Source organism: Streptomyces sp. NPDC047042 (genome assembly GCF_040644035.1).
Lineage (GTDB): Bacteria > Actinomycetota > Actinomycetes > Streptomycetales > Streptomycetaceae > Streptomyces.
This window is the reverse complement of the sequence record NZ_JBEYVP010000063.1, coordinates 1-47,319: the sequence shown is the minus strand read 5'-3', so window position 1 is coordinate 47,319 and position 47,319 is coordinate 1. Positions and strand designations below refer to the sequence as shown.

Sequence of the window (47,319 nt, the reverse complement as noted above, 5' to 3'; positions counted from 1 at the left end):
TGCCGCGAAATTGCAGCATCCAGCGAGAAGCGATGTCAAGACAGGGGACTTTCCGGCCACGTCATATTCCCGGAACCAAGCGGCGCGCACACTCCATGGTTCAGGAGGCGCCGGCGGCACCGGAGGTGCCCCTTCCACCTGCAGCACGTCCGTGAGGAACGCACCCGGCAGCGGAGGGTACAGCGGACCACTGACCGGCACAGCGTGTTCCAGCAACCGGTCCATGGCCGCCTCCAGCACACTGTGGGCAGTGGGCCGGTCCTCCGGAGCGTAGGACAAGGCACTGACAACCAGTTCTCGCAGGCTCTCAGGCAAGCCTGAAAGATCAGGCTCGACGTCCAGCATCCGCTGTACCGGAAGATCGGCGTAGAACGGGGGGTGCCCAGTCGCCGCATGCACCAGCGTCGCGCCCAGGCTGTACACGTCCGCGGCCTCGCTCGCCTTGCGGGAGTCCATGGCCTGCTCCGGAGCCATGTACACGAGAGTGCCGACCGGTGAATCGCCGGAGGTGAGCCCGGTCGCACCTCCGACATGGCAGACGCCGAAGTCGATCACGCGAGTGCCCTGCGTGGTGACCAGCACGTTGCTGGGCTTCAGGTCGCGGTGTAGTAACCGGACGGAGTGGATGTGTATCAGTGCATCGGACAGACTCGCGGCCAGCCACCACGCCCCCAGCTCACTCACTGCGCCGTGCTGGTTCAGTAGTCCCTCAAGTGAGGGGGCGTGGACGTACTCGGTGGCGATCCAGGGCTGCTCCGCGTCAGGGTCGGCGTCCACGAGCGCTGCGGTGTGGAATCCACCGACACGCCGGATCGCCTCCAGTTCCTGAGCGAACCGCTGACGGAAGTACGGCTGGTCCGCCAGCGCCGGTTTGATGACCTTGATCGCCACCGGGCGGGGGCTGCGGTATCCGAGGTAGACGACGCCCATCGCACCCTGGCCGAGACGCTGGGTCAGCCGGAAGCCCGCGATCTCTCGGGGGTCCTTCTCCCGCAGCGGCTCGAACACCATCGCCCCCCGTTCCGCGACCGGCCAGTGAAGGCGAAATGCGCCGGACGCGATGCGTCACACGTCAACAACGCTGAGGCTATCAGTGGCACGAGCTGCATCTTGTGCCTCGCTGGATCTTCTCCATGACTCATATGACCAATCGGCCGGGTGGGTGCACGGGCTCCATCGGATGTCGATCCAGCTGAGCCAGACCCAGCAGGGCGGGAAGCTGAGGAAGGCGCCGATGACTCTGGCCCTCTCTCCTCTTCTCTTCGGGGAGCATCGAGCACGGTTGGATTATCGATGGCTCGTACGACACCCTCAGCGTTGCGCCCCTCGAACAGTGGCCGGTTTCTGCTATGCCTCCGCGCTGGGCACGCACAGCATCCCTGCCGCCGTCGACCCGTGGGCGGTCCTGCACAGGAGTATCCCCCTCTGCAGCAGTGTGGCGTGAGCTTGCTTGTCCTAAACGCCGAAGCGGCTGCCTCTGTCGCCGGTCTCCCACCAGAGCCCGACCGGTAGCCCGCTGCCCTGGCAACGGCTGGACGCGCCAGAGTGACGGTCATGCTGTCGGCCTGGAGACGCCCGCGGTCTCCCGACGGACTCAAGGGAGCCAGGTGGCGTCACCGGCTAGCTGATTGCGGTTGGTGGCCTCCTGCGCGATACGGCGGCCCGACATCAGTACGTCATGAGTTTCCTGTCTCTGGGTGGGTGCAAGCCAGGCCGCGAGGGTGTGGGCGCGTTCCTCGGAGAGCGGCTGGCCTGGGGTGGGAGTGTGGCTCAGGAGTAGGTCGTACAGCGCGGTGGCGGGTTCGACCGGGGGCAGCCCGATCTGGGTGGCCGTTACGGAGGCGCGGGCGGGGATGGACAGTCCTTCTGCGTCGAGGTCGCCGTAGTAGAGAATCCGCTGGATTCCTCGGATTTCTTTGGCGGTTTCGATGGAGGCTTCGAAGGCCCGTCCGGAGCCGAAGGCTACGGCTCTGGTGCGCCCGGGGTTCGGGGCGAGTAGGTCGCGGAGTGTTGCGTAGGTATCGCTGTTCTCGGCGACGAGGAGGGTGTCGCCGTCGCCGAGTTGTCGGAAGGCGAGTGGCGGTGGTTCGCGGTAGGTACCGAGCTGTTCCAGGGTGAGGCGGCCGGGGGCGAAGAGCGCACCGTAGATGAGCGCGTCGAGGCGCTTCTCGTCCTGGAAAATCTCGTATGAGCGTTCACGCAGGGAGATCGGCGCGCGAAGTTCCAGGCGGTTGCTGGTGTCGCGAAACCACCGGTTGATGAGAGCTACGACTTCGTGATGGGCGGTGGTGAGGCGCGCGGTGTGGGCCCAGTCGAGTTCGGGGCGGTAGGAGCGTCGTGTGGCGGCAGGGGCGGCCTTGGGCGGGGTGACTGCGGGCAGCCGGATGTGTTCGGGCAGGGCAGGGCGGCCGGCGTCCCATTTGCCTGCCTGGCCGTGGGGGAGGCGGAGGACGCCGGCATCGGAGAGTTCCTCGAGCAGGGTGGCCAGTGCGGTGCGGGAGTTGTCGCTGCGTGCGGCGCCGGGCAGGGCAGTGGTGAAGGCTTCCATCACGGTGGCGCGCGGCAGCGTGGCCCGCTCGGCGCGGGCGTGGAGAGCGGCGCTGAGGCGGGCAGCGCCAGGCGAGAGGTGGGGCGGCTGCTCGGGGGTGGGCGCTGTCATCAGTCCGTCTCTCCCTTGGCGTACAGGCGTGCGGAGCTGAGGTACCCGGTCGGTTCGGGGGCGTGGGCGTCCGGGGCGGTGCGCGGGCCAGGGATGAGGGCGTTGCGGGTTTGGTCGTCGAGACGGATCCGGGCGAGGCCGGTGCGGGCTTCGGCGTCGTTGCGCAGCTGGATGGTGGCGGGGAAGCGGGCGGTGACGGTTTCGTCGCTCAGGCCGGTGGTGTAGATGAGCTGGATTCCGAGGGCTGCGGCCATCTGCGTCTGGATGTCGACGAGGTAGGGGGCGTTGGCGCGGCCGATGGGGTTGTCCAGGAGGAGCAGTCCGCCGTGGCGGGTGCGGCTGCGGGGGCCGGGGGAAGTGCGCAGCGCGGCGAGCGCGCAGTACAGCAGGATCGCTCCGGTCAGTTCCTGGCCGCCGGAGAAGATCTTGCCCATCTTCTCTACCGGCACGCGGTCCACGCGTTGGGTGGCGTTGGGTTTCATGACCTCGGCGGTGAAGCGGGGAACGGCTGCGTGCAGGCAACGCATGACGACCTCGGTGCCTTTGAGCTTGCGGGTGCGCGGGTTGGCGGTGAGGGTGTCGATGGTTTCGCGCATCTGGGCGGCGAGCATGGCGGGGTCGGGCTTCTTGTAGCGGATGGTGAGGAAGCGCTGTCCGGCCCAGGGGGTGGGGCCGTCGGGGAAGACGGAGAAGCGGCTTGCCTGGTCGACCTGCTGGAGGAGTTCGGTGACGTAGCCGCTGAGCTGGGACGCGAGGGCCTCACGAGCTTTGGTCATGCCTTCGAGCTGGGTTGTCAGGGCTGCGGCAGCGCGGCGCAGTGCGGTGGTCCACTCACGGGCCGCTTCGGGGATGTATCGCCTGTCCAGAGCGGACATCTGAGTGCGCAAGGGGATGTCGAGTTGCTCGAAGGTGACGTCTGCGATCTGGTCCTTGAGGTTGGACACGCTCGCTTCGACCCGGCGCTCCGTGTCGGTGAGTTTGCGTTGGGCGCCTTCATAGCGGGCCATCGCCTGCTGCACGGCCGGCTCGGCCGCATCGGCGGTGCCTTGATAGGCGTCCGGTGCGGTATGGACGCCAAGGTGTTCGATCGTGGTGCCCAAGCGCGCCAAGACATTGCCGAAGGCATCGAGTTCACGGGTGTGCTGGCTCTGCTGCCTGCGGGCCGCGTTGTACTGCTCGTTGGTGCGGCGCTCGGCTTCTTTGGCCTGGGCCTGGGCGTCTTCGGCGCGTGCGGTCAGGTCGCGGGCCTCTTCGAGGGTGTGCGGGGTCCACCGCTCGGTGTCCTGGGCACTGAGGTTTCCAGCCGGGCCGGTGAGAGTGTGGTGTCGTTCTTTGAGTCGGCTCTCCTTGTCGCGTAGCCGCTGCAGCTGGTCTTGGAGACTGTTGATCTGCTGGGTCAGGCCGCGATCTACGGCGTCTCGGTGGACCTCATCCGCGGCGGCAGGGGTGCGGCTGTGCTTTTTGGCGAGGGGCTTGATCCGGTCGGGGACCTGCGCCCACTCTTCCTGGCAGGCGCGCAGGGTGTTTTCTGCGTCTGTGGCGCGCTGGCGCTGGTCTTCTCCGATGTCCACGCTGCGCAGGTCGTCCAGGGCCTGTTCGTAGCGGTACTGGAGTGCGGCGAGCGCTTCGGGGGGCGTGCCCTCGGCTTGTTGAGCCTGCTCTGCCTCGGGCGTCGCGGTGATCTTCTTGCGCGCCTGGGCATGACTCCGGGCCAGCTGGGTGGCGGCTTCCACGGCCCGGGTCATGCGCGTGATGTCGTCGTGGGCCGCCTCTTCTTTCTCGTCTAATGCTTCGAGTTCGCGTCGGCGCTGCTGGGCTTCTTCCTCCAGGACGGCGATCCGGTCGCGTGCCTGGCCGGCCTTGTTCTCGGCCTCTGCGAGCCGATGCAGGTCCTGGGCGGTGCCGGTGGCCTTGCGGTGGGCTGAGTCCTGCTCCTTGCAGGCCCCTTCGGCAGCGGCGACGGCGTCGTCGAGTTGTTCGGCACGGCTGCGCGCGGCGTCAAGGCTGACTTGGGCTGCCTCCGCCGCCTCTTGGAGCTCCTGGAGCTGTTCGAGCCGGACCGGTACGGGCACGGAGCCGGTTTCGTGCAGCCAGTTCGCGATCTTGTTGTCCAGATCGCGGGTGAGGGCGAGGCGTTCCTCAAGCTCCGCCAATGCCTGGGCGGAGGCCGCCAGGCGTGCTTCGACTCTGGCGCGTTCCACTGCGGCGGCCTGCTCGTCGTGCAGGGCCGGCGTCGGCTCGGGCACCATCCGGCCGCTCACGTCCGGTGCGGGCGTCAGCATCCGCTCTCCGGTCCCCACCGCGATGGCCGCAGCGGGCAGGGGACGGGTGCGCTCCAGATGACGCTGCGCCGCTTCCAGCGCCGGGGGGCCGCCGCTCACGATGATGCCGCCGACCAGGTCCGGGTGGGCGGCGATGACGCTGTGGTGGTCGTCTGCGGGGACGTTGTCACGCAGCCACTGCCAGCCCGGGACGGCGTCGGTGCCGTGGGCCGTGAGCTCGGCGCACAGGGAGCGGACCTCTTTGGTGGCGGGCAGGAGGCCGTCACTGATGTCCAGGGCGGCGAGCAGTTCTTCATCCGCGCTGTGCTCGTGCTGGGTCCGCCGCAGTGTCCTGTCCAGAGCGGTGCTCCGGCGCTCGGCCAGGTTCTGCAGTGCGGTGCAGTGGTCGGCGAGCCAGGCCAGGGCATCGCCGTCTTGGAGGTGCTCGGGGCTGAGCTCGAGTAGTTCCGCGGTCAGCGCGTGGCGGCGTACGGTCTCGGCGCGGTCGCGCAGCCGGGTGATGGCTGCTTCGGCTTCCTTGGCCGCTCGGCGGTCGTCGAGAGCCTGCTGCTGGACGTCGGGCAGCCGCTGGTATGCCTGGGTGCGGCGGGTGCGGGCAAGGTCCTGTTCCTGCTCCGCTTCCTCAAGCAGGCGGCCGTGGTGATCTGCTTCGGCGTCCATCCGTGCCGAGGCGTCCGCGGCGCTCTCGTCGGTCTTCACCTGCTCCTGCTCACGGGCGGTGTGCAGCTGCTGCTCGAAGTCCTGCACCTGGCGGCGGAGCAGGCGCTGTTCTCCCTCAGCCGTGCCGGCGTGCGTGTGGAGCGAGTTGCTGCGCTCACGCCACTGCTGGATGCTGCCGCGAGTCTCGACGATCTTCTTGTTCACATCGTCGGCCTCGGTGCGTGCCTGCGACTCGGCTGCCGCGTAGCGCGCCCGCAGTGCTGCCGCGGCTGTGTCACGTGCCTGTACATACGGGGCAGCGGCCTGTTCGGCCTGCGAGAGGGCCTGCTGCATACGGCTGTGGTGATCCTGGGCTGCCGCGTGACGGAGGGCGACGGGGACGCTGCGCCAGCCCGCCAGGCTGTCCTGCAGCTCCTGGGTTTCCCCGGCCACTCTTTTCTGTTCCGCGGCTGCTTCGCGCAGCTCGATACCGCAAGAAGCCCATCGCACATGCGCCACTCGCACATTGGCGACGTCCAGGTCCTGCTTGGCTGCTTCATGGTCGCGGTATGCGGTGTTGACCGTGCCGGTGGTTGTCTGCGCGGCGGCAATGAGGATCTGATGCCGGCGCATCAGCCCTGACGCGAGGGTGACCAGGCCGGATTTGGCCTGGGCGGTCTCCCGCTGCTGGTCGGTGTGCTCCTGGTGCCGGTCGGCGACCTGGGAGCAGATCTGCTCCATGGCCAGGGCGAACTGCCGCTCCTTGCCCAGCTTCTCGCGCTGGTCGTGCGCGCTCGCATAGGTCGCGAAGGCGTCGCCGAGTTTTGCGTACTTGTCGTCATCGTTGGCCTTCTCCAGCAGCCACTGGACGAACGCTCCGGCGCTGGAGGTGGTGAACGCTTCGGCCGCGCCGCTCTCGGTGGCGTTCATCTTGCGCTGGACATCGAAGAGGCCGGGCTCAAGTCCCAGGCTGTCTTGGTGCTTTTCCCACTTCTCCTGCACCTCCAGGATCTGCAGTTCCAACGCTTCTACCGTGCTCTGCAGTTCGCGCAGCTCGGTGCAGTAGTGGTCGAAGGGCAGCCAGTGCCCCTCGCGGTGGAAGGGAAGGTCGTCGGCGCTCAGGGCAGCGCTCGGGTGGAAGCTGTAGAAGCGGCGCTTTATGCCGTCGCCCTCGGGAGCGAGGACTTGCGCGGTGACCAGGAGCCTGCCGGTGCGGGCATCGGCCCATTCCAGGACAATGTGGGAGGGCTGGGCCAGGGAGACCACAAAGTTCCGCAGCACCTCCAGGTCCTGGTGGCGGCGCGGGATCGTGGTGCAGGTGATGCCGGTCAGCAGCACGCCTTTGCCGCCGCCGTTTTGGAGCATGACCAGGCTGGCCGGTGAGGGCCGCTGCGTGACGTGTCCGGCCACCGGCACCAGGGAGGCCGCCTGTACCGGTGCGCCCACTGCGGAGAAGTCCAGGTCCACGTTCTCGTAGCGGGCATCGCGCGGCCCGAAATTGCGCAGCAGGATGCGGTTCAACTCGTACATGAAGAGGGGTCCTTGCGTCGCGGAGGCGTCAGAGGTCAGAGGGGAGGGGCGGAGTCCGGCAGCATGCCGGTGTCTGCACTGTCGGTGTGTTCCGCAGCGCCGGGCGGGGGCGTCGCGTCGTCGTGCGCCAGGGCCGCGACTCCCAGGGCGGCCAGTTCCTGGAGCATGTCCTGGGCTGCCTGGTCACGGATGTGCAGCCGGTACTGGACGTTGGTGGCGTACGTGCCGCCGCCTTCCTCACTGGTCCCCCGGACGAACCCGCGCTGCTCGAGGTGTGTGAACGCCTTCTTGACCAGCGCGTAGGTTGCCGAGAGCGGTGTTCTGTCCTTGTCCGTTCGGCCGGTGGGGTTGCGGCGCAGATAGGTCCGCCACAGTCCCTCCAACCCGGGGCTGCCCGCCGGTGGGTCGGTGTCCTCGCCGGCGGCTGCGGCCCGGCGTTCCAGGACGGCTGCATAGGCCCGGACGTCCTCGTCGACTTTATGCACCGAGATGCGGGCGACGTGCTCGTCGTCGTCCATGTCCTCAGGACGGGGGAAGGCCCGCGAGGCGATGGCCAGGTGGGCGAGCAGATAGAGCGGCCTGTGCTCCGTCTGCGGCACGAGGTCGGCGACGGAGACGGCGAAGTCCGTCTCGGGTGTGGTTGCCAGGATCAGACCGGCCTGCGGGTGCGCTTCCTGGGCGGTCAGGCCAAAGCCCTGTGCGACCTTCCGCACCAGCTGGGCGAAGTCCGGCTCCGCGTCGAATCGCCGTACGAGCCGGGCGTACTCGCCGGAGCGGGCCGGGGACTTGCCGCGGGTCATGGCCAAGGCCACCATCCGGGCAGCCGCGGCAACGTCGTCGTACTGCGTCATGCACTCGGCTCCAGATCTTCGCTCGTGCTCCGGGCGCCAGACCCTGGCGCGTCAGGCGGCTGCGTGCCAGGGCCCGCATCAACGCCGTCGCCCACCGGCTCACCCTTGGCTGGCGTCAGCAAGAAGTCGCTGCCACCGAAGGCCAGATCGTCCAGAGAGGTCCCGTCATCAACAGCGATGACGGCTTCCTCCCCGCGCAGCAGCTCGGCGACGGGGACATGCCTAAACCGGTGCGCCGTCTTCATGGCCAGCAAATGGTCGGTGTTATCGTCAGGCCCTCTGTCCTCTCCCCACTGGCGGGCGTGTTCAAGTAACTGCGACAGCCTGATGCCCTGCCCGGGGATGGACGCAAGCAGTCTGTCCACCTCGGCGTGCTGCGTCTCATCGAACCGTGGCAGATCGGGCACCTCTTCCCAGTCCTCCAGGGCGTGTACCTCGACCAGCTCGACATCGTCCTGCTCCGGCACACGCATCAGGGCCTCGAAGTAGTCCGGCAGGTACATCACCCGCGGCCGGACCGGGCCGAGCACCCCGCGCACGAACGCCTCCAACGGCCGCTGGCTGTCCTCGATGCTCAGCTCCAGCGCCGGCTCCAGGAGCTGGCTGCGCAAGTGCACCCGCGCATGGACCACGGGAGCCACGAAGATCTGCCGGTCCTGCTGGTGCCGGAACTCAGGCACCACCTTGAGCAGCATGTCGATCAGCATCGAGTGCCGCTGCAGGCAGTCCCCGATCAGCGCATCCAGCGACTCCAGCTGCTGCCGCTTGTGTTCCTCCTCGGTGACCTCGAGTAGCTGGGCCACCTGCTGCTTCATCTGACTCTCCACCCGGGACCTGTCCTGGACATGGTCCTGGGCTTCTTTCAGGGGTCCCTCAAGGTCCGCTTCCCAGTCGATGGTGCGCACGTTCCGCTTCATCTCCTCCATGCGGTCGAGCAGTTCCTTGGCATACCGCAGGCTCTGCAGATGGGCGGTGCGGGCGGCCTGCCACGCCTCGCTGATCCGAGCGCGCTTGAGCAGTGCTTCCAGCTTGGCCTCCGCCGCGATCTGCTCGGAAGCGATGTCCACGTCGACCGCGTGGACGAGCACCGTGATAGCCGCATCAGTAACTGTCAGCGCCGCTTGCCCGGCCTCGTCCGGCACGTCCTTGAGGATCTGGAACGGGAAGTCCTTGACCACGAAGCCGTCGGCCGTCACGCTGCCGATGTCGTGCGAGAAACACCGGTCATGCTTCTCGGTATTGATCAGCCGCTCCACCACCCAGCGGGCGACCTCCCGGTACTCGCCTCCGGGCCGGCCGGGCATCTGGAGCGCGGCAGACTCAGCCGCCTCCTCCACGACAATTTCCTGTCGCACTGCCGACCGTGTCCCTATCCGCAGCGTCACGCAGTCAATGGCTGTCAGTGCGACTTCGGCCAGTCGGTAGCCCTCCCAGCCCCGTTCCCGCTTCACCGGACTGTCGTCAAGCGCCAGCAGCGGCCGTACCACCGCCAGCGCTTTCATCCGCGACGTAATGCTCTCGTACGCCGCAGACGAGTCGCCAAAGAACACCGGGCATCCTCCCAACACTGCTCATCCGACAGGGAATTCACGCTAGAGCACGGCACTGACAATGCATCAGGAAACGAACACACGGGCGATTTCTGGCGGTCGGTTGCATCCACCGGCCTTGTTTCCGGTGGACGGCATCTGCGGCACCTCGACGCTCTCTCGCCTTGGGCCCTGTGCGTACGTGCAGGGCGCCACCGTTGTCCGGTAGCAACTCGCAGCGATGTCTTTGGCATGGGCGTCTTCCGGCTCAGCGCATAACCTCCGTGACGAGGCGTACACCGGTCTGTGGGTGAACACGTCCAAGCCAGCCTCCCGGGAGTCGGTGGGGCCTGACCTGCCCCTCTTCCACCCCAAGCCGGCACCCGGGACTGAAGAGAAGTCCGCGCTTTCCCACCGCCAGATGGCCAGCGCGGACGACATGCAACGATCCGCAGAAGCCCCGGTTTCGCTAAGCGGGGATCACCTGCTATCTATCGCGCTGCGCAGTGCCGCTGTGACCGAATGAGCGCGCTGACCGTTCGGCGGCAACTACGCCCTCGCCGCTGAGCCCGTCCGCAGGCTCTGTGATGGGGGCGCTGGCACTCTCCTCAGCGCCAGATGGCTGGCGGCAGGTCCGGGTGATGCTGCATCTGCTGCCCGCATATCTCTGTCCGTCGACAGCGAACCCAGTCCGCGGCCGTTCTTGACATCCAATCCAGTCGTCGCAGGTCACGGTGCTCGCAGCAAGGCCAACGCCGAGTAGGGCTGCCTTGACACCGAAGTTAGTCCGCGCAGGTCAACGCCTCGCGTCCGACTGGCTTCGCTGTCAACGGACAATCTCGCTCACAGCAGACGAGAAAGAGCCCCAAGGGACTGGAACCTTGCCCGGGACCATGTCAACGTACAACGTCCCGTAAAAAGACCAGGTCAGTGCAGGGATGCTGGCCTCCGGGGCGTCCGGCAGCAGGCTGGTCGCCCCGGCAGCCCGTACCCGCGTCCAACTCGGTCTTGCCGCCGAGGCCCGCCCCAAGGAGGCCCACCTGTCGAATCCCGCTCTCCGATCCGCCCGCTTCACTGCCCCCATCCTCTTGGCGCTCGGCGCCCTGAACGCGGGGACCGCACAGCAGCGTCACGATTACGGCGCCTTCTCCACGGCACTGTGCCTCTGCGTCTGTGCGGCCGGGCTGTTCGGCGAGGACCTGGTGCAACCCGGCTACCGCCGTGATCGAGTGGTCCTCGCGCACATCGCGACGCACCCCGGAGCCGCAACCCGGCAAGTTGCCCGAGCCGTTGGTGCTTCCGAACGCGTCGTGGCCCGCAACCTCGACCGGCTCACTGACGATGGGCTCCTGGTGCTCGTCATGGGCGGCGAGCCCCCCGTCTCCGGACGTACCCGGCTGGCTTCCTGAGCTTCGTCCGCCTGGAGCAGCCCGTGAACCTCCCTATGCGGGCGCGCAACATAGCCGACGATCGCCGGTTAGCCAAACCGGCGATCGTCCGGAGTATTGATGTCGTTCGCACCGGCTGCTTGGCGGTGGACCTGGAGCGGACAGCTCCTTCGCGGTGCCCAGGCGTCGTCTAGCGCCTGTTCAGTGCGTAGGACCAGATCCCGGAAACCAAGAAGGGTACGAAACGCACCCAACGGCCAGCCACCTCACCACAGGCTGCCCCGGATTCTGCACCACTCGTAAGGAATCTCATGCGCCCTTTCGCGATACCTCCTGCCCAAAAACTGAGCTGCGAGCGCCCGCCGCAGTGCTTGTTCGTGCTTGATGGCGTACCGGCTGTTGCACGGCGGCGCTTCGCTCTTTGGCGGTTCCGCACGGGAGACGCTGAGTGAGGAAGGGCGATAAGGGCGACGAATTGATGACCGTCCCTGAGGTGCTGGCAGAGCTGAAGGGCACATCCCGCCGAACCTTCTACCGGTGGCGCGAAATGGGCACCGGACCTGCGGTATTGAAACTGCCGAACGGTGAGCTGCGTGTCTGGCGGAGCGTATTTATGGATTGGCTACATGAGAGAGAGGAAGCCGCAGCTTGAAGACGACCGACGTTCGGATATGGGACGTCAGGGTAAAGCAGCGCCAGGGCAAGGACACCTATGAGGTGCGCTGGGTCGTGGCAGGGCGTGAGGTATCTCGCTCGCGTCGCACTAAGGGGCTTGCCGACAAGCTGCGCGCGCAGCTCCTCATGGCCCAGGAGAATGGGGAGCAGTTCGATACGGAGACGGGCTTTCCTCCTTCGATGGAGGAAAAGGCGCCCGCCCTCACCTGGTACGCCTTCGCCTTGAAGTATCTGAAGGTGAAGTGGCCGCATGCAGCGCCGAACTATCGGGACGAGATCAACGAGGCGCTGACGGGTGTCACAAAGGCGCTCATGCCGAAGCGGCCCGGCCGGCCGACGGATACAGCAATGCAGCGCGCGCTTCGGGATTGGGTATTTGTTCTTCCCGGTCCGGAAGATCGCGAAATCCCGCCGGAGGTCAGAGCCGTGGTCAACTGGGTGGCCAGAAATTCGCCGCCGCTTGCCGATCTGGCCAAGCCCGCAGTTATGCGAGGAGTGCTGGAAGCGCTCAAGCTGAAACTCGATGGAGAAGCGGCGTCGAGTGAAACTTTCAAGCGCAAGCGTAAGGTCCTCGTCAACGCACTCAACTACGCCACGGAGCTGCGCGAGCTCGACGAGAATCCCGTCAACTCGGTTTCCATGCAGAAGCCGTCAAGAATCGTTGCCGTTGACCCGCGTGTCGTGGCGAACCCGAAGCAGGCCGGCAACCTGATCGGCGCTGTCTCGTACGTGGGCGGCTACCACCGAGCCAGGGGCAGGCGACTGGTGGGCATGTTCGCCGGCATGTACTACGCCGGGATGCGCCCGGCGGAGACCGTCGGCGTCGCGGTCCAGGACTGCCACCTCCCCGAGGAGGGCTGGGGGCTGGCGAACCTCCATCGGACCAGACCGACGGCAGGGAAGAAGTGGACCAAGACGGGCGAGGTCCACGACGACCGCGGGCTGAAGAACCGCGATCCCGAGGAGGTGCGTCCGACGCCTCTGCCGCCGGCCCTCGTGGCCATCTGGCGCGACAGCATCGACACGTTCGGCACGGCAGATGACGGCCGACTCTTCTTCAACGAGCGAGGCGGACTGGTCGGCTCCTCGACCTACTCGCGCGTGTGGGCCGAGGCCCGAGAGCTTGGCCTGCCACCGGAACTCGTCGCGAGTCCACTCGCGGACCGTCCGTACGACCTGCGCCACTCGGCGCTGTCCACCTGGCTGAACGCCGGAGTCGATCCGACGGAGGTCGCAGAGCGAGCCGGAAACACGGTGGAGGTGCTGCTGGCTCGGTATGCGAAGTGCCTCCATGGGAGGCATGTGGTGGCCAACAAACGAATCGAGGATCTGTTGCTCGAATATGAGTGACGATGATCACACTGAACGCCCCGGGGGTGAACCCTCGGGGCGTTTGTTATGTGGCCGATCGGGCGTTTGGTTGCCCAATGTCCGATCCCGCGTATGTCCCGCAGCGTGCGTCCTACGGCTGCTTTCGCTGGCCCTCGGCTGCATATGGCTGCAGTTACTTCTTTTTGGCATCTGCGCTGGTCAGGTGGCGTTTTAACCCTCTGACCTGCAGTGCCCCCGGCAGGATTCGAACCTGCGCACACGGCTCCGGAGGCCGTTGCTCTATCCCCTGAGCTACGGGGGCGTGTCTTGCGCGTTGCGCGGCGACGAGTAGAACCCTACCAGCTCGTTCGGGGTGATCAGGAACGGGTTTCGAGGGTCGCGTCGCCCGCAGCCGGCGCCCGATCGCGGCGGTGGAAGTGGGGAAAAGCCGGACGCGGTGGCCGGTCTCGACCTACTCTCGAGTTGTGCCAGGCGTGTCCGGCCGGGTGCTTGTTGTGGACGACAACAAGGTCATCCGGCAGCTGATCAGGGTCAACCTCGAGCTGGAGGGTTTCGAGGTCGTGACCGCGGCTGATGGTGCCGAGTGTCTGGATGTCATTCATCAGGTGTGCCCCGATGTCGTCACCCTCGACGTCGCGATGCCTCGGCTCGACGGTCTCGGCACCGCCGCTCGCCTGCGCGCCGACCCCCGTACCCGCGACCTCCCCCTCGCGATCATCAGCGCCTGTACGGAGTACGAGGTCGAGGCCGGCCTCGATGTCGGGGTGGATGCTTTCCTCGCCAAGCCCTTCGATCCCGCCGAACTCATCAGGCTCGTAAGGGAGTTGGCCGAGCGGGTGCGGGGTGACGCCCCCTTCGAGAGTGCTCTCGGGCCGCCGCTCGGGACTCTCGGCGCCCCCAGTGAGGGCGAGCGCGCCGGCCGAGTCGCCGGTAACTGAGCGGCGAGGTTCCGCCGGACGGGCCGCCGACCTGTTCCCCTCTCTCCCGGTCAACCCCACGTCCGCATACCGTCCAGATACCGAAACGCCCACCGCCCACCCCTAAACCCGCTCGCCCACCCACCCCCCACCTCCCATACGCTTGTCCCGTGACCCCCGTCGAGCTCTCCCGTACCGTGCTGTGCGCGGTGCGTCGTGCTGTCGATGCCGGGGTACTCGATGTCACCGTCCCCGCACGTGCCGTCGTCGCCCCGCCCGGGCCCGGCGGTACCGGGGACTACGCCACCAACATCGCGTTGCAGCTGGCCAAGCCCGCCGGCCGCAGCCCCCGCTACGTCGCCGAAGTCCTGTGCGAGCGGATCAGTGCCGCCCCCGGCGTCCGTGGCGTCGAGATCACCGGGCCCGGGTTCCTCAACATCAGCCTCGACAGCGCCGCCCCCGCAGCTCTCGTACGGGAGATCCTCAGCCAGGGTTCGCGGTACGGGCACAGTGACGCCCTCGCCGGTCAGGTGCTGTCGGTGCGGCTCCCGGCCGATCACGAGCCCCGGGCCGAAGTCGTCGCCGAAGCGGTTGTACGGATCGCCGCCACCCAAGGCGCCCGCGTCCACCTTCACCGCGGCACAGGCACAGCCACCCATGACGACGGCGCCGAGACCGAGACCCTCGACCTCCGTACGACCGTCCCCGCCCCCGGCGACCCCAGCCCCCTCGGCCCCGACGCCGCCCGCTGGGCCCTGCTCCATCCCGCCCCGCACGACCGGCCCCGGCTCGGCGTCGAGCATCTGGTCCAGCGGGAGAGCAACCCCCTCTTCCGGGTGCGTTACGCCTACGCCCGTACTCGCGCTCTCACGCGCAACGCCGCCGACCTGGGGTTCACCGCGTACCCCGGCGGCGACCTGGCGGGACCGACACCCCCGCTCCTCAGCCTGCTGGCCGATCACCCCCGCCTTCTCCTCGGTGCCGCCACCCATCGCGCCCCGGACCGGCTTGCCCGGCATCTCGTCACCCTTGCCGATGCCACGCTCGTCTTTCTTCCCACCGTGCTGCCGCTCGGCGACGAGAAACCCTCGGCCGCCCACCGGGCCCGGCTCGCGCTCGTCGAAGCGGCCGGGACGGTGCTGGCCGGCGGCCTGTCCCTGCTGGGAATCGACGCACCCGAACACCTTTGACATCGCCACACCTCTGACTCACCGAGGAAGCCGCACAGCCATGAGCCGTTCCGCACACCCCGCCGGGCCCCGTCACGCCGACGTACTGCCCGAGGGCCACCCCTCCGCGCCGCCCGCCGACCTCAACCACCTGGACCGCAAGGTCTGGGCGTCGACCGTCACCCGTACGCCCGACGGTGTTGTCAGCGTGGGAGGGGTCGAGGTGACCCGGCTCGCCGAGGAGTTCGGGACCCCCGCCTACTTCCTCGACGAGACCGATTTCAGGGAGCGCGCCCGTGCCTGGCGTACCGCCTTCGGGCCGGACGCCGACGTCTTCTACGCCGGCAAGGCGTTCCTGTCGCGGGCCGTCGTGCGGTGGCTGCACGACGAAGGGCTCAACCTCGACGTCTGTTCCGGTGGGGAGCTCACCACCGCGCTCTCGGCAGGCATGCCCGCCGATCGCATTGCCTTCCACGGCAACAACAAGTCCGTTGACGAGATCGAGACCGCCATCCGTGCCGGCGTCGGGCGGATCGTGCTCGACTCCTTCCAGGAGATCGTGCGCGTCTCCCACATCGCGCAGTCCCTCGGCAAGCGGCAGCGCGTGCAGATCCGTATCACCGTCGGTGTCGAGGCTCATACGCATGAGTTCATCGCCACCGCCCACGAGGATCAGAAGTTCGGTATTCCGCTTGCCGGGGGGCAGGCCGCCGAGGCCGTGCGGCGGGCGTTGCAGCTCGACGGGCTCGAGCTCGTCGGTATTCACTCGCACATCGGTTCGCAGATCTTCGACATGTCGGGTTTTGAAGTCGCCGCGCATCGTGTTGTCGGGCTGCTCAAGGACATTCGCGACGAGCACGGGGTCGAGCTGCCCGAGATCGACCTCGGGGGTGGGCTCGGTATCGCCTACACCAGCGACGACGATCCCCGTGAGCCGCACGAGATCGCCAAGGCGCTGACGGAGATCGTCAGCCGTGAGTGCGAGGGCGCGAAGCTGCGTACTCCGCGGATCTCCGTCGAGCCCGGGCGCGCCATCGTCGGGCCCACCGCTTTCACCCTCTACGAGGTCGGCACGATCAAGCCGCTGGACGGGCTGCGGACGTATGTGTCTGTCGACGGGGGTATGTCCGACAATATTCGGACCGCGCTCTACGATGCCGAGTACAGCGTCGCTCTCGTCTCCCGTACCTCCGAGGCCGCGCCCATGCTGGTCCGCGTCGTCGGCAAGCACTGCGAGAGCGGGGACATCGTCGTCAAGGACGCCTTCCTGCCCGCCGACCTGGCACCGGGTGACCTCATCGCGGTGCCGGCGACCGGTGCGTACTGCCGGTCCATGGCCAGCAACTACAACCACGCCCTCCGTCCGCCCGTCGTCGCCGTACGGGAAGGCGAGGCCCGGGTCATCGTCCGGCGGGAGACCGAGGACGATCTTCTCCGTCTCGACGTGGGATGAAGAAAGATGACGAGAGACGAAGTGGAGATGAAGGGAGACGATGTGGGATGACTGCGGAATTCTGGTCCGTGGCGGAAGATCTCCTGTCTTCCGCCGCTCGGAAAACGAAATAAACATCTCACGATCCGGACGATGGGTAGAAACTTCAGTCCGGTGAGTGAGACTGGTCGAATCCAGACGGTATGAGGAAACGAGGTCGGATGATGCGTACGCGTCCGCTGAAGGTGGCGCTGCTGGGCTGTGGGGTTGTCGGCTCAGAGGTGGCGCGCATCATGACGACGCACGCCGACGATCTCGCCGCGCGCATCGGCGCTCCCGTCGAGCTGGCGGGGGTCGCCGTACGGCGGCCCTCCAAGGTGCGTGACGGCATCGACCCCGCCCTCGTCACCACCGACGCCACCGCCCTCGTCAAACGTGGCGACATTGATGTCGTGGTGGAGGTCATCGGGGGTATCGAGCCCGCTCGTTCCCTCATCACCTCCGCCTTCGAGCACGGCGCGTCCGTCGTCTCCGCCAACAAGGCCCTCCTCGCCCAGGACGGCGCCGCCCTGCACGCCGCCGCCGAGGAACACAACGCGGACCTGTACTACGAGGCCGCCGTCGCCGGTGCCATCCCGCTCATCCGGCCGTTGCGTGAATCCCTCGCCGGCGACAAGGTGAACCGGGTCCTCGGGATCGTCAACGGGACTACGAACTTCATCCTCGACAAGATGGACTCGACGGGCGCCGGCTACCAGGAGGCCCTCGACGAGGCCACCGCCCTCGGGTACGCCGAAGCAGACCCCACCGCCGACGTCGAGGGGTTCGACGCCGCGGCCAAGGCCGCCATCCTCGCCGGAATCGCCTTCCACACGCGCGTGCGTCTCGACGACGTCTACCGCGAGGGCATGACCGAGGTCACCGCCTCCGACTTCGCCTCCGCCAGGAACATGGGCTGCACCATCAAACTGCTCGCCATCTGCGAGCGGGCCGACGACGGGCAGTCCGTCACCGCGCGTGTGCATCCGGCCATGATTCCGCTGACGCACCCGCTGGCCTCCGTTCGCGGCGCTTACAACGCCGTGTTCGTCGAGTCCGACGCCTCCGGACAGCTGATGTTCTACGGGCCCGGAGCCGGCGGTGCGCCGACGGCCTCCGCCGTGCTCGGTGACCTCGTCGCCGTGTGCCGCAACCGCCTCAGCGGGACGACCGGTCCCGGCGAGTCGGCGTACGCCGCGCTGCCCGTTTCGGGCATGGGCGACGTGGTCACCCGCTATCACATCAGCCTCGACGTCGCCGACAAACCGGGTGTTCTCGCCCAGGTGGCCACCGTGTTCGCCGAGCACGGCGTGTCCATCGATACGGTTCGGCAGACGGGCAAGGACGGCGAGGCCTCCCTCGTCGTCGTCACCCATCGTGCGTCCGACGCCGCCCTCGGCGGAACCGTCGAGGCGTTGCGCAAGCTCGACACCGTGCGGGGTGTCGCCAGCATCATGCGGGTTGAAGGAGAGTAACCAGCAATGACCCACCAGTGGCGCGGAATCATCGAGGAGTACCGGGACCGGCTGCCCGTCTCCGACAGCACGCCGGTCGTGACGCTCCGCGAGGGCGGCACGCCCCTCGTCCCCGCGCAGGTGCTCTCCGAGCGCACGGGCTGCGAGGTCCACCTCAAGGTGGAGGGCGCCAACCCCACCGGGTCCTTCAAGGACCGCGGAATGACCATGGCCATCACCCGGGCGAAGGAGGAGGGCGCCAAGGCGGTCATCTGTGCCTCCACGGGCAACACGTCTGCCTCCGCCGCCGCCTACGCCGTGCGCGCGGGGATGGTTTCGGCCGTTCTCGTGCCGCAGGGCAAGATCGCCCTCGGCAAGATGGGGCAGGCGCTGGTCCACGGCGCCAAGATCCTCCAGGTCGACGGCAACTTCGACGACTGCCTCACCCTCGCCCGGTCGCTCAGCGACAACTACCCGGTGGCGCTGGTGAATTCGGTCAACCCGGTGCGTATCGAGGGCCAGAAGACTGCCGCGTTCGAGATCGTCGACATGCTCGGCGACGCCCCCGACATCCACGTCCTGCCGGTCGGCAACGCGGGCAACATCACCGCGTACTGGAAGGGTTACACCGAGTACGCCGCCGACGGCATCGCCCGGCGCACCCCGCGCATGTGGGGGTATCAGGCGGCCGGCAGTGCCCCCATCGTGCGCGGCGAGATCGTCAAGGACCCCTCGACGCTCGCCACCGCGATTCGGATCGGCAACCCTGCCTCCTGGAAGCAGGCGCTGGCCGCGCGCGACGAGTCTGGCGGTCACATCGACGAGGTGACGGACCGTGAAATCCTGCGCGCCTACCGGCTGTTGGCCGCTCAGGAAGGCGTTTTCGTCGAGCCGGCGTCCGCCGCGTCCGTCGCCGGTCTACTGAAGGCGGCCGAGCAGGGCAAGGTCGATCCGGGCCAGACCATCGTCTGCACGGTCACCGGCAACGGGCTGAAGGACCCGGGCTGGGCCACGGAGGGCGCACCGAAGCCGGTCGTCGTCCCGGTGGACGCCGCGACCGCCGCCGAGCGACTCGGACTCGCGTAGACCGGGTACTGAGCACCCGAATCCGGGTACTCCCTACCCAGTCCCTACGGCGGGTGCACAGGGGGCTTACGACACGCATCGTGCGCCTCCTGTGCGCCCTATGTCGCCACAGAACCTTCCTTCGATAAGCTGGGGTGAACCCGCCCGCCGCATATGCCCCGCATATGGCACGGCGCCGCGCTGCCTCAGCGGCCTGAGGGTCTCCACGTACGTCCTCAGCCGTTTCCACTGTTCGTCCGTTCGTCTGTTCGTCCACTGTTCGTGTCGAATGTCGTCCCTCAGCGAATGTCTTCGACGAAATCGCAGCTCAAGGAGAGTCATCGAGCGATGGCCGGTCCAGCGTTCCGAGCCGCCGCCGTCCGGGTGCGCGTCCCCGCCACCAGCGCCAATCTCGGTCCGGGCTTCGACGCCCTGGGCCTGTCGCTGGGGTTGTACGACGACGTCGTAGTCCGGGTGGCCGACTCCGGGTTGCACATCGACATCGCGGGCGAGGGCAGCGAAACCCTCCCGCGCGACGAGAGCCACCTCCTCGTACGGTCCCTGCGCACCGCCTTCGACCTGCTGGGCGGACAGCCGCGCGGCCTCGAGATCGTGTGCGCCAACCGCATTCCGCACGGGCGGGGCCTCGGGTCCTCCTCGGCGGCCATCTGCGCCGGCATCGTCGCCGCGCGGGCCGTCACGATAGGTGGCGACAGCCGTCTCGACGACGAGGCGCTGCTCGAACTGGCCACCGAGATCGAGGGGCACCCCGACAACGTCGCCGCGTGTCTGCTCGGCGGGTTCACGCTCTCCTGGATGGAGTCCGGAGCCGCCCGGGCGATCAGGATGGAGCCCGCCCGTTCCGTCGTTCCGGTGGTTTTCGTTCCCGGAAAACCGGTACTCACCCAGACGGCGCGCGGTCTGCTGCCGCGTACTGTCCCGCACGTCGACGCCGCGGCCAACGCGGGGCGCGCCGCCCTGCTCGTCGAGGCCCTGACCAGGCGTCCTGAGCTGCTGCTTCCCGCCACCGAGGACCGGCTGCACCAGGAGTACCGCGCCCCCGCCATGCCGGAGAGCACGGCGCTGGTGGAGCGGCTGCGCGCCGACGGCATCCCCGCGGTGATCTCCGGTGCGGGGCCCACTGTTCTGGCGCTGACCGACGAGGCCACGGCCGACAAGGTGTCCCAACTCGCGGGCGAGGGCTGGGCAGCGAACCGGCTCGAGCTCGACGCGAGGGGTGCGAGTGTGCTGCCGCTCGCGGCGTCCGGAGAGAGCTGGGCGACGACATCGACGGGGTGACGGCGAACGCCGCGCGATGCGGCGCTGTGACATTCAACTACATAGGGTTGCCGGATTTGGAGAGGGGGAATGTTTGTTGGATCCGGTAGTGTTAACCTCAAGTCTGCACCCGACCCCACCATGGCGAGGTGCTTTGTGTCCCCGTCCGGGACAGACATTCTTCCGGGAGCCTCCCAAGCCACTCTGTGTCTCATGCGGCGATCCATTTGTCGTGTGCAGGCGCTGAGCGGCACTCAGGGCACGCTCCGGAACCGGTGTGACCAGGCCGCCTGACACGGACACTCAGTGTCATGGCCTTGGGAAGCGCCATCACCAGAAATCCTCCTCCGCCGCTTGGCGGACCACCGCCCCGGCACGGTCCACTCATGAAGGACCGAAGTCGGACAGCACAACCGGTCGCCGTGCCAGACAGGCCGACGTCCGCTCCAGGGAAGGACCCTTCGTGAGCGACACCACCGATCTGATGGGCGCACGTGTCGAGGAGACCGCTGCCGCGCCCTCCACGGACGCCTCCGCGCCTGCCTCGGGTGCCGGCTCCCGGCGGCGCCGCGGTACCGGCCTCGACGGCATGGTGCTGGCCGAGCTGCAGCAGGTCGCATCAGGCCTCGGCATCAAGGGCACCGCGCGGATGCGCAAGAGCCAGCTGATCGAGGTCATCAAGGAGGCGCAGGCCGGGGGCGGAACCCCCAAGGCCGCGTCCGCCGCCCCCGCCGGGGAGGCCGCCGAGACCAAGCCCAGGCGCCGCGCCACCTCCAAGGCCCGCACCGGTGAGGACACCGCGCCGGCCGCCGAGAAGAAGGCGGCCGTACAGGTCGTCGAGGCGCCCGCCGAGAAGGCCGTGGCCCAGCAGCAGATCGAGATCCCCGGCCAGCCCGCGAGCGACGACGCCCCGGCCGAGCGCCGTCGGCGCCGTGCCACCGCCGAAGCCGGCAGCCCGGAGACGGTTGTCGCCGAGGCGAAGACCGAGCCGAAGGCCGAGGCGCCGGCCCAGCAGGCGCAGACGCAGACCCAGGTCGACACCGGTGACGGGGACGGCCGCCAGGGCCGCCGCGACCGCCGGGAGCGTGGCGACCGCGGCCGGGACCGCGACCGCCGGGGCAACAAGACCGACGAGCAGCAGGGCGGCACCCCGCAGCGCGGGACCCAGCAGGGCCAGCAGCAGGGCGGCGGCCGTCAGGACCGCCAGGACCGTCCCGAGCGCCAGCAGCGCGACGGCGGGCAGCGCGACAACTCGCCTCGTGACAACGGCCCGCAGGACGACGACGACTTCGACGGCGGACGCCGTGGCCGGCGCGGACGCTACCGGGACCGCCGTGGCCGCCGCGGACGCGAGGAGTTCGGCCCGAACGAGCCGCAGGTCGCCGACGACGACGTCCTGATCCCCGTCGCGGGCATCCTGGACATCCTCGACAACTACGCCTTCATCCGTACGTCGGGCTACCTCCCGGGCCCCAACGACGTGTACGTCTCCCTCGCCCAGGTCCGCAAGAACGGCCTGCGCAAGGGCGACCACGTCACCGGCGCGGTCCGGCAGCCGAAGGACGGCGAGCGCCGCGAGAAGTTCAACGCGCTGGTGCGTCTGGACTCGACCAACGGCATGGCCCCCGACTCCGGCCGCGGGCGCCCCGAGTTCAACAAGCTGACCCCGCTCTACCCGCAGGACCGCCTCCGTCTGGAGACGGACCCGGGCATCCTCACCACCCGCATCATCGACCTCGTCGCGCCGATCGGTAAGGGCCAGCGCGGTCTGATCGTGGCCCCGCCGAAGACCGGCAAGACCATGATCATGCAGGCGATCGCCAACGCGATCACGCACAACAACCCCGAGTGCCACCTGATGGTCGTCCTGGTCGACGAGCGTCCGGAAGAGGTCACCGACATGCAGCGGTCGGTGAAGGGCGAGGTCATCTCCTCGACCTTCGACCGCCCGGCCGAGGACCACACCACGGTCGCCGAGCTGGCCATCGAGCGCGCCAAGCGCCTGGTGGAGCTGGGTCACGACGTCGTCGTACTCCTGGACTCGATCACGCGTCTGGGCCGTGCGTACAACCTCGCCGCCCCGGCCTCCGGCCGCATCCTGTCCGGTGGTGTCGACTCGACCGCCCTGTACCCGCCGAAGCGCTTCTTCGGTGCGGCCCGCAACATCGAGGACGGTGGCTCGCTCACCATCCTCGCCACCGCGCTGGTGGACACCGGGTCCCGCATGGACGAGGTCATCTTCGAGGAGTTCAAGGGCACCGGCAACGCCGAGCTCAAGCTCGACCGGAAGCTCGCCGACAAGCGCATCTTCCCGGCGGTGGACGTCGACGCGTCCGGTACCCGTAAGGAAGAGATCCTGCTGTCGGGAGAGGAGCTGGGTGTCGTCTGGAAGCTGCGCCGGGTGCTGCACGCGCTCGACCAGCAGCAGGCGATCGAGCTGCTCCTCGACAAGATGAAGCAGACGAAGTCGAACGCCGAGTTCCTGCTCCAGATCCAGAAGACGACGCCGGGCAACGGCAACGACTGACGGTCGGACAACCAAGCAGGAAAGCATTTTAAGAAGGGCCATCCCGTTTTACGGGGTGGCCCTTCTTTTGTAACCCCAACATGGTGTGCCCGAAATGGAATTACATGGGCTGCGCGTCGGCTTTTGTGAATGCTCCGGCGGCGGGGGCCGCACATGGGGTCACGTCCGTTTCCACGCCCGCCGCCAGGCCCGCCTCGCAGAGCCGGCCGCCCTTGTCGCGCAGGTCGAGGTAGAAGCGGGTGGCCTTGCCGTCCTGCTGGAGGTCGTGGATGCGCTCGTCGATGTAACCGAGGCCGTTCAGGACCTCGCGCACCTTGGCCGGGGTGGGCTCCGAGACCGCCTGCAGGGCTTCGACAACGCGCTGTTCGTGCTGGACGCTCGCGCACTGGTCGCGGTCGCTCAGCTCGGCCCCGGCCTCCTCGGGGGCGCCGGGCTCGACCGGTCCGGCCGGGGGAGCCTCACCAGGGGCCAGGCTCTCAGCCCCCGTCGAACCGGCCGGCTTTCCGCTGGTCGGGCCGGATGCGGCCTCGTTCGTCGAGGAACACGGCAGCGCAAGCTTGTCGAGCATCGCCACGAACGCGGCCTGCTCGGGCGTCGACGGTGTCGCGCTCCCCTTGGCGCCCGCGACCCTGCCCGGTCCACCCTCGGACCCGCTTCCGCTCCCGTTCCCACGCCCGCTGTCGCTTGACTCGGCACTTCCGCAGCCAGTGAGTACCAGGGCGGCGAGAGCGGCAGCCGCGAGGGCGCGCCGGGGGCGGGTGAACGGCCTGATGGGGGCAGGGGTGCGAGGCATGCGCGTAGTTTCCGGCCTGCGACTCCCACCCCGCATGAGTACGCGTACTCATATGCGTGTGAGCACTCGACGGGGTCTTCATTACCGCCGGTAAATGGGTTCCCGGGTTCCGCTTCTGAGGGTTGTTAAAGCGATCCACGGTGACCTACTGTCCACAGCGTTCATTCGAAACTCACACCATTTCCACACGGGGGGAACTCGTGCGCAGAATTGCGCTGCCTGTATTTGCCGCGTTGTCTTTGTCCCTATTGGTGCCGCAGGGGATGGCCGGCGCCGCTCCCGCCGCCGCCACCCTCGGCACCGCTGCCGCGACGGTTGACCCGCCGCTGGCGGAGGGCGATCTCCAGCAGGTCGGCCCGGGCCTGTACTCGGCGGCGGACCGGTCCTTCGAGATCTACGAGACGGACGTCGCGGACGGTCTGATGAGCCGCAGCCACACCGTCAGCGGAGCGGCCGGCGCCCTCGCCACCCCGCAGTCCGCGCCTGCCTCCCGTCCCGACATGGGCGTCTTCGGTCCCGGCTGGGAGGCGGAGTTCTTGGGCGGTCAGCTCAACCGGAAGCTGGAGCAGAAGGCGGACTCCGTGGTCGTCACCGACCTGGAGGAGAACGTCCCGCTCACCTACACCCTCACCAGCAGTGTCGACTTCCCCAGCGGCGGCGGTGTCAGGAAGTACACGAGTGCGGAGGGCAGCAAGCTCACCGACACCACCCGCTTCGACGAGGCGAGCGGAAAGCTCGTGTCCACGATCGTGGAGACCCTCTCCCCCGGCACGCTCACCGCCGACCCGGACGTGGAGGCGGCCGGTGACGCGGACGCCGCCGCCCCCCTGGGCGTCGACACCCTCACCCCCACCTACACCTGGAAGCAGGCCGTCACCGGCACCGACTCCTGGCGGGTGACCGGCGTCGGCAACGTCGCCGACGGCGTCCTGTCCTCCGCCGGCTACGACACCAAGGGCCGCATCTCTTCGATCAAGGAAGCCGCCGCCGGGGAAACCCCCGAGCAGTCGGTGACGGTGAAGTACTCGGCCGCGACGACGGCCACCGCCGCGAGTGCGGGTGAGTTCGCGGGACGGGTCAAGGAGATCACCGTCACGACCGGTGCCACCACCCAGACCCTGGCCCGCTACGCCTACGACACCACCGGGCTGCTGCGGTCGGTCGCCAACCCCGTCGAGGGCACCGACACCGTCTCCTCCTACGACTACGACACCACCGGCCGCGTCTCCGACGTCGCCTCCCCCTCCAACGGCACCTGGGACCTGTCCTTCCCCGGCGACGCGGTCGCGCCGAACGTCGAGGCGGTGGGTCCTGCCCGTCCGACCTCGCAGTCGGTGTTCTCGGGTGCGTCCGGCATCACCGACGCCGGTGTGACGACGCCGCCGGCCACGGATTTCACCACGGGTGAGATCTCCGACCCGCAGGCCTACCCCCGTCACTGCAACCGTGCGACGGACTGGCTGTGGTACCTGGAGAGCGGCTGCGCGGCGTGGGCGGCGCACTACGGCTGGCACAAGCCGCTGTGGAAGCAGACCCCGACCAAGCACTGGGTCGTGGGCATCAACAACGACGGCTGCAGCACCCCGGGCCCGAACGTCAGCAAGCCGGGCGGCTTCAACTTCCGTACCGCGTGCGACATGCACGACTACGGCTACGGCCTGATCGGCAACACCTACAAGGGCTACCGCTACTACCTCGACCGCAACAAGAAGGCCGCTGTCGACAACGCGTTCCACACCACGATGAAGACCTACAGCTGCAAGGCCTACTTCATCACCAAGCGGCCCGCCTGCCGGACCTTCGCCTACGCCTACTACAAGGCCGTCGGCCTCAAGGGCAGGCCCGTCAACGGCGCCAACGCCACCTGATCAGGCACAACACCCCGGCAGAGCAAGCCGATCGAGCGGATCGAGCGTGACAGGGCCGGGTGGCAGAGCCTCTCGCCATCCGGCCCCCTGTCCTCGCGTCTGCCTTTCTCACACATCCTTTTCGGGCCGAGCCACGCCCGTTTCTCGTTGGAGCAGCATTGAAGAGACCGATATGGGCAGCGGTGGTCACCGTGATGATGACCGCGGCCATCGGCGCGGTTCCGGCCCACGCAGCCGTCACACTCACCACCACGACCACCGCAGCAGCCGCGGCTGAGGGCGACCCGATCGACCCGCCGCTGTACGACGAGACCGCCGACGGCGGCACGGTCCGCGTCAACGTCGTCACCAAGGACCGCACGGATCTGGCCGACGCTGCGGCGGTGGGCACGATGATGCAGTCCTTCGAGACCCTGCCGGTCGTCACCCTCGAGGTCGACAAGACGGGCCTGGACCAGCTCAGGGTCCAGCCGGGTGTGGTCAGCGTCACCGAGGACGTGCCGGCGCGGCCGACCGCCGACGACATTCCCAGCACGCCGGACTCCGCCACCGCGGCGACCGGTCAGGGTGGCACGATCGCCGTCCTGGACACCGGTGTCGACACCAGCCACCCCTACCTCAAGGGCCGGATCGTCGCCGAGGCATGCTTCTCGCCGATCGTGCCCGACTCCTCCGCCACCAGCCTCTGCCCCAACGGAACCGCCCAGCAGGAAGGCACGGGCAGCGCGAACACCGGAACCGGGCCCTGCCTGACCGTCCACGGCTGCGACCACGGCACCCACGTCGCGGGGATCGCCGCCGGCAACGGCGCCAACCTCACCGGCGCACCCGCCGCCGGCGCCGCCCCCGGCGCGAACATCGTCGCCATCCAGATCTTCAGCCAGTTCAACTCCGAGGACTTCTGCGGCACCCCCGAAGACACCCCCTGCGTCGCCAGCTTCGCCAGCGCCCAACTCGCAGGCCTCGAAAAGGTCCTGCAACTGAAGCAGGCCGGCACGCCGATCGTCGCGGCCAACCTCAGCCTCGGCTCCGGCCGCTACACCACTGCCTGCGACAACGACGCCCGCAAGAAGGTCATCGACGACCTCCTCACCGCCGGAGTCGCCACCGTCGTCGCGGCCGGCAACAACGCCTACGACAACGCCGTCACCAGCCCCGGCTGCGTCTCCTCCGCCATCACCATCGGCTCCACCACCGCCGACGACCAGCTCTCCGCCTTCACCAACCGGGGCCCGCTGCTGGACCTGTTCGCCCCCGGCAACAGCATCCTCTCCTCGGTCCCCGGCGGCGGGTACGCCACCAAGAGCGGCACGTCCATGGCCGCACCGTACGTGGCCGGCGCCCTCGCGGTTCTCCACCAGGCCTTCCCCGACAAGAGCATCACGAGCCTCGAGTCGCTCCTGAAGACCACCGGCAAGCCCATCACCTACACAGGGGCGACGACCCCGCGCGTCGACCTCGCCAAGGCACTCGGCCAGGGATCCGTCAACTTCGCCGACTTCAACTGCGACCGGATCGAGGACATCGCCGTCGCCGACCCGGAGGCCACCGTCGGCGGAGACGCCAAGGCCGGTCTGGTTCGCGTCATCTACGGTGGCGGCAAGGGCACCCTCGAGCTCAACCAGGACCTGCCCACGGTGCCCGGTGGCGCCGAGGCCAACGACTTCTTCGGTGACGCACTCGCCACCGTCGACTACGACAAGGACGGCTGCACCGAGCTGGTGGCCGCCACCTCCCGCGAGGACGCCGGCACACTTGCCGACGTCGGCGTCGTCGACATCATCTACGGCTCCGCAGCCGGTCTGGGCGCCGGAAAGGCGTCGGTCCGCCTCGAACAGGGCACCGGATCGGGTGCCATCCTGACCGCCGCGGACGAGGCGGGGGACCGTATGGGCGCCGCCCTCGCCGCCGGTCTGACCACCGCCCAGGAGCCCTACCTGGTCATCGGATCTCCCGGTGAGGACATCGACGACAAGGCGGATGCCGGTGGCGCGTTCTATCTGCGCGGCACCATCAACCGAGCGCTGGTCCAGGGGAAGACGGTGGGGACCGACCTCGCCGAGGCGGGCGACAAGTTCGGCTCCTCCGTCGCCGCGACGCCCGAGCACGTGGTGATCGGGGCCCCGGGTGAGGGAGTCAAGCCCAGCCCGAGCCCCGCCGCCGCCGAGGTGGTCTCGGGCGCGGTCACGGTGCTGAGCCACGAGCTCAACAGCTCCGGAGTGCCCGCCTACCTGGGGTCCGCCCACCAGGCGGAGGTCGGCAAACTCGTGAGCGCCGAGGTGGAGGCGGGCGACCAGTTCGGCGCCGCGGTCGCGGCCACCGAAGGCACGGTCACCATGGGCCCGCTCACGATGCGGGGTTCCTACGTCGCCATCGGCGCCCCCGGCGAGGACCTCACCTTCGACGGAGCCAACAAGGCCGACGCGGGACGGGTCGTCGTCCTCAGCGTGGTCAAGGACCGCAACCCCGTGGTCCAGGAGGTCGGCGAATACCAGCAGGGTCCTGAAGACGTCACCGGCGCTCCCGAGGCCGGTGACCGGATGGGCGCGCAGGTGGCGATGGCCACCCTCGGAGCCGGGAACACCACGGCCGCCAACCTCCGGATGGCCGTCGGAGTGCCGGGTGAGGACATCGGTACGGTCGTGGACGCCGGCGCGGTGAGCGTCTTCTCCGTGATCGGGACGCCCGGCGCGAACGACAAGTGGATCGACGCGGGCAACAGCACCGGCATGCCGGGCACCCCGGGTACCTCGCAGAAGGCGGGCTCCAGCCTGCACGGCACGGCCACCCGCCTGTACATCGGGATGCCCTTCGGACCGGGCGCCTTCGGTGGCCTGTACGCCATGCCCTGGTCGAACGCCAGCGGCGGCACCGTACAGCCCGTCGTCTCCTATGTGCCCGGCGTCGGCGGGCTCCCCGGGGCCGGGCTGCGGTTCGGGACGGCGGCACGCTAGACAGGAAGCTCCGCGCAGTACCGAGCAGTGCGCCAAGCAGTGCGCCAAGCAATGCACCAAAGGGTCATCCCGCGTTACGGGGGTGGCCCTTTGTGGTGTATGGGACGCGTGTACGATCGCGCTCTTCGGGCCGATTCTCGTGATGTGCCCGAACTGACGATCCCTAGGGGGGACTTGAGTGGGTATATCCCTGTCCGGTGAAGGCCGCCACAGGCGTCGAGTGCGGATCGCCGTTCCCGCGGTCGCCGTCGGCCTCGCCGCCGCGGTCACCGGCGCGCTGCTGATGTCGTCCGCGAGCGCCGCCACCGTACCGCCGAAGCCCACCGTCGCCCCGAGCCGCAGCGGCCCCAGCAACGCGGAGCTGGAAAAGCGCGTCGCGGACGCGGCCACCAGTGACAGCACCCTGGGTGGCGAGAAGACGGCGTCGACCGCCGGTACGGCCGCCGGCACCAAGCAGGCGAAGATCATCGGTGGTTCGACGACCACCATCTCGACCGCGCCGTTCATGGCCCAGCTCTGGTACTCCGACGACAAGGGCACCACCGCGACCGGCGACGACGTCAAGTTCCTCTGCGGCGGCACCGTCATCGCGCCGACGAAGATCCTCACCGCCTCGCACTGCGTCAAGGGCTACAACTGGAAGGCCCACGGCGCCGTCGTCACCGGCACGGCCACGCTGCCGGACGCCGAGGGGAAGACGAACGGGACCGTTTCGGGCGTCTGGCGCCAGTGGAACAACCCGGCGTACAACCCGACGACGTTCGACAACGACATCGCCGTCCTGACCCTCGACTACCCGGTCAAGGCCGCGCCGCTGCGGATGACGACGTCCGGTGACACCACCTCGTACAAGCCGCTCACCAACGCCACCGTCTACGGCTGGGGGCGCACCACCTCCACCACCCAGGCCACCTCGCAGACGCTGAAGACGGCCACGCTGCCCATCCAGTCCGACGCGACCTGCACGGCCAAGTACCGCAGCGGCTACATCAAGGGGCACATGGTCTGCGCGGGCAAGCCCGCCACCGGCAGCGACACCGGGACCACCACGACCTGCAACGGCGACTCCGGCGGTCCGCTCGTGGTCGGCAGCAAGGTCGTGGGCGTCGTCTCCTGGGGTGTGACGAACTGCGTGGAGAAGGGCGCCTACAGCGTCTTCACCAAGGTCACCTCGTACGTCGGCGCCGTGTATCCGCGGGTCGAGGACGCGAACCTCAGCGGTGACCAGCTCGCCGACCTGTGGCTGCGCCGAGCCTCCACCAAGGTCGGCTACGAGCGGGACTCCAAGGGGACCAGCTTCGCCGCGAGCATCTCCTGGGGCAACTGGGACGGCGTCAACGTCGTCCTGCAGACCGACCTGAACCGGGACGACTACCAGGACCTGGTGCTCCGCGACAGCATCTCGGGCGCCGTCTACTGGATGCACTATGTGCCCAAGGCCGACGGCAGCGCCGGAACCTGGGCCACGAAGACGATCTTCGCCAACTGGAAGACCCGCACCCGGATCATCACCCCGGGCGACGTCACCGGCGACTACAAGCCCGACATCCTCTCGGTCGACTCCGGTGGCGCCCTCTGGATCTACCCGGGCAACGGCGACGGCACCTTCCAGTCGCCGACCAAGGTCTCCACCGGCTGGAACCAGTACAACTCGATCGTCGGCCACGGCGACTTCAACGGCGACGGCAAGGCCGACCTGCTCGCCCGCGCCAAGTCCGGCTCGGCCGGCTACCTCATCAAGGGCAACGGCAGGTCCGGCACCCAGGCCTTCGCGGCCCGGGTCAAGGTGCGCACCTGGGACGCCTACAACACGCTGGTCACCCCCGGCGACGTGACCGGTGACGGAAAGGCCGACTTCCTGGCCCGTACGGTCGCCGGGAAGCTGTACCTCTACCCGGGCACCGGCAAGGGCACGACCGAGATCTTCGGCACACCGAAGGTCGTCGGAACCGACTATAAGCAGTTCGACATCATCGGCTGAATCCGCAGGTGAGCGGGTTCTCCGGACAGAGTCCCGCCCGTTCGGTCACGCACCGTGCCCTTCGCACCACGCGAAGGGCACGGTGCGTTGTGCAACCCTTTTTCCCTGACGACCGTCTGACTGACCGGTTACGACGGAAAAGAGAAGAACATGGCCGGCGAGAGCAATCCTCTTGATCCAGCGAGGCCGACGAAGCGGCGCAGCCGCCGCAGGCCGCGCAGCAGGCGCTCCAAGGCGCTCCTCGTCACCGCCTGGGTCGCCGCGGGCATCGTCGTGCTCGGCGGCACCGGCCTCGGATACGTGTACTTCAAGCTCAACGGCAACATCAAGAGCGTCGACATCAACCAGGCCCTCGGCACCGACCGCCCGATCAACGTCGACAACGGCTCGGAGGACATCCTCGTCCTGGGCTCCGACACCCGCTCCGGCGCCAACAGGAAGCTCGGCGGCGGCACCGACGACGGCAGCGCCCGCTCGGACACCGCGATGATCGTCCACGTGTACGAGGGCCACAAGAAGGCCAGTGTGGTCTCCATCCCCCGGGACACCCTCGTCGACCGCCCTCTGTGCACCGACGCCAAGGGCATCACGCACGACGCGGCCTCCGGCGTGATGTTCAACTCGGCGTACTCCGTGGGAGGCGCGGCCTGCGCGGTGAAGACCGTCGAGTCGCTCACCGGGATCCGGATGGACCACTACATCGAGGTCGACTTCACCGGCTTCCAGAAGCTCGTCGACGAGCTCGGCGGCGTCGAGATCACCACGACGAAGGACATCAGGGACTCCGACAGCCATCTGAACCTGAAGGCCGGCACCCACCGCCTCAACGGCTCCCAGGCCCTCGGCCTGGTCCGCACCCGCCACGGCGTGGGCGACGGCTCCGACCTCGGCCGCATCCAGCTCCAGCAGGCGTTCATCAAGGCCCTGGTCGACCAGATCAAGGACGTGGGCGTCCTGACGAACCCCAAGAAGCTCTTCGACCTGGCCGACACCGCCACCCAGGCCGTCACCACCGACTCCGACCTGGGCTCGATCCGCTCCCTCACCTCATTCGCGACAGGCCTCAAGAGCATCAGCTCCACCAACATGACCATGATCACCATGCCGGTCGAGTACGACCGGGCGAACCCCAACAGGGTCGTGATCGACAAGAACAAGGCAAAGCTGGTCTGGACTGCCCTGAAGGCCGACCGTCCCATCCCGGCAGCCGCCACCAAGAACACGGCAAAGGGCGACGCGGCAGGCGTGGTGAGCTGAAGGCAGTGGGGCGCAGCCCCCTGCCTTCAGGGGCGCGGGGAACTGCGCGACCAGCCACAACGCACCCGCAGGGACCCACGGGGAATAGACAGGCCCCACCCCCGGTTTTGGGGGATGCGCCCAGTCCTGGCAGACTGGTACGTCGGCCCCGGTTCACGCTCCCGCACCCCGCGGAAGCGACCCGGAGCCCTCCCGAAACTAGGAGAACCCCTTGAAGCGCGAAGTCCACCCCGAGTACGTCGAGACGCAGGTCAGCTGCACCTGTGGCGCGTCGTTCACCACCCGCAGCACGATCACGAGCGGCACCATCCGCGCCGAGGTCTGCTCCGAGTGCCACCCGTTCTACACGGGCAAGCAGAAGATCCTCGACACCGGTGGCCGTGTGGCCCGCTTCGAGGCCCGCTTCGGCAAGGCCGCTGCCGGCTCCAAGAAGTAGCGAGGCACCAGCGCCGGTCCACGGTCGCCCTCCGGGGCGTACCTGGACCGGCGTTTTTGGTCGCCCGACTTCCCCCACGTACAGAACGCACAGACGTTTTAACGTACAGACGTTTTCAGGAGCCCCCATGTTCGAGGCCGTCGAGGATCTGCTCACCGAGCACGCCGACCTGGAGAAGCAGCTCGCCGACCCGTCGGTCCACGCCGACCAGGCCAACGCGCGCAAGCTCAACAAGCGCTACGCCGAGCTGACCCCGATCGTCGCGACGTACCGCTCCTGGAAGCAGACCGGGGACGACATCGGCACGGCGAAGGAGTTCGCCGTCGACGACCCCGACTTCGCCGCCGAGGTCAAGGAACTGGAGAAGCAGCGCGAGGACCTCACCGAGAGGCTGCGCCTGCTGCTCGTTCCGCGTGACCCCAACGACGACAAGGACGTCATCCTCGAGGTCAAGGCCGGCGCCGGCGGCGACGAGTCCGCCCTGTTCGCCGGGGACCTCCTGCGGATGTACCTGCGCTACGCCGAGCGCGTCGGCTGGAAGACCGAGATCATCGACGCCACCGAGTCCGAGCTGGGCGGCTACAAGGACGTCCAGGTCGCCGTGAAGACCAAGGGCGGCCAGGGTGCCACCGAGCCCGGCCAGGGCGTCTGGGCCCGCCTCAAGTACGAGGGCGGGGTGCACCGCGTGCAGCGGGTGCCCGCGACCGAGTCCCAGGGCCGTATCCACACCTCCGCGGCCGGTGTCCTGGTCACCCCCGAGGCCGAGGAGGTCGACGTGGAGATCAACCCGAACGACCTCCGTATCGACGTGTACCGCTCCTCGGGCCCCGGCGGCCAGTCCGTCAACACGACCGACTCCGCGGTGCGCATCACGCACGTTCCCACCGGAGTCGTCGCCTCCTGCCAGAACGAGAAGAGCCAGCTGCAGAACAAGGAGCAGGCGATGCGTATCCTGCGCTCCAGGCTCCTCGCGGCAGCCGTGGAGGAAGCGGAGAAGGAGGCCGCCGACGCCCGCCGCAGCCAGGTCCGCACCGTCGACCGCTCCGAGAAGATCCGTACGTACAACTTCCCGGAGAATCGCCTCTCGGACCACCGTGTCGGCTTCAAGGCCTACAACCTGGACCAGGTGCTGGACGGCGACCTCGACGCCGTCATCCAGGCCTGTGTCGACGCGGACTCCGCAGCGAAGCTCGCGGCGGCGTAACCCCCGTACGAGCTCAGTCGAGCCCCGTACGAGTGACGAGTACCGGAGGACCAGCGTGCAGCAGAACATTGGGGGACGGCCCCCGAGCCCCCGCAGCGTGCTGCTCGCGGAGGTGGCCCAGGCCACCCAGCGGCTGGCCGACGCCGGCGTGCCCTCGCCGCGCAACGACGCGGAGGAGCTCGCCGCGTTCGTGCACGGTGTGAAGCGCGGGACGCTGCACACCGTCAAGGACACCGACTTCGACGCCCGCTACTGGGAGGTCATCGCCCGCCGCGAGGCCCGCGAGCCGCTCCAGCACATCACCGGGCGCGCCTTCTTCCGCTACCTGGAACTCCAGGTCGGACCGGGCGTGTTCGTGCCGCGTCCCGAGACCGAGTCGGTCGTCGGCTGGGCCATAGACGCCGTCCGCGCGATGGACGTCGTCGAGCCGCTGATCGTCGACCTGTGCACCGGCTCCGGCGCCATCGCGCTCGCCCTCGCCCAGGAGGTCCCGCGCTCCCGGGTGCACGCCGTGGAGCTGTCCGAGGACGCCCTGGCGTGGACCCGCAAGAACATGGAGGGGTCCAGGGTCGACCTGCGGCAGGGCAACGCCCTCGACGCCTTCCAGGACCTCGACGGCCAGGTCGACCTGGTCATCTCCAACCCGCCGTACATCCCGCTCACGGAGTGGGAGTACGTCGCTCCGGAGGCCCGGGACCACGATCCCGAACTCGCCCTGTTCTCCGGCGAGGACGGCCTCGACCTCATCCGGGGCCTGGAACGCACCGCCCACCGGCTGCTGCGTCCCGGCGGCGTCGTCGTCGTCGAGCACGCGGACACCCAGGGCGGCCAGGTGCCGTGGATCTTCACCGAGGAACGGGGCTGGGCCGACGCGGCCGACCACCCGGACCTCAACAACCGCCCGCGCTTCGCGACCGCCCGCAGGGCCATGCCGTGAGCGTCACCCCGACATTCGACACTCTCTACCCCCAGCAGTACGTGTACGAGGAGGCCCGCTAAATGGCTCGGCGATACGACACCAACGACGCGACCGACCGCACGACCGGTCTGCGCGAGGCCGCGTCCGCCGTCCGCCGCGGCGAGCTGGTGGTCCTCCCGACCGACACGGTCTACGGCATCGGCGCCGACGCGTTCTCCGCCGAGGCCGTCACCGACCTGCTGGAGGCCAAGGGCCGCGGTCGTGGCATGCCCACGCCCGTCCTGATCGGTTCCCCGAACACCCTGCACGGCCTCGTCACGGACTTCTCCGAGATGGCCTGGGAACTCGTCGACGCCTTCTGGCCGGGCGCCCTCACCCTCGTCGCCAAGCACCAGCCGTCCCTCCAGTGGGACCTGGGCGACACCCGGGGCACGGTCGCCGTACGCATGCCGCTGCACCCGGTCGCCATCGAACTGCTCACCGAGGTCGGCCCCATGGCCGTCTCCTCCGCCAACCTGACCGGCCACCCGTCCCCCGAGGACTGCGACGCCGCCCAGGAGATGCTCGGCGACTCGGTCTCCGTCTACCTGGACGGCGGTCCCACGCCCGGCATCGTCCCGTCGTCGATCGTCGACGTCACGGGCAAGGTGCCGGTCCTGCTGCGCGCGGGCGCGCTGTCCGCCGAAGAGCTGCGCAAGGTGGTCCCCGACCTAGAGGTGGCGAATTGACAGCCCCTGACGCGGGGCGTGGCATAGGCCCGCGCACGGGGGTCACGGGGGCTCAGCACTGGAACGGGGCCTCGCGGGACGCCTTCCGCATCCTCTATGTCAGCACCGGCAACGTCTGCCGCTCACCGATCACCGAGCGGCTGACCCGGCATGCCCTGGCGGACCGGCTCGGCGACCCGCTGTGGGGCGGCCTGATCGTGGAGAGCGCTGGTACGTGGGGCCACGAGGGCGCGCCCATGGAGGCCAACGCGGAGGCGGTCCTCGCGGAGTTCGGCGCGGACGCCTCCGGCTTCACCGGGCGCGAACTGCTCGACGAGCACGTCATCCGGGCCGACCTGGTCCTGACGGCCACGCGCGACCACCGCGCGCAGGTCATCTCCATGGGCCACTCGGCGGGCCTGCGCACCTTCACCCTGAAGGAGTTCACCCGCCTGGTGAAGGCGATCGACCCGGCGACCCTGCCCCCGCTGGACGACGGCATGATCGAACGGGCGCGCGCACTGGTCCGTGCCGCGGCGGCTCTACGCGGGTGGCTTCTCGCACCCACGGCGGAGGCGGACGAGGTGTACGACCCGTACGGCGCGCCTCTGACCTTTTTCCGGTCGATCGGCGACGAGATACAGCTGGCGCTGGACCCTGTGGTGACAGCGCTGACCGGGGTGTCGGCGAGGACCTGAGCGCCCACTGACCTGCCTTTGGGCGTCGTCGTGCGGCTGCGGGTCCGTCGTGGCTGGTCGCGCAGTTCCCCGCGCCCCTTTGGGGCGCTGACGCGCCCCATCAGGCCTACATTGGACGTACGTCACCGTCGACGTCCGGAGTCCACCATGTCGGTCACGCGTGCCCTCGAGGGCGATCTCGCTGTTGATGTACTGCGCCGGCAGGACCCCGAGCTCGCCGAGCTGCTCCTCGGGGAGGCCGAGCGGCAGGCGACGTCGCTTCAGCTGATCGCCGCCGAGAACTTCACCTCGCCCGCCGTGCTGGCCGCGCTCGGCTCGCCGCTCGCCAACAAGTACGCCGAGGGATATCCCGGCGCCCGGCACCACGGCGGGTGCGAGATCGTCGACGTCGCCGAGCGCGTCGCCATGGAACGGGCCAGGGCGCTGTTCGGCGCCGAACACGCCAACGTCCAGTCCCACAGCGGGTCTTCGGCCGTACTGGCCGCCTATGCCGCCCTTCTGCGCCCCGGTGACACCGTTCTCGCCCTCGGCCTGCCCCACGGCGGCCATCTCACCCACGGGTCGCCCAACAACTTCTCCGGACGCTGGTTCGACTTCGTCCCCTACGGGGTGGACGCGGAGAGCGGGCTCATCGACTACGAGCAGGTGCGCGCACTCGCCCGTACGCATCGCCCCAAGGCGATCGTCTGCGGGTCCATCGCCTATCCCCGGCACATCGACTACGCCGCCTTCCGCGAGATCGCCGACGAGGCCGGCGCCTACCTCATCGCGGACGCCGCCCACCCCATCGGGCTCGTGGCCGGCGGAGCGGCGCCCAGCCCCGTGCCGTACGCCGACGTCGTCTGCGCCACCACCCACAAGGTGCTGCGCGGGCCGCGCGGCGGGATGCTGCTGTGCGGCGCGGAGCTCGCGGAACGGGTCGACCGGGCCGTTTTCCCGTTCACCCAGGGGGGCGCGCAGATGCACACGATCGCCGCCAAGGCCGTCGCCTTCGGCGAGGCGGCGACCCCGGCCTTCACGGCGTACGCCCATCAGGTGGTCGCCAACGCCAGGGTGCTGGCGGCGGGGCTGGCCGCCGAGGGGCTCGTCGTCACCACGGGCGGCACCGACACCCATCTCATCACCGCCGATCCGGCACCGCTCGGCGTGGACGGACGCACCGCGCGAGGCCTGCTCTCCGCGGCCGGAGTGGTCCTGGACTGCTGCGCCCTGCCGCACGGAGAGGCGCGTGGACTGCGGCTGGGGACGGCCGCGTTGACCACGCAGGGGATGGGGGAGGCCGAGATGGCGCGGATCGCCGTGCTGTTCTCGGGTGTGCTGCGTGGGACTGTCGAGAGTGCTGGGGCACGTGAAGAAGTGCGGGAGCTGGCCGGTAGATTTCCGCCGTATCCCGGTCGGTGAGGGGTAGTCGTCAACTCGTGCACAGGCGCACGTGCAACCATCTTCGCTACCCGGAAGTCCCTATCCCTATGCGTCCCTCGCTAGGGTGTGGGGCCTGGATGGCCAGCGAGACCTGTGGGGAAGCCCGTGCGTGAATACCTGCTGACGCTCTGCATCACGGCCGCGGTGACGTATCTGCTGACAGGGCCGGTACGGAAGTTCGCGATCGTGGCCGGAGCGATGCCGGAGATCAGGGCCCGTGACGTGCACCGGGAACCCACTCCGCGGCTCGGTGGGATCGCGATGTTCTTCGGGCTGTGCGCCGGACTGCTGGTCGCCGACCATCTCACCAACCTCCACGAGGTCTTCAAGAACAGCAACGAGCCGCGGGCGCTGCTCTCCGGCGCCGCGCTGATCTGGCTGATCGGCGTCCTGGACGACAAGTTCGAGATCGACGCCCTGATCAAGCTGGGCGGCCAGATGATCGCCGCCGGCGTGATGGTCATGCAGGGTCTGACGATCCTGTGGCTGCCGATCCCGTCGGTGGGCAACGTGGCGCTGACCCAGTGGCAGGGCACGCTGCTGACGGTGGCGCTGGTCGTCATCACCATCAACGCCGTCAACTTCGTCGACGGCCTGGACGGCCTCGCGGCCGGCATGGTGTGCATCGCGTCGGCGGCGTTCTTCCTCTACGCCTACCGCGTCTGGGTCTCGTACGGCATCGAGGCCGCCGCCCCGGCCACCCTCTTCTCGGTGATCCTGATGGGCATGTGCCTCGGCTTCCTGCCGCACAACATGCACCCGGCCCGGATCTTCATGGGCGACTCCGGGTCGATGCTCATCGGCCTGGTGCTGGCGGCCGGCGCGATCTCCATCACCGGGCAGATCGACCCCGACGCGATGAACCTGTTCTCCGGGTCCGAGCGCAACACCGTGCACCAGATGGTGCCGGTCTACATCCCGCTGCTGATGCCGCTCACGATCATCGCGATCCCGGCCGCCGACCTGGTGCTGGCCATCGTGCGGCGCACCTGGCGCGGGCAGTCGCCGTTCGCGGCCGACCGGGGGCATCTGCACCACCGGCTCCTGGAGGTCGGGCACTCGCACAGCAGGGCCGTCCTGATCATGTACTTCTGGTCGGCGCTCATCGGCTTCGGCGCCCTGTCCTACTCGGTCAACAACGCGTCCATGTGGATCGTCCTGAGCGTGGTGGCGCTGAGCGCGATCGGACTTGTCCTTCTGCTGCTGCCGCGCTTCACGCCGCGCGCCCCGCGCTGGGCCGAGCGCTTCGTGCCGCCGCGCTACCGTCGCCGCCGGACCGCGGAGGCGGCGACGGCGCCGGCCGCGTCGGTGCCCTCGGTGCCGGCCGACCACGCGGAGCCCGCCGATCCCGGCGAGCACCGGGCGCCGGTGCGGGCCGGGGTCTCGGGAGTCAACGGGGCGACCGCGATCGGCGCGCGTTCGCGTCGTCCGGACCGGCGTAAGGCCGGGTCGTCGCGCTGACCACAAGGTAAGAATCTGACTAACGCTTTGCTTGAAACAGAGAGACCGTAGACGGAGTCCGGGGTGGGTAAAGCGCCCAATACCAGACAAGTCGGCGCTGATTCTGCACAGACGTGCAGGTTCACTCTCATGTGTGACGCCGAGCACACCTTCGAGGTAAAGACCTCATCAAATAGTTTGTGATACGGTTCACGAGAACCCAGGACAGAGCCGAAGGACCTTATTGCGACGGTCCATTGGTGTGAGGAATCCACTCTCCGTCCAGGACTACGCTCGTCCATGACGACACCCCACGCCCCCTGCGAAAGCGGAGTTGCCGCCATGCCGTCCAATGACGCCCGGAACCTGTTGCACACCGCTGTCCCCACAGCGGCTGTCGGCGCGATTGTCATCGCCGTCAGCGCCGGGGTCGCCGGTGGCAAGGGTGCGCTCGGCGCCGCGGTCGGCACGGTGCTCGCGATCCTCTTCATGGGCATCGGGCTGTACGTCCTGCAGTGGACGGCAAAAACGCTCCCGCACCTGTTCCAGGCCATGGGGCTGATGCTCTATGTCGCCCAGTTGCTGCTGTTGCTGATCTTCGCGGGTCTGTTCAAGGACACCACCGCCTTCAACCCGAGGGCGTTCGCGGTCGGGCTTGTCGTGTCGACCGTCGTATGGATGGCCGCACAGGCCCGCGCGCACATGAAGGCCAAGATCTTCTACGTCGATCCGGACTCGTCGACGACTGCAAAGTCCGAGAAGTCCGGATCGACATCGTGAGGGGTAGGGCCGGGATAAAGGCAGTCGGGTTCTCCTGCTATCGTCCGGTGCCAACTGCGGCATCGCGGGCGCGGGCATCTGAGCTGACGCCTGCTCAATCGCGAGGCTTGATGCCCCACCGCCGCCCTCATATCCGTTTCACCAGTCCAGTGCCGACCAGCGGCTGCGTGCCGCGCCGACACAACGAGGTTGCCGTACCCATGCGTCACGCCGAAGGAGCCCGTGGTGAGTGCTGACCAGACCCAGCTCGCCTTTGAGTGGAACTGTCGGATCATGTCCGACAACGGCTGCGGCTTCCCGGCACCGGGCCTGCACTCGTTCCTCTTCCAGCCGATCGCGACGGTCGGCGGGTTCGAGTTCAACAAGGTGATGCTGCTCGCGCTCATCACCACGCTTCTGGTCATCACCTTCTTCACGCTTGCCTTCGGCAAGGCGAAGGTGGTCCCGGGCAAGCTGCAGATGATCGGCGAGGCCGGCTACGACTTCGTACGCCGCGGCATCGTCTACGAGACGCTCGGCAAGAAGGAGGGCGAGAAGTACGTCCCCCTGATGGTCTCGCTGTTCTTCTTCATCTGGATCATGAACATCTGGTCCGTGATCCCGCTGGCGCAGTTCCCGGTGTCGTCGATCATCGCCTTCCCGGCAGTGCTCGCGGCCATCGTCTGGGTCCTCTGGGTCAGCCTGACGTTCAAGCGCCACGGGTTCGTCGGCTTCTTCAAGAACATCACCGGCTACGACAAGTCGCTGGGCGCCGTTCTCCCGCTCGTCATGGTCATCGAGTTCTTCTCGAACCTCTTCGTCCGGCCGTTCACGCACGCGGTGCGACTGTTCGCCAACATGTTCGCCGGTCACCTGATGCTGGTCATGTTCACCGTCGCCTCCTGGTACCTGCTGAACGGCGTGATGATCCCGGCGGCCGGCGTCTCGTTCGTCATGACCATGGTCATGATCCTCTTCGAGCTTTTCGTGCAGGCGGTCCAGGCGTACGTCTTCGTGCTCCTCGCCTGCTCGTACATCCAGGGCGCTCTCGCCAAGCACCACTGAGCACCCCTCCTCGCACGCCCCAAAGCGTCCGGTGGCCAACCCCCGCCGGTCCATGAAACAGAAGGAAGATTCAGCATGGCTGCCACTGAGACCCTTGCCGCTGTCTCCGGTTCGCTCGGTTCCATCGGCTACGGCCTCGCCGCCATCGGCCCCGGCGTCGGCGTCGGCATCATCTTCGGTAACGGCACCCAGGCGCTCGCCCGTCAGCCCGAAGCTGCCGGCCTGATCCGCGCCAACCAGATCCTCGGCTTCGCGTTCTGCGAGGCGCTCGCCCTCATCGGCATCGTCATGCCGTTCGTGTTCGGTCAGTAATCACCCCTACTGATACGACACGCATCGACGAAAGGCACTGATGTGATCGACAACCTGGTGCGGCTGGCGGCCGAGCACTCGGAAGAGCAGAACCCGCTCCTCCCGCCCGGCCCCGAGCTGCTCGTCGGCACCATCGCCTTCGCCATCGTGTTCTTCTTCTTCTGGAAGAAGCTGCTTCCGAACATCAACAAGGTTCTGGAGGAGCGTCGCGCGGCGATCGAAGGCGGCATCGAAGAGGCCGACGCCATGAAGGTCGAGGCCCAGAGCGTCCTTGAGCAGTACAAGGCACAGCTCGCCGAGGCCCGGCACGAGGCCGCGCGGCTGCGCCAGGAGGCGCAGGAGCAGGGCGCCACGCTCATCGCCGAGATGCGCGCGGAAGGCCAGCGGCAGCGCGAGGAGATCGTCGCCGCCGGTCACGCCCAGCTCGACGCCGACCGCAAGGCCGCCTCGTCCGCGCTCCGCCAGGACGTCGGCAAGCTCGCGACCGAGCTGGCCGGCAAGCTCGTCGGCGAGTCCCTCGAGGACCACGCCCGGCAGAGCCGCGTGATCGACCGCTTCCTCGACGACCTCGAGGAGAAGGCCGAGGCGACTCGATGAGCGTGCACGGAGCCAGTCGCGAGGCTGCCGCCGCCGCACGTGAGCGTCTCGACGCGCTGACGGACTCCACGTCCGCCGACGCGAAGAAGCTGTCCGACGAGCTGGCCGCGGTCACCGCGCTGCTGCACCGCGAGGTGTCCCTGCGCCGGGTCCTGACCGACCCGGCGCAGTCCGGGGAGGCCAAGGCCGCGCTGGCCCAGCGCCTCTTCGGCAGCCAGGTCGGCGGGCCCACCACCGACCTGGTGGCCGGCATGGTGCGTTCCCGCTGGTCGCGTTCGCGCGACCTGGTGGACGCGCTGGAGGAGCTGGCGGACGTCGCCGACCTCACGGCCGCCCAGCAGGCGGGTGCGCTCGACAACGTCGAGGACGAGCTGTTCCGGTTCGGCCGGATCGTCTCCTCGAACACCGAGCTGCGCGCCGCGCTGACCGACCGTGCCGCGACCACCGGTGCCAAGGGCGAGCTGCTGCGCAGCCTGCTCGGGGGCCGGGCCGCCGCGACGACCGAGCGTCTGGTGACGCGCCTTGTCACCGCGCCGCGGGGACGTAGCCTGGAAGCGGGACTCGAGTCCCTGTCCAAGCTCGCCGCCGAGCGCCGGGACCGCATGGTCGCCGTCGTCACCTCCGCGGTTCCGCTGAGCGACCCGCAGAAGCAGCGCCTCGGCGCCGCCCTCGCGAAGCTCTACGGCCGCCAGATGCACCTGAACCTGGACGTGGACCCCGAGGTCCTCGGCGGTATCCGGGTGCTGGTCGGCGACGAGGTCATCAACGGCAGCATCGCGGACCGCATCGAGGACGCCGGCCGCCGCATGGCGAGCTAGCTCGCCCGGCAGCCACGCAGAACGCAGCAACTCAATACTCGTAGTACGTACTTGACTACGGCCCTGGTTGGGCCGTGCAGAGGATTCACCTCTTTTTGGGGGGAGTCCCCATCCCCCCAAGTGAAACTTCGGGCCCAACAAGGAGAGCAGGGAACCCAGATGGCGGAGCTCACGATCCGGCCGGAGGAGATCCGGGACGCGCTGGAGACCTTTGTCCAGTCGTACCAGCCGGACGCGGCCTCGCGCGAGGAGGTCGGCACAGTCACTCTCGCCGGTGACGGCATCGCGAAGGTCGAGGGCCTGCCCTCGGCCATGGCCAACGAACTGCTGAAGTTCGAGGACGGCACCCTCGGACTCGCGCTCAACCTCGAAGAGCGCGAGATCGGTACCGTCATCCTCGGCGAGTTCAGCGGCATCGAGGAGGGCCAGCCGGTCACCCGTACCGGCGAGGTCCTGTCCGTGGCGGTCGGCGAGGGCTACCTCGGCCGTGTCGTCGACCCGCTCGGCAACCCGATCGACGGCCTCGGCGAGATCGAGACCAGCGGTCGCCGCGCCCTCGAGCTGCAGGCCCCCGGCGTCATGGCGCGCAAGTCGGTGCACGAGCCGATGGAGACGGGCTACAAGGCCGTCGACGCGATGACCCCGATCGGCCGCGGTCAGCGTCAGCTGGTCATCGGCGACCGTCAGACCGGCAAGACCGCTCTGGCCGTCGACACGATCATCAACCAGCGTGACAACTGGCGCTCCGGCGACGTGAAGAAGCAGGTCCGCTGCGTCTACGTCGCCATCGGCCAGAAGGGCTCGACCATCGCCTCCGTGCGTGGCGCCCTCGAAGAGGCCGGCGCGCTGGAGTACACGACCATCGTCGCCGCCCCGGCGTCCGACCCGGCCGGCTTCAAGTACCTTGCGCCGTACACCGGTTCGGCCATCGGCCAGCAGTGGATGTACGAGGGCAAGCACGTCCTCATCATCTTCGACGACCTCTCGAAGCAGGCCGACGCCTACCGCGCCGTGTCCCTCCTGCTGCGCCGCCCGCCGGGGCGTGAGGCCTACCCGGGTGACGTCTTCTACCTGCACTCCCGTCTGCTGGAGCGCTGCGCGAAGCTCTCCGACGAGCTGGGCGCCGGCTCGATGACCGGTCTGCCGATCGTCGAGACGAAGGCCAACGACGTCTCGGCGTTCATCCCGACCAACGTCATCTCCATCACCGACGGCCAGTGCTTCCTGGAGTCGGACCTGTTCAACGCCGGTCAGCGCCCCGCGCTGAACGTCGGTATCTCCGTCTCCCGAGTCGGTGGTTCCGCACAGCACAAGGCCATGCGCCAGGTGTCCGGCCGACTGCGCCTCGACCTCGCCCAGTACCGTGAGCTGGAGGCGTTCGCCGCCTTCGGTTCCGACCTGGACGCCGCGTCGAAGTCGCAGCTGGAGCGCGGTCAGCGCCTCGTCGAGCTGCTCAAGCAGGCTCAGTACGAGCCGATGGCCACCGAGGACCAGGTCGTCTCCATCTGGACCGGTACCACCGGCCGTATGGACGATGTACCGGTCGCCGACATCCGCCGCTTCGAGAAGGAGCTCCTGGAGTACCTGCACCGCAAGGAGCAGGGCCTCATGACCTCCATCAAGGAGGGCGCCAAGATGTCGGACGACACCATCACCGCCATCGGCGACGCTGTCGCGGAGTTCAAGAAGCAGTTCGAGACGTCGGACGGCAAGCTGCTCGGCGAGGACACCCCTGCCGCTGCGGGCAAGTGACGACGGAAGGGACCTGACTCATGGGAGCCCAGCTCCGGGTCTACAAGCGTCGCATCAAATCCGTCACCGCGACCAAGAAGATCACCAAGGCGATGGAGATGATCGCCGCCTCGCGTGTCGTCAAGGCGCAGCGCAAGGTGGCGGCCTCCGCGCCGTACGCGACCGAGCTCACCCGCGCGGTCACGGCGGTCGGCACAGGCTCTAACACCAGGCACCCGCTGACCACCGAGGCCGAGACGCCGACCCGTTCCGCGGTCCTGCTCCTCACGAGCGACCGCGGTCTGGCCGGCGCCTTCAACTCCAACGCGATCAAGGCCGCCGAGAAGCTGACGGCGCGACTTGAGGCGGAGGGCAGGGAGGTCGACACGTACATCGTCGGCCGCCGCGGTCTGGCCCACTACAACTTCCGCGAGCGCACGGTCGTGGAGTCGTGGTCGGGCTTCACCGACGAGCCCACGTACGCGGACGCCAAGAAGGTCGCGGGACCGCTCATCGAGGCCATCGAGAAGGAGACGGCGGACGGCGGCGTGGACGAACTCCACATCGTCTACACCGAGTTCGTCTCGATGATGACGCAGAACGCGGTCGACGACCGTCTGCTGCCGCTCAGCCTCGACGAGGTTGCCGCGGAGTCCTCCGCCAAGGGCGAGATCCTTCCGCTGTACGACTTCGAGCCGTCGGCGGAGGACGTCCTCGACGCCCTGCTGCCGCGGTACGTCGAGAGCCGTATCTACAACGCGATGCTCCAGTCGGCTGCCTCCAAGCACGCCGCCACGCGCCGCGCGATGAAGTCGGCGACCGACAACGCGGGAGAGCTCATCACCACGCTCTCCCGACTTGCCAACGCGGCCCGACAGGCCGAAATCACCCAGGAAATCAGCGAGATCGTCGGTGGCTCCGCAGCCCTGGCCGACGCGACCGCGGGGAGTGACAGGTAATGACGACGACAGTTGAGACGGCCGCTGCCACGGGCCGCGTCGCCCGGGTCATCGGCCCGGTCGTCGACGTGGAATTCCCCGTCGACGCCATGCCCGACATCTACAACGCCCTTCACGTCGAGGTGGCCGACCCGGCCCAGGACGGCGCGAAGAAGACGCTGACCCTGGAAGTCGCCCAGCACCTGGGTGACGGCCTGGTCCGCACCATCTCGATGCAGCCCACCGACGGTCTGGTCCGCCAGGCCGCCGTCACCGACACGGGTACGGGCATCACCGTCCCGGTCGGCGACTTCACCAAGGGCAAGGTGTTCAACACCCTCGGTGAGGTGCTGAACTCCGACGAGTCCTACTCGGGCGAGCGCTGGTCCATCCACCGCAAGGCCCCGCGCTTCGACGAGCTCGAGTCGAAGACCGAGATGTTCGAGACCGGCGTCAAGGTCATCGACCTTCTCACCCCGTACGTCAAGGGTGGAAAGATCGGCCTGTTCGGCGGTGCCGGCGTCGGCAAGACGGTGCTCATCCAGGAGATGATCTACCGCGTCGCCAACAACCACGACGGTGTCTCCGTGTTCGCCGGTGTCGGTGAGCGCACGCGTGAGGGCAACGACCTCATCGAGGAGATGGCCGACTCGGGCGTCATCGACAAGACCGCCCTGGTCTTCGGCCAGATGGACGAGCCCCCGGGGACGCGTCTGCGCGTGGCCCTGGCCGGTCTGACCATGGCGGAGTACTTCCGCGATGTGCAGAAGCAGGACGTGCTGTTCTTCATCGACAACATCTTCCGCTTCACGCAGGCCGGTTCCGAGGTCTCGACCCTGCTCGGCCGTATGCCCTCCGCGGTGGGTTACCAGCCGAACCTGGCCGACGAGATGGGTCTCCTCCAGGAGCGCATCACCTCGACCCGTGGTCACTCGATCACCTCGATGCAGGCGATCTACGTCCCCGCGGACGACCTGACCGACCCGGCCCCGGCCACCACCTTCGCCCACCTCGACGCGACGACGGTTCTCTCCCGTCCGATCTCCGAGAAGGGCATCTACCCGGCCGTGGACCCGCTGGACTCCACGTCCCGCATCCTGGACCCCCGCTACATCGCGGCGGACCACTACAACACCGCGATGCGCGTCAAGACGGTCCTGCAGAAGTACAAGGACCTTCAGGACATCATCGCGATCCTCGGTATCGACGAGCTCGGCGAGGAGGACAAGCTCGTCGTCCACCGTGCCCGTCGCGTGGAGCGCTTCCTGTCCCAGAACACCCACGTCGCCAAGCAGTTCACCGGCGTCGACGGGTCGGACGTACCGCTGGACGAGTCGATCACCGCGTTCAACGCGATCATCGACGGCGACTACGACCACTTCCCGGAGCAGGCGTTCTTCCTCTGCGGTGGCATTGAGGACCTCAAGGCCAACGCCAAGGAGCTGGGCGTCTCCTGACCCCCGCACCTTTGGGAGAGGGGCAGGGGAGCACCCTACGCGGGGTGCGTCCTGCCCCTCTCCTCACACCTACTAGAATTGACCCCAACACCCGGCACAACGGCCGGGTGGTGACCCGAGGAGCCAACCTTGGCTGCTGAGCTGCACGTCGAGCTGGTCGCTGCCGACCGCCAGGTCTGGTCCGGCGAGGCCACCCTGGTCGTCGCGCGCACCACGTCCGGCGACATCGGCGTCATGCCCGGTCACCAGCCGCTGCTCGGTGTGCTGGAGTCGGGCCCGGTGACCATCCGTACGAGTGATGGTGGAACGGTCGTGGCCGCGGCGCACGGCGGTTTCATCTCGTTCGCGGACAACAAGCTGTCCCTGCTGGCGGAGATCGCCGAGCTGGCGGACGAGATCGACGTCCAGCGCGTCGAGCGTGAGCTCGAGCGCGCGAAGGCGGAGGGCGACGCCTCCGCCGAGCGGCGTGCGGACGTCCGACTGCGGGCCGTGGCGGCGCGCTGACACCAGCGCAGTGATGTGATGCTTTGCCTCAGCCGCGGCTGGGACCGGTTACCGCCGGTCCTGGCCGCGGCTGAGGCGAATCCGGGTGTTTTTTCTTTTCCGTTATCTAGGAGACGAGGAGGTCGGTGTCGATGATCCTCGCTCTGACTGTGTGCGGCGTGGTCGTGGCGGTCGTAGTGGTCGGCCTGTTCGTCTTCGGTCTGCGCCGCCGCCTCATCCAACGCTCCGGCGGTACGTTCGACTGCAGCCTGCGCTGGGACGTACCGGAGAAACCCGACCCCAGCGGCAAGGGCTGGGGTTACGGGGTCGCACGCTACAACGGTGACCGGATCGAGTGGTACCGCGTCTTCTCGTACTCCCCGCGTCCGCGCCGCGTCCTGGAACGCTCGGCGATCGAGGTGTCCGGCCGCCGCGCCCCCGACGGCGAGGAGGAGCTGGCCCTGCTCTCGGACGCGGTCGTGCTGGCCTGTTTCCATCGGGGGACGAGACTGGAGCTGGCGATGAGCGACGACGCGCTGACCGGTTTCCTCGCCTGGCTGGAGGCGGCGCCTCCCGGGCAACAGGTGAACGTGGCCTGACATGTGTGTGCGGCGGGGTGGGTGCGTACCTGACCAGCAGTTACGCCAACGACCACGCGGAGATCCGCTACTGGGAGGAGGCCCGCGACCTGCACGACGCCGCGGCCGTCGCCCT

37 protein-coding genes and 1 tRNA gene are annotated in these 47,319 nt (G+C 68.4%); 31 read left to right on the top strand and 7 right to left on the bottom strand.

Features of this window, described 5'->3' with window-relative positions:
* From ABZ855_RS44845 to ABZ855_RS44825, 5 genes are all read right to left on the bottom strand, one after another.
* The coding region (locus ABZ855_RS44845; protein WP_360818650.1) for a serine/threonine-protein kinase at positions 1 to 1,011 on the bottom strand (1,011 nt) is incomplete at its 3' end.
* 583 nt (positions 1,012 to 1,594) lie between these two features.
* Positions 1,595 to 2,659 carry a Wadjet anti-phage system protein JetD domain-containing protein gene (locus tag ABZ855_RS44840; RefSeq protein ID WP_360818647.1) on the bottom strand — a complete coding sequence of 355 codons (1,065 nt, stop codon included), beginning with the start codon at positions 2,657 to 2,659 and terminating at the stop codon, positions 1,595 to 1,597.
* Positions 2,659 to 7,110, bottom strand: a complete 4,452-nt coding sequence (locus ABZ855_RS44835) for a hypothetical protein (RefSeq protein ID WP_360818644.1) — start codon at positions 7,108 to 7,110, stop codon at positions 2,659 to 2,661. Before ABZ855_RS44835 ends, ABZ855_RS44840 begins: the two co-directional genes overlap by 1 nt.
* Positions 7,111 to 7,145: 35 nt before the next feature.
* Positions 7,146 to 7,961, bottom strand: a complete 816-nt coding sequence (locus ABZ855_RS44830; RefSeq protein ID WP_360818641.1) for a hypothetical protein — start codon at positions 7,959 to 7,961, stop codon at positions 7,146 to 7,148.
* Positions 7,958 to 9,511: a hypothetical protein gene (locus tag ABZ855_RS44825; protein ID WP_360818638.1), complete on the bottom strand. Its 1,554-nt coding sequence runs from the start codon at positions 9,509 to 9,511 to the stop codon at positions 7,958 to 7,960. Before ABZ855_RS44825 ends, ABZ855_RS44830 begins: the two co-directional genes overlap by 4 nt.
* A gap of 917 nt (positions 9,512 to 10,428) precedes the next feature.
* Here ABZ855_RS44825 and ABZ855_RS44820 point away from each other — a divergent pair.
* From ABZ855_RS44820 to ABZ855_RS44810, 3 genes are all read left to right on the top strand, one after another.
* Positions 10,429 to 10,899, top strand: a complete 471-nt coding sequence (locus ABZ855_RS44820; RefSeq protein WP_360818635.1) for a winged helix-turn-helix transcriptional regulator — start codon at positions 10,429 to 10,431, stop codon at positions 10,897 to 10,899.
* Positions 10,900 to 11,356: 457 nt separating this feature from the next.
* On the top strand, positions 11,357 to 11,530 hold the full coding sequence (locus tag ABZ855_RS44815; RefSeq protein ID WP_334648894.1) for an excisionase: 174 nt from the start codon (positions 11,357 to 11,359) through the stop codon (positions 11,528 to 11,530).
* Positions 11,527 to 12,903, top strand: a complete 1,377-nt coding sequence (locus ABZ855_RS44810) for a site-specific integrase (RefSeq protein ID WP_360818632.1) — start codon at positions 11,527 to 11,529, stop codon at positions 12,901 to 12,903. Before ABZ855_RS44815 ends, ABZ855_RS44810 begins: the two co-directional genes overlap by 4 nt.
* Before the next feature lie 211 nt (positions 12,904 to 13,114).
* On the opposite strand, the gene ABZ855_RS44805 is transcribed toward ABZ855_RS44810, so the two are convergent.
* Positions 13,115 to 13,186, bottom strand: a tRNA-Arg gene (locus tag ABZ855_RS44805).
* 163 nt (positions 13,187 to 13,349) lie between these two features.
* On the opposite strand from ABZ855_RS44805, the gene ABZ855_RS44800 reads away from it, so the two are divergent.
* From ABZ855_RS44800 to rho, 7 genes are all read left to right on the top strand, one after another.
* A complete protein-coding gene (locus tag ABZ855_RS44800; protein ID WP_360818629.1) occupies positions 13,350 to 13,823 on the top strand; it encodes a response regulator in 474 nt (157 codons plus the stop codon).
* A gap of 149 nt (positions 13,824 to 13,972) precedes the next feature.
* A complete protein-coding gene (nrtL, locus tag ABZ855_RS44795; RefSeq protein ID WP_360818626.1) occupies positions 13,973 to 14,992 on the top strand; it encodes an ArgS-related anticodon-binding protein NrtL in 1,020 nt (339 codons plus the stop codon).
* 40 nt (positions 14,993 to 15,032) lie between these two features.
* Complete coding sequence (lysA, locus tag ABZ855_RS44790; RefSeq protein WP_360818623.1) at positions 15,033 to 16,424, top strand: diaminopimelate decarboxylase; 1,392 nt, start codon at positions 15,033 to 15,035, stop codon at positions 16,422 to 16,424.
* Between the two features lie 200 nt (positions 16,425 to 16,624).
* On the top strand, positions 16,625 to 17,917 hold the full coding sequence (locus ABZ855_RS44785) for a homoserine dehydrogenase (protein WP_360818620.1): 1,293 nt from the start codon (positions 16,625 to 16,627) through the stop codon (positions 17,915 to 17,917).
* 6 nt (positions 17,918 to 17,923) lie between these two features.
* Positions 17,924 to 18,982: a threonine synthase gene (gene thrC / locus ABZ855_RS44780; protein WP_319213821.1), complete on the top strand. Its 1,059-nt coding sequence runs from the start codon at positions 17,924 to 17,926 to the stop codon at positions 18,980 to 18,982.
* Positions 18,983 to 19,309: 327 nt separating this feature from the next.
* Entirely contained in the window at positions 19,310 to 20,260 is a 951-nt protein-coding gene (gene thrB / locus ABZ855_RS44775; protein WP_319213820.1) for a homoserine kinase, read from the top strand.
* A 442-nt stretch (positions 20,261 to 20,702) separates the two neighbouring features.
* Positions 20,703 to 22,766: a transcription termination factor Rho gene (gene rho / locus ABZ855_RS44770; protein WP_360818616.1), complete on the top strand. Its 2,064-nt coding sequence runs from the start codon at positions 20,703 to 20,705 to the stop codon at positions 22,764 to 22,766.
* A gap of 100 nt (positions 22,767 to 22,866) precedes the next feature.
* Here the strand turns inward: rho and ABZ855_RS44765 are convergent, their stop codons facing one another.
* Positions 22,867 to 23,559 (bottom strand): hypothetical protein, encoded by a 693-nt coding sequence (locus ABZ855_RS44765; RefSeq protein WP_360818612.1) that lies wholly within the window; start codon positions 23,557 to 23,559, stop codon positions 22,867 to 22,869.
* A gap of 263 nt (positions 23,560 to 23,822) precedes the next feature.
* On the opposite strand from ABZ855_RS44765, the gene ABZ855_RS44760 reads away from it, so the two are divergent.
* From ABZ855_RS44760 to ABZ855_RS44660, 21 genes are all read left to right on the top strand, one after another.
* On the top strand, positions 23,823 to 25,427 hold the full coding sequence (locus tag ABZ855_RS44760; protein ID WP_360818609.1) for a phospholipase A2: 1,605 nt from the start codon (positions 23,823 to 23,825) through the stop codon (positions 25,425 to 25,427).
* A 158-nt stretch (positions 25,428 to 25,585) separates the two neighbouring features.
* The gene (locus tag ABZ855_RS44755) at positions 25,586 to 28,381 is read left to right on the top strand and encodes a S8 family serine peptidase (protein WP_360818606.1); all 2,796 of its coding nucleotides are present in this window, start codon (positions 25,586 to 25,588) and stop codon (positions 28,379 to 28,381) included.
* A gap of 220 nt (positions 28,382 to 28,601) precedes the next feature.
* Positions 28,602 to 30,362, top strand: coding sequence for a trypsin-like serine protease (locus ABZ855_RS44750; protein ID WP_360818603.1), 1,761 nt, complete (start codon positions 28,602 to 28,604; stop codon positions 30,360 to 30,362).
* A 150-nt stretch (positions 30,363 to 30,512) separates the two neighbouring features.
* Positions 30,513 to 31,619, top strand: a complete 1,107-nt coding sequence (locus ABZ855_RS44745; RefSeq protein WP_360818600.1) for an LCP family protein — start codon at positions 30,513 to 30,515, stop codon at positions 31,617 to 31,619.
* A 211-nt stretch (positions 31,620 to 31,830) separates the two neighbouring features.
* Complete coding sequence (gene rpmE / locus ABZ855_RS44740; RefSeq protein WP_055525667.1) at positions 31,831 to 32,055, top strand: 50S ribosomal protein L31; 225 nt, start codon at positions 31,831 to 31,833, stop codon at positions 32,053 to 32,055.
* A 127-nt stretch (positions 32,056 to 32,182) separates the two neighbouring features.
* Entirely contained in the window at positions 32,183 to 33,259 is a 1,077-nt protein-coding gene (gene prfA / locus ABZ855_RS44735; protein ID WP_319211700.1) for a peptide chain release factor 1, read from the top strand.
* A gap of 97 nt (positions 33,260 to 33,356) precedes the next feature.
* Positions 33,357 to 34,196 carry a peptide chain release factor N(5)-glutamine methyltransferase gene (gene prmC, locus ABZ855_RS44730; protein ID WP_319211918.1) on the top strand — a complete coding sequence of 280 codons (840 nt, stop codon included), beginning with the start codon at positions 33,357 to 33,359 and terminating at the stop codon, positions 34,194 to 34,196.
* A gap of 62 nt (positions 34,197 to 34,258) precedes the next feature.
* The gene (locus ABZ855_RS44725) at positions 34,259 to 34,906 is read left to right on the top strand and encodes an L-threonylcarbamoyladenylate synthase (protein WP_360818595.1); all 648 of its coding nucleotides are present in this window, start codon (positions 34,259 to 34,261) and stop codon (positions 34,904 to 34,906) included.
* A complete protein-coding gene (locus ABZ855_RS44720; protein ID WP_360818592.1) occupies positions 34,903 to 35,583 on the top strand; it encodes a protein-tyrosine-phosphatase in 681 nt (226 codons plus the stop codon). The genes ABZ855_RS44725 and ABZ855_RS44720 overlap by 4 nt, the downstream gene beginning before the upstream one ends.
* A 147-nt stretch (positions 35,584 to 35,730) precedes the next feature.
* Positions 35,731 to 36,984 carry a serine hydroxymethyltransferase gene (gene glyA / locus ABZ855_RS44715; RefSeq protein ID WP_360818589.1) on the top strand — a complete coding sequence of 418 codons (1,254 nt, stop codon included), beginning with the start codon at positions 35,731 to 35,733 and terminating at the stop codon, positions 36,982 to 36,984.
* A gap of 126 nt (positions 36,985 to 37,110) precedes the next feature.
* A complete protein-coding gene (locus tag ABZ855_RS44710) occupies positions 37,111 to 38,466 on the top strand; it encodes an MraY family glycosyltransferase (RefSeq protein WP_360818586.1) in 1,356 nt (451 codons plus the stop codon).
* A 321-nt stretch (positions 38,467 to 38,787) separates the two neighbouring features.
* Positions 38,788 to 39,225 (top strand): hypothetical protein, encoded by a 438-nt coding sequence (locus ABZ855_RS44705; RefSeq protein ID WP_360818583.1) that lies wholly within the window; start codon positions 38,788 to 38,790, stop codon positions 39,223 to 39,225.
* Between the two features lie 273 nt (positions 39,226 to 39,498).
* Positions 39,499 to 40,269, top strand: coding sequence for a F0F1 ATP synthase subunit A (gene atpB / locus ABZ855_RS44700; protein ID WP_360818656.1), 771 nt, complete (start codon positions 39,499 to 39,501; stop codon positions 40,267 to 40,269).
* A 75-nt stretch (positions 40,270 to 40,344) separates the two neighbouring features.
* Complete coding sequence (locus ABZ855_RS44695; RefSeq protein WP_360818580.1) at positions 40,345 to 40,581, top strand: F0F1 ATP synthase subunit C; 237 nt, start codon at positions 40,345 to 40,347, stop codon at positions 40,579 to 40,581.
* 42 nt (positions 40,582 to 40,623) lie between these two features.
* Positions 40,624 to 41,178 (top strand): F0F1 ATP synthase subunit B, encoded by a 555-nt coding sequence (locus tag ABZ855_RS44690; RefSeq protein ID WP_360818578.1) that lies wholly within the window; start codon positions 40,624 to 40,626, stop codon positions 41,176 to 41,178.
* A 2-nt stretch (positions 41,179 to 41,180) separates the two neighbouring features.
* Positions 41,181 to 41,996 (top strand): F0F1 ATP synthase subunit delta, encoded by an 816-nt coding sequence (locus ABZ855_RS44685; protein WP_360818653.1) that lies wholly within the window; start codon positions 41,181 to 41,183, stop codon positions 41,994 to 41,996.
* Between the two features lie 159 nt (positions 41,997 to 42,155).
* Entirely contained in the window at positions 42,156 to 43,748 is a 1,593-nt protein-coding gene (gene atpA / locus ABZ855_RS44680) for a F0F1 ATP synthase subunit alpha (RefSeq protein ID WP_360818575.1), read from the top strand.
* 20 nt (positions 43,749 to 43,768) lie between these two features.
* Positions 43,769 to 44,686, top strand: a complete 918-nt coding sequence (locus ABZ855_RS44675; RefSeq protein WP_360818572.1) for a F0F1 ATP synthase subunit gamma — start codon at positions 43,769 to 43,771, stop codon at positions 44,684 to 44,686.
* Positions 44,686 to 46,122 (top strand): F0F1 ATP synthase subunit beta, encoded by a 1,437-nt coding sequence (gene atpD / locus ABZ855_RS44670; protein ID WP_360818569.1) that lies wholly within the window; start codon positions 44,686 to 44,688, stop codon positions 46,120 to 46,122. Before ABZ855_RS44675 ends, atpD begins: the two co-directional genes overlap by 1 nt.
* A gap of 129 nt (positions 46,123 to 46,251) precedes the next feature.
* The gene (locus ABZ855_RS44665; protein WP_189149593.1) at positions 46,252 to 46,626 is read left to right on the top strand and encodes a F0F1 ATP synthase subunit epsilon; all 375 of its coding nucleotides are present in this window, start codon (positions 46,252 to 46,254) and stop codon (positions 46,624 to 46,626) included.
* A 131-nt stretch (positions 46,627 to 46,757) separates the two neighbouring features.
* On the top strand, positions 46,758 to 47,204 hold the full coding sequence (locus tag ABZ855_RS44660) for a DUF2550 domain-containing protein (protein WP_360818566.1): 447 nt from the start codon (positions 46,758 to 46,760) through the stop codon (positions 47,202 to 47,204).
* Positions 47,205 to 47,319: the final 115 nt, after the last annotated feature.

Coding starts and splice junctions, on each gene's coding strand:
- prfA (WP_319211700.1), top strand. CDS start 32,183: ATGTTCGAGGCCGTCGAGGATCTGCTCACCGAGCACGCCGACCTGGAG.
- thrC (WP_319213821.1), top strand. CDS start 17,924: ATGACCCACCAGTGGCGCGGAATCATCGAGGAGTACCGGGACCGGCTG.
- ABZ855_RS44695 (WP_360818580.1), top strand. CDS start 40,345: ATGGCTGCCACTGAGACCCTTGCCGCTGTCTCCGGTTCGCTCGGTTCC.
- ABZ855_RS44760 (WP_360818609.1), top strand. CDS start 23,823: ATGGCCGGCGCCGCTCCCGCCGCCGCCACCCTCGGCACCGCTGCCGCG.
- ABZ855_RS44815 (WP_334648894.1), top strand. CDS start 11,357: ATGACCGTCCCTGAGGTGCTGGCAGAGCTGAAGGGCACATCCCGCCGA.
- ABZ855_RS44675 (WP_360818572.1), top strand. CDS start 43,769: ATGGGAGCCCAGCTCCGGGTCTACAAGCGTCGCATCAAATCCGTCACC.
- ABZ855_RS44820 (WP_360818635.1), top strand. CDS start 10,429: ATGCTGGCCTCCGGGGCGTCCGGCAGCAGGCTGGTCGCCCCGGCAGCC.
- ABZ855_RS44725 (WP_360818595.1), top strand. CDS start 34,259: ATGGCTCGGCGATACGACACCAACGACGCGACCGACCGCACGACCGGT.
- ABZ855_RS44660 (WP_360818566.1), top strand. CDS start 46,758: ATGATCCTCGCTCTGACTGTGTGCGGCGTGGTCGTGGCGGTCGTAGTG.
- ABZ855_RS44765 (WP_360818612.1), bottom strand. CDS start 23,559: ATGCCTCGCACCCCTGCCCCCATCAGGCCGTTCACCCGCCCCCGGCGC.
- ABZ855_RS44840 (WP_360818647.1), bottom strand. CDS start 2,659: ATGACAGCGCCCACCCCCGAGCAGCCGCCCCACCTCTCGCCTGGCGCT.
- ABZ855_RS44745 (WP_360818600.1), top strand. CDS start 30,513: ATGGCCGGCGAGAGCAATCCTCTTGATCCAGCGAGGCCGACGAAGCGG.
- ABZ855_RS44830 (WP_360818641.1), bottom strand. CDS start 7,961: ATGACGCAGTACGACGACGTTGCCGCGGCTGCCCGGATGGTGGCCTTG.
- ABZ855_RS44785 (WP_360818620.1), top strand. CDS start 16,625: ATGATGCGTACGCGTCCGCTGAAGGTGGCGCTGCTGGGCTGTGGGGTT.
- ABZ855_RS44705 (WP_360818583.1), top strand. CDS start 38,788: ATGCCGTCCAATGACGCCCGGAACCTGTTGCACACCGCTGTCCCCACA.
- ABZ855_RS44835 (WP_360818644.1), bottom strand. CDS start 7,110: ATGTACGAGTTGAACCGCATCCTGCTGCGCAATTTCGGGCCGCGCGAT.
- thrB (WP_319213820.1), top strand. CDS start 19,310: ATGGCCGGTCCAGCGTTCCGAGCCGCCGCCGTCCGGGTGCGCGTCCCC.
- atpB (WP_360818656.1), top strand. CDS start 39,499: ATGTCCGACAACGGCTGCGGCTTCCCGGCACCGGGCCTGCACTCGTTC.
- lysA (WP_360818623.1), top strand. CDS start 15,033: ATGAGCCGTTCCGCACACCCCGCCGGGCCCCGTCACGCCGACGTACTG.
- glyA (WP_360818589.1), top strand. CDS start 35,731: ATGTCGGTCACGCGTGCCCTCGAGGGCGATCTCGCTGTTGATGTACTG.
- atpA (WP_360818575.1), top strand. CDS start 42,156: ATGGCGGAGCTCACGATCCGGCCGGAGGAGATCCGGGACGCGCTGGAG.
- atpD (WP_360818569.1), top strand. CDS start 44,686: ATGACGACGACAGTTGAGACGGCCGCTGCCACGGGCCGCGTCGCCCGG.